Genomic DNA, 44,677 nt, shown 5'->3' on the forward strand with positions numbered 1-44,677 from the left:
CAAAATTCACGAGTTATGTACCCATTTGGTTAGAACAGGATCATTTGCACATAGCCAAACAACAACTCGAGGGTGTACTTAAACATGAAATGGTCCACGTGATCTCCAAACAGTTTGGGAATCAACTTTTCAATGGAAGCTGGAGCATAGGTTTGATCGAAGGACTTGCAGAAAGTATCGCCAAGGATGCCTCACCCCGGTCGACCCTTCATCAAATCGTAGCAGCTGACGAATCCCTCCCGAATACTGAAGACATGAGATCAGCCTTATCACTTTCCGGGTTTTACGGAAGCGCCGGGTCCATCAGCTACACTACGGCCGGGTCATTTGTTGAGTATCTGCTTCATCAATATCCCGTGGAGGATCTCAAACAGGCTTATCGTACAGCCAATATCGAAGAGGCCTATTCAAGCTCATTTGAGGATCTGATCAAAGGGTGGCACAAAACCCTTCTATCCACTGAACTCGATTCCGTGGATCAGCAGGTTTCAGAGTTCATTTTCGCACAACGATCCCTTTTCCAGAAAGAATGTCCGCATGCTATCTCAAAAGAGTTAAGGCTCTGGGATGAATACAATTACCTGATGGCATCTGAAGACACTCTCAACGCTTACATCCTACTCGATGATCTCCATGCAATGAATTCAGAGAATGCGTTGATCAAAGCGGAGTGGATACGGTCTAAACTATCATTGGGTGTACCGGGATCAGTTATGCAAAACCAACATGATAAAGATTCACTTCTGAATATTAATGTTCTTTACGCTGATGCCCTTTATCTATCAAAGGGCTTTGAAGCCGCATCGGAATACCTGAATCGTTTCAGTGAAGATATCTCAACATCAACAGCCCAGAATTTCAGGTTCACTTTGGTACTACGAGAGGACAGCACCCAATGGAACTACCTGCTTGACCAAAGATATTCGTCTGAACTGGTTAGCACAGACAAGTTCCCAAAGATGAACATGCCAAATCAACTATTGACTTTAAACCGGGCATTGGATGATAAAAATTTCACTTTAGCAGTCGCATACCTCCGTTTACTGCCCCGGGAGGCAATCATATCAGAATGGTTCGATATCCTTGAAAAGGCCATTCATCAAACAGCTTATCTTGGTGAATATGCCCTGGCGAATGACCTGATCGAAACCCTTAAGTCACTTGACTTAAGAACCCGCTACATAGAACGACTTTCGGAACAATCGGAATGGCTCTCATTTTTGCAAAACAGAAACTATATTGATCCGTAATCATACCAAGATCTTATTTTGCACAATTGCTCTATTGCCTGAATCAATGATAAAATCTGTTTTTCTTACCGGATTTTTATGTCTGCTGATCAACTTCTCTGCTTTGGGGCAGGACTGGAGGTTATCAGCAGGATACAGTATCCAAAATATCGGGCTGAACTATGTTCCTAACGAAAGTTATCCTGTAGATATTGACGGTGTGACAAAAGGAATGGTCGAGATCGAATTGGAGCGCTATCTGTTGTACCGGCTATATATTGCGGGGAAAACAGAGTTTTTGGTTCACGATCAGGAAGATCTGTTTATTGGAGGGCCCATAAATTTCAATCAGGTTAATCTTGGAGGGACCATCGGGCTACAGTGGCCAAAATTTGGGGTTTATGGAGGTGTTAAAACCGGCAAGATCTGGGATATTACAATGAGATCAACAGATCAAAATGGAAACCCGATCTGGACCGGTACAACCGGAGGAGAAAACAATCTTACAGGATCCCTCACTGCCGGCATCAAATATTATCTGCTGAATTTTGTACGATTGCAGGCCGAAGTTTCTCATTCCTTTAACACTCCTTCCTCGATCATACCACAGAGAAACTTTAATGAAAGTCCCGCATTCCGTTCATTTGAATTCAGCCCTGTGTCTGTGTCAGTTGGTGTTTCGATCGGTATTCCCTGGAGCCGGCCAAAAAATCGCAGGGAAAAGACCAAACGAGATCTCCCTCCGCTTATCCGTACCTCATCCGTGAATTTCTCGGAACCTTTGGGTGATACCTACGTGACCTCAGCTTTTGGCCCCCGTTGGCGAAGTGTGCATCAAGGGGTTGATCTTAAGGCGAGTTTACGAGACAAAATTTATGCAGCTGAAGCCGGTGTGGTTGTCAAAGCGGGTACCGGTCGTGGTTATGGCAAAATGGTTCGTATTAAACACGGAAATGGCTACGAAACTGTTTACGCACACATGAGTAAGATCAGTGTTAAGGAAGGTGATTCTGTTAAAAAAGGAGACGAGGTTGGTCGCGCCGGAAATACCGGAACTTCTACCGGAGTACACCTCCACTTCGAGATCATAAAAGATGGCACACATGTAAACCCCGAATCTTATATTCACTTTTAACTTTCACCCAATTATTTCACTCAGTATGAAATCACTAATTTTGTTTTTCTCTATCATTCTTACAACCCAACTGACTTATGCTCAGGAAGCAGACACAACGGCTCAACCCGAAACCTTTGAGTACGAATGGGCCGGCGAACAATTGACCATGCAAAAATACTTTATCGTCTTTTTAAAAAGTGGGGAGAACCGCAGCCAAGATCAGGAAAAAGCCATGAAACTGCAGCAAGAACACCTTACTTATCTGGGTGACCTTTACGAAAAAGGCATTATAAACCTAAACGGACCAAGCGGTGGTGAAGGTGATATTCGTGGGTTTTCTGTGTACAATGTAGCAACTATTGAGCAAGCCCGTGAATATGCTGAGAATGACCCCATGGTAAGGGCGGGTCGGCTTAAAGTAGAAGTACACCCCTGGTGGCTGGCAAAAGGTTCCGGCGTTAAGTAAAGTGGTCTATATTTCTTTTTAAAATTTACACACCCTCATTTCTAAAAATATGAGAGCACCCATCTTTGTTCCCCATTCAGATTTTGAAAAACATCCAGTCTCAGAAATGAAAAAACGGTCAGCTGAGTTCTACGAACACATGAAGCGCCGGCGTACGGTTCGGGATTTCTCAGACCGAGCCATTCCAAGAGAGATCATTGAGCATTGTTTACGTGCTGCCGGAACCGCACCTAACGGAGCTAATAAGCAACCCTGGCATTTTGTGGTTGTTAGTGATCCCGACATCAAAAAAACGATCCGGATCGAGGCTGAGAAAGAAGAGCATGAATTCTATCATCGCCGGGCTCCTGAAGATTGGCTGGAAGATCTGCAACCCTTTGGCACCGACGAAAAGAAACCGTTTCTCGAAAAGGCTCCCTATTTGATCGGAGTTTTTGCCCAAAATTATACTCTGGATGAAAACGGAGACAAGGAGAAACATTATTATGTGAAGGAATCGGTTGGTATTGCCACCGGCATACTGATCACCGCCCTGCACGAATCCGGGTTGGCTACGCTCACACATACTCCAAGTCCTATGGGATTCTTAAATGAGATCATGGGTCGCCCTTCTTACGAAAAACCATTCCTCTTATTGGTGGTCGGTTATCCGGAAGAAGATGTTCAGATTCCTGATATCACAAAGAAATCACTGAATGAGATCGCCACTTTTATGTGATCTGAGTCGTTGCTCACTCGTTATAACAACCCCTCAAATTTATACTATTAGCTCGATTATTAACACATGAGCAAAGCCAAATCAAATAAGAGAAAATCATCCTTCAAAAAAGAGGTCACACAATGGATCTTCATTTTCATGATCGGTGCGGCTTTGTATGCCAGCGGGTATCACACGGAAGTTATCGGCCGCTTACAAAGTGTCCTTCTTTACACGGGTATTATGCAGCCCGACACGGATGAATCCATCATGCATGGGCAAAGGGCAGAATATAACATGCCTTTGCTTACTGTTGATGGAGACCGCATATACCTTTCGGAGTTTGAGGGCAAAACCATTTTTATGAACCTTTGGGCCACCTGGTGCCCACCGTGTATTGCTGAGATGCCGAATATTCAACGCCTATATAATGATGTGAAAGACAATGAAGACGTTGTGTTCGTCATGGCGTCGCTTGATCGGGAGCCTCAAAAAGCCTGGGATTTCGTAGAAAGAAAAGAGTTTACGTTTCCGGTCTATTCCGTGATTGCCAAGCCAAAAGTATATGACAGCTCAGTTGTCCCAACCACCTATGTTATTTCCCCACAGGGAGATATCGTGATGGAGCATCAGGGTATGGCGAAATACGATACGGAGGCATTCAAGGACTTCCTTACATCTGTATCCGGTCAGTAAATTCCTTATTCTCGGGTATTAATTTTTTTCGCAGTTACTAAAAAGCTTACCTTTGTGGCCATTAATTACAACTCGAACTGTGACAGGTCAATAAGATCTCACTTTCAGGATCAAAACAACGCATGGAAAAAGTCATCTCAGGCATTCAGCAAATTGGCATTGGCATTCCGGATGTTCATAAAGCCACGGACTGGTATCGGAAACATTTCGGAATGGATATCAAGGTATTTGAAGATGAAGCCACCGCTGAGTTGATGCTGCCCTACACCGGGGGGAAGCCACATGACCGAACTGCCATACTTACCCTTAATATGAAAGGTGGTGGCGGTTTCGAGATCTGGCAATACACCAGCCGAACACCCCAGCCCGCTGATTTTGATCTTCTTTTGGGTGATCTTGGCATTAATTATGGAAAAATAAAATCCATTGATGTTGAGCAGACATTTAACGAGATGAAGTCATCGGGCCTTGAAATCCTGACTCCTCTCGAAACCAACCCGGCCGGTGACCTAAACTTTTTCCTTAAAGACCTTTACGGAAACATATGGCAGGTTGTAAAAGGGAACGAGTTTTTCAAGCGCAAAACCCCAAAGACAACCGGTGGCGTGGTCGGCGCGGTGATCGGTTCAACCGATATAGAAGCCGCTCGCAAACTGTATTCTGATGTTTTAGGCTACGATGAGGTTGTTTATGATGAAACCAATATCTTCAGCGACTTCAACGGACTACCCGGCGGAGATCATGAAGTGCGCAGGGTTTTACTGCGTCATTCCCAAAAAAGGGAAGGTGGTTTCAGCAACATGTTTGGCCCGACTGAAATTGAACTGGTTGAAGTTAAAGGACGGGAGCCCAAAAAGATCTACAAAGACCGGTTTTGGGGTGATCTTGGATTCATCCATTTATGTTTCGACATACAAGGTATGGATGCTCTTAAAAGTGACCTGGAAGCAGAGGGTTTTCCATTCACCGTTGATTCTGCCAACAGTTTTGATATGGGTGAAGCTGCCGGACGATTTACCTATGTGGAGGATCCGGATGGTACACTCATTGAATTCGTGGAAACACACAAAGTACCCATCATAAAAAAGATCGGGTGGTACATAGACATGACCAAGCGTGATCCCCGAAAAAATCTGCCAAACTGGATGATCAGTGCACTTAGATTTAGCAGGATGAAGAGGTGATTGTTTGAGGCTGGCTGGTATTCCGAGACTCTTAATTCATTTCGTTTGGTGGAGTTAACGGTTCCCCTCCCTCCAGTTCATCTCTGTCTTCCGGCTTAATTTCATTCAAATAGTACGAATTGTTTTCTTCATCATACTCTATTTGCCACCTTTTATTTGTTACATACATATCCATAAAACCAGATAGGCGGCCATCCCTGTAAATCAAAGTGGCTAAACCCGTTTCCTGATCCCCAATTACAGCAGAGATAGATTTGATACCGGGTATATTTTCCTGAATTCTTCTTATGATGAGTTGATACATCTCATCTGTCTCATTAACATCAATTCTTAATGTATCCCCGGCAGCTATTTCTGTAATACCGTTCAGCTTAGTGCTTACATAGATTTTAACCGGTTCTGCATTTTTTTCGGTTGTGTTTTTTTTCTCATTACCACACCCTAATTGAAGTAATAACAGAGTACCTATCAACAATGCAGGACAAATCTTTTTAATCATATTCATGTTATTTTATTAAAACCATTTGCTTTGTTAATGTTTGCCTACCCGTTTTTAATTGATAGATATAAATGCCACTTGAAAGTGTTGAAGCATCAAAAACCACATTATGTGTGCCCGCGCTGACACGTTCATCATTCAATAAAGTTGCCACCTTCTGCCCCTGAATATTGAATACTTCCATATTTACTGTTTGTGGCTCCGTTAAGCTATAATTGATCGTTGTTGTGGGGTTAAAGGGATTGGGATAATTCTGAACTAACTCCATTTTAATGGGCCTATCTTCCACTTCATTTGATACTCCCACACCTACATTCAACGTAATTGGCACTTCGATCATAGGAGATGCCGGATCATTGGTTTTCACCTTCATTATAGTCTCATAAGTTCCAGAACTCACGCCTGCGGTATTAAACTCAAAATCGATCTGACCGGCTTCACTATCAAAGACTATTCCACTTGGGTCAGGTGCTGCCAGCCAACTGTAAGGTGATTTCATCTGCTCCACTCTTATGTCATCTACATTGATAGCGGTTCCGATCTGTTGGTTCCTGTGTAAGACCTGAACGACTCCCGGAGTAAACCCACTAAGGTAACTGTTGGATGCCAGCAAACTTCCATCATAGTAATAATCAATGCTTTGATTGTCTGTGTTATAGATGATCTTTAATTCGTGATAGATATTTGGTGTTACAGAGCCATAAATCCCTAAAAATGTCCTTTGTCCACTTTCATTTATGTCAGCCAGAAAAATCCCTCCCTCACTTATTATTACGCCGGCTGACATATCACCGGTTTTACCATCATTTATATAGAAGTCGAACGTTTCACTTAAAGCACCTGATCCGGTGAGTGAGAAATTTATGGTTACCTCATAGTTTCCAAACAGCCTGTAACCAAAAAATGGAGAAGCTATAAATTTCGTCCCCCCTCCCGAGTATGCTATACTTAAGTTTTGGCTACCTGTTTTTGGGTTTGTGCTTGAAATAGAAAACTCTGTATCGTTCAGGGACCTCCATTGGTTTTGTCCTAAGAATGTTCCGGTTTCAAAGCTTTCAATTGACTCAAAGGATGTCTCATAGATCAATTCATTTGTATTTACTTTACTTCTAATGCCTGATGAACGCTGTGAAAAGTTATATGGTATCGTTGTCAAAGAAGGCATATCCACAGGTTCTATTGTCTTCAGATTACTTACTTTAGCCCGTTTCCCAACTGTATTGCCCGGGAAATCAAAGTCAATATCCCACATCAAGTTACTTGATCCATTATTAGAGATATCAACTGAAACCATCAGCTCATCTTCCTGATTCAGATTTACTTCGATCTGTTCTGTTGATAATGCTGCAATCGGAGAATCTTCCATTGTTGTTCTGTACCCTGAGATCGTTTTTTTGATCTCACGCATACTCAGAGCGTTATCCTCAGGGGTTCTGTTATTGGTTGTACCCGTTGGGAATCCCAGCCAGGTTAAATCCGGACTGGAGAATATTGGAGCCTGGTTCAGTCCATCCGCGTATGCCATCACGGTATGAAAGTTATTGGTTTGATCCTGGAAACCCACAGAATAATGGAATAAACCCCCGGCTTCTGTGGCAGGTGATAGAGCCTGTGTTCTCGCGTGTGAGTTACCCATGTTGTGGCCTATCTCATGGATCAAAGTAAAGCCTCCACCTACTTGCTGTACACGATTCAAATTAAAACCAAATTGCGGGTTACCCCCTGTACTGCTGAGCCTCCAACCTAGCCCGCCGGTATCAATAATTCGTGCGATCAGGGATACTATATCAGCCCCATATTGATCTCTCAGGTCATGAACTTCTTCCATGTGACCACTAAACTCATTATCCGGGTCATCAAAAACCGGATCACTGTCATCCTGAGTTAATCTTCTTAATCTGACTCCTGATTCAACCCCATCATTGATCTCATCGTAACTTGTTCTATGTGTGTGAACCAACCGAAGCTCGATTCCCGTTTTACTGTTATCAAGGGCCGTTTGTGATAACGTCATAGCCTGTGACATCACTTCAAAAATATCCCGGTAGCTTGATTCATTAGCTGCCCAATCCCTTGCCGCATTGGTATATACCAACATCAGGTCAATGGTAACACTGTCATCTATGGAAGATGTGATCAGGGAAGGCTGGTATTGCTCTGTTTGCCGGGCTGTTTTTGACCTATTCTCATCATTACTTGAATAATCATAAAGTGGTGCCACAAATTCATTGGAATCTTCGTGCAAACCACATGCTAAATTGCCTGAGCTTTGCTCTCCTGATTCCTGTATAAAGTTTTCATTTCTATCTTTATCATAAGACAACACCAGGCTTCGGTCATGACTTTCATGCAACAATCCATTTATCCCGCCATTATGATAAGTGAAACTCATCACACCTTGATCAACTCCCTTTCTTTTTGCTATTACAGATATATAACCGGGGTAATATTCTGAAACTCTGGTAACCTCATATTGGTGAATACGATCCGAACTGAGTGAAAATTGAAACACCAACCCTCTTGTCAGGTTTTTCTCAGTAAAGTACTCTTCGTTAAGCTTATAATAGACCTTTTCGGGCTCATTAGTTTTATATTGTATTTCTGAGCCTATCTCATTCAGAGCTATGACACCTTGGCTTTGAGCCATCATAACAACATTGAAAGAGAACACTATGAAGAGTGTTAGTAGCAAATTTTTCATTTATACTATATTTATTTTTGTAATTACTGCAATATCATAATTCATTAACAATCTTGCTTGAATTAAGCAAAACGATCGGCTAGTCGGTTTATGAGGTAGCCGCTTTCCTCAAGTGCCTGGGTGGCAAACTTTCCGAAGAAATCGGTAACCCCTTCAAATTCCCTGATAAAGCCTTCCCTGTCATTTTCCTCGACTAATTTTGCGAGTTTCTGATGATGCTCAAAAAACTTCAGCAGGAGGTCGCGACGTTCTTTGTTCGCAAACACGATATCTGCATATAGTTCGGCATCCTGAGCAAAAATTCGGCCTGTCATCATTAACTCAGCCCTGTAGATCGGTGAGGAGTAATCGAGCATGTCATTAGGGTTAAGATCATATTCCTCCATGAATGAGCCATGCAGCAGAGCTACAAAGTGGCGTAAGCCCTGAACAAGGTGCATCACGTGGTCATGTTTTTCCGGGTCCGCTTCGATCACCCGCATTCCCCACAACTCACACTGATCGATGAACCACTTTGCTTTTTCTGACTCACGAGCACCACAAAATACCATAAGCTGTTTCGACAGGTTTTGCACATCCGGACCATGCATAGGGTGTAAACCAACTACAGGACCTTCATGCGCTACCAACATAGCCTCGATCGGAGCAGTTTTATTACTGGTGAAATCAGCCAGGATCGTATCCTTATTTAGCCGACCGCTCAATCGCTCGATCACGCCTTCCGTTACTTTGATAGGAACCGTTACAATGACCATATCCAGTTCCGGGGCTAACTCTTCCAGTTCGTACCAATTACTTTTATCTATGGAATAGGTGACATGACCGGTTTGTTCGGCTACCCTTTTATAGAGACTACCCATCCCTCCTTCTCCACCTACAAACAGAATATGTTTAGGCTCTTTGGTAGCAATTGGAAATTGTTGCTGTGATTGGGACGCTCTTGAGGCTGTCATGATCATTCTCAGGAAATCCTCCGCCCATTCCGGATCTATCCCTTTGGCTTTCGCTAATTCCTTGAAAGCGTCCGACTTCTCCTCCTCTCGTTTGGGGACAAAAACGGGAAGTTTATTTTTAATTTTTTCCCTGATTACATCCTGAACGATCTCTCCCCTTTCGGAAAGTAAATTCAAGATCTGCTCATCTATTTCGTCAATACGTTTTCGGGGTGATTCTAAATCTTTATGCCGGTGGGACATGGTGTTTCGTTATTCGTTATTAGTGTATTGGTTACTATTATCCGTTATCCAATACCTATTTTCCATTAACTGATTATTACAGCCATTATGGGATGATATACCTCTTACACGCTTTAGCGTTTCCGTGGCAATTAAAATACCCACTTTATGGTTTCTTAAGTTACGTTACAGTTTGTACCTTTAAAAGCTATTTATGGCTCAATTTAAACTACACTCCCCTTACAAACCCGCCGGTGACCAACCTGCTGCCATTGCTGAATTAACAGAGGGCATCAACGCCGGTGATAAATTCCAGACCCTGCTCGGAATCACCGGTTCAGGTAAAACCAGAACTATAGCCAATACCATTGAAAATGTGGAACGGCCTACCCTGGTTATGAGCCACAACAAAACACTGGCAGCTCAGCTATATCGTGAGCTTAGTGATTTCTTCCCTGAAAATCGTGTTGAATTCTTTATTTCCTATTACGATTACTACCAGCCGGAAGCGTATTTATCTACTCAGGATAAATACATTGAAAAAGATCTTTCCATTAATGAAGAGATCCAGCGACTGAGACTTCGCGCCACCAGCTCCCTGCTTTCAGGGCGCCGGGATGTGATCATTGTGTCTTCAGTGAGTTGTATTTATGGTATCGGTTCTCCTTCTGAATATGAAAAGCTGATCCTGAATTTGAATGTAGGCCAGAATATTCCCCGCAATACTATTCTTTACGATCTGGTCGATCTTCACTATAACAGAAATGACCTGGATTTTAAACGCGGTACCTTCAGGGTTCGTGGAGATGTGATCGATGTATATCCGGCTTATTCGGATGAGGGGTTGCGCATCACACAATGGGGTGACGAAATTGAGTCTCTTCAGCTTTTTGATGTAAACGACGGTACCATTATTGAAAATGTCAACGAATTCAGGGTGTATCCGGCCTCCCATTATGTGACCTCAAAATCACGTTTAGAAACAGCCATCGATCAGATCCGGGAAGAATTGGAGTGGCGTAAAAAAGTTCTAATCGATGAGGAGAAATTTCTTGAGGCTAAACGCATAGAACAGCGCACTCTTTTTGATATTGAGATGATACAGGAGATCGGATATTGCTCCGGCATTGAGAATTATTCCCGCTACTTAAGTGCCCGCAAACCAGGCGAACGACCTTATTGCCTGTTGGATTATTTTCCGGATGATTATCTCGTGGTTGTGGATGAAAGCCACCAAACTATTCCTCAGATCAATGCCATGTACGGAGGAGACCGCTCACGTAAGGTAGAATTGGTCGAGCATGGTTTCCGCCTTCCCTCTGCTCTCGATAACCGCCCCCTCACCTTTGACGAATGGGAAGAGTTGGTGAATCAGGTGATCTTTGTAAGTGCCACTCCAGGCGACTATGAGCTGGAGAAATCAGGCGGGGTTTATACTGAACAGATCATTCGTCCTACCGGCTTGATGGAGCCCGAGATCGAGATCCGCCCGCTTGATAATCAGGTAGATGACCTGCTTGGGGAGATCCGTGAAAAGGTCGCTAAGAAAGAACGCGTTCTCGTAATTACCCTCACCAAGCGACTCAGTGAAGAGCTCAGTGAATACCTGAAGAACCTCAACATAAACGCCGCTTACATGCACAGTGAGTTAAATGCGCTTGAGCGAATTGAGGTGTTATATAAGTTCCGGCGCGGTGACTTCGATGTATTGGTTGGAATAAACCTGCTTCGTGAGGGAATCGATATTCCGGAACTGAGCCTTGTTGCGATCATGGATGCTGATAAGGAGGGCTTCCTTCGCTCAGAAACTTCTTTGTTTCAGATCGTAGGTCGTGCCGCCAGGAATGTGGGGGGTAAAGCCATTCTGTATGCCAACAAAATTACTAACAGCATTGATAAGGTGGTTAAAGAAACCCGAAGACGGCGAAAAATTCAGGAAGAGTACAACGAGAAACACGGCATCACTCCGGAAACCATTAAGAAAGAACTTAAACCTTTGGTTGACCCAAGCCTAATTTCAAGTCAGAGTTTTGATTTTGGCAGTAAGGATGATGAGCCTGATCAGGAAGCCCTGGAGGTTATCCGGGTGGCGGATGATGGGATACAGTATAAGGCAAGTCCTGCGATGAAGGAGGTTACCTTCGAGAGTAAAGACAAACTGATCGAACACCTTCGGGAAACCATGTATCAGGCGGCCAAGAATATGGAGTTTGAAGAAGCGGCCCGTATCCGTGATCAGATCGCTAAACTTGAAGACGAGTTATAGATAAATGAAAAATTAGTTAACAGTTATTAGTTATTTTTTCTGTTGATCATTACTATTAACCGATTTACAACTAAACCCAACACATTTACATGAAAGGCACGATCGAGTTTTTGAAATCTTTTGCATCCGATAAGGATGTCGCATCCATCACTCCTTCTTCAAAATACTGCGTTCGTCAGCTTTGTGAGTACATTGATTTCCCAAATACGGATGTTATTGTAGAATACGGGGGAGGAACCGGGGTGTTTACCAAGCACTTTCTCAAGAAGATGCATCCCAATGCCCGCCTTTTTGTATTTGAGACCAATGATAATTTCTACAAACTCTTAAGCAGTATAGATGATGACCGCCTCACGGTCTTTCATGAATCCGTAGAAGACATTTTAGAACTATTACCTAAAGATGTATTGGGAAATGTGGGACATGTTGTTTCGGGAATACCTTTTTCATTCTTCGACTGGGATATTAAAATGGATATTCTTGGTAAAACCAAAGAGATCCTTAAATATGAAGGATCCTTTTTAGCTTATCAAACATCTGGTCATCTTAAAGAACCACTCACTGAGGCCTTCGGAAATTATACGACCGAATTTTGCTGGAAGAATATTCCTCCTTACTTCATTTACGAATCCATCAAGGATTAAGGCACTCTGCTGTAGCTTCGTCGCCTATTCAATGATGATTTCCCCATCGCTCTTCTCTTTGGGGCCTTTATTCTTCCATTGATTATAAAACTGAATGAGATTTGAAACGGCATAGGTCAGCATAAAGAATGCTATAAAATAAGCCACCGAATCCGGATTCATGATGATCAGAACGGCAATGATCAACGTAATGATACCCAGGATACTGAAGGAAAGACCAAAGAGCATTAACAATCCAAACAGCCCAAGAAAACCGGCAAAAGTGAAGGGTATCAATTCCGGGAAAATGAAGATCAGAATACCCGCCACTATAGGTAATGCCGTTACAGCTCCCGGAAACTTGAACATCATGAACATGAGGCCAAGTGCGATCAAATAACCACCTGCTATCAGATAAAGAAAATTCGGAAATATGAGTGTTAGAACGCCAGTTGCCAGGGTTAATAAAACATTGATGAGCTTCTGCTCTTTTGACTGTTGTTCATTTCCTATACTTATACTAAACATCATTTGGTTCCCTCTCTTCTTAATTTTTCTTATTCATTCTCTTTACCTACCCCAAGCTTTTTACATATCAATGCCAATTGTTCTTTTTCCTCAGAAGTCAGCACAGAGAACTCTTCTTTAATTCTTTCAAGGTGTTGAGGAAACAGGTCTTCAATGAATGCTCTCCCTTTCTTTGTCAGACTGATGATGACCGCTCGCCGGTCATTGGGGTCAGTAACCTTTTCCACCAATCCATTTTTAAGAAGGTTATCGATCACCAGAGTGATGTTACCGCCGCTTTTTAGTAGTTTTTGGCCCAGTTCTCTTTGATTCAATGGACCAAGATGTAATAATGCCTCTAATGCACCAAATTGAGTCACGGTTAAATTCGCATCTGACAGATGTCGGGATAGCCGGCCATTCACACTTTCACTGGCTCGTGTTAATTTAATGAACGCGTTTAGCGTTCTTACTTCATCTTTGTCGCCTTTAAAGTGTGTGCCCATTATTTAGTTTTTTATATCGGAAACAAACTTTGCTTTCCGAGCGGAATTATTGGTTAAATATCATAGGTAATACTCACCGGTGCATGATCTGAAAGATCCCATTTTTTTTCGATCTCTGCCTCAACAGCTGATCCGGACAGATCCGGTGTCGCCAGATGATAGTCAATTCTCCATCCTTTATTTCGTTCTTTTGAAGCGGCTCTGTAACTCCACCAGCTGTACAGGTCCTTTTTTTCCGGATGCAATTTCCGGAAAACATCCTCATAACCTCTATCCAGAAAATCACTTACCCATTGACGCTCTTCAGGCAAAAATCCAGATGTTTTATGCTGTTTGTCCGGGTTATGAATGTCAATTTCTGTGTGACAAATATTGAAATCCCCACAAAAGACCGATGGTTTGTTATCCTTCGTGAACCGTTCACCAAATTGAATGAATTTATCAAGGAAGTCCATTTTCATGTCCTGCCTGACATCACCGGTGGTTCCACTGGGGGCATACACACTGAATACACGGAATGAATCATATTCAGCCATAATTATACGACCTTCAGCATCAATCCAATCCACCCCGATTCCGGTTTCAACATGGATCGGTTGGTCTTTTGTATAGATCGCTACTCCGGAATAGCCCTTCTTTTCCGCCACATGATAGTGCTCATGATAATCCAGCTCCCTGATATCTTTAGGGATCTGTTTCTCTGTGGCCCTCAGTTCCTGAATACATATGATATCAGGATTACTTTCTTTCACCCAATCCACAAAGCCTTTTCGGTGAGCGGCTCTGATTCCGTTTACGTTGTATGAACTTATTTTTACCAATTCTTTGTCTAATTCCCTTTTATGATTCCAAAATTTCTCTTTCCAACTTTAAGGGTAAACTCATCCCCTTCTTTGAAGGTGATCGAATAATTCTTATCCGTGACCTTTTTGTCGTTCACGCTGATCCCACCTTGTTTGATCATGCGTTTGGTTTCACCATTACTTGGAGAGAAACCGGTTTCTGCTACAATATCCAGTAGCCTGATTTCCTCACCAACCGGGAAGCTGAAAGTCGGTGCATCATCGGGTACTTCTTTATTGATCACTGTTTTCTCAAAATGCTCTTTAGCTGCTTTTGCCGCTTCTTCTCCATGATACATTCGTACTATGGTGAAAGCCAGATCATGTTTTGCGTTTCGTGGATCCTTCTCAATTTTTGCCTTTATGGCAGGCAGGTCATCCGTTTTGATATCCGTCACCAATTCATAATAGGTATAGATGAGATCATCCGGGATAGATAATGACTTGCCATACATATCGTTTGGCTCCTCATTTATACCTATATAATTGTCATAGGATTTAGACATTTTTGCTGAACCATCAGTTCCAACCAACAAAGGCATCATCAGGCAAACCTGCGGTTCCTGTCCATCTTCTTTTTGAAGCTGGCGACCAACCAGTAAGTTGAATTTCTGATCCGTTCCGCCCAATTCCACATCTGACTTAAGGTGTACTGAGTCTTGTCCTTGTGCCAGTGGGTATAGAAATTCATGCAGAGAGATCGGCTCATTATTTTCAAAACGTTTCGAGAAGTCATCTCTCTCGATCATTCGGGCAACCGTCAGCTTTGATGACAGTTTGATGACATCCATAAAGTCCATCTCACCCAACCAGTCATAATTATTGGTTAAGGTAAGTTTGTCTTCATCCAGGATCCTTTTGGCCTGATCTATATATGTCTCTGCATTTTCATTCACCTCTTCCAGCGTCAAAGGCGGGCGCGTTTTATTCTGTCCGGTTGGATCCCCGATCATGGCTGTAAAACCACCTATGATCAGGATCACCTCGTGGCCCAGATCCTGAAACTGCCTCATTTTTCTAAGAATTACAGAATGCCCTAAATGTAGATCCGGACGAGTCGGGTCCACCCCAAGTTTGATCTTCAGGGGATTATTTTCCTTTTTTGATCGTTTTAACTTCTCGATGAGTTCATCTTCAGGAACAATTTCGGTCGTTCCTCTGCGAATGATATCTAATTGTTCTTCAACCGGTAAAAATGACATTACTAATTATTATCGTTTAAAAATGGAATGTTATCTAATGGGTCGTAACTGCCAACATTTTTCTTGAGTGTCTCGGAATACGTTTCGGCCCCGGGGTAAATCAGGGCGACTGAATCGTAGGCAAATGGTGCTACATAAATAATAAAGGGGTACAAATAGGATTCCTTTCGGGAGTCTTCAGCCGGGATGTTGAAACCTGACAATAACAACAGAATAGTGCTTACGATAATGCTGCTTTTCAGAACACCGAAGGTTGCTCCAAGTATTCTGTTTACAGAACTGAGTTTAATGGCTTTTAATAATTCTTTGGTTCCGTAGGCAATGGCGGCTACTATTCCGAGGGTTCCAACAAATAGAATGGTTCCGGATATAAAAGGAACATATGAGGCCCCTTCTTCAAACATGGGTCCGATGAGCCCTGTAAACATATCCAGGTAATTAAAGGTGATGAATACAGCTAATACAATACCAACAATATTCAAAACTTCCTTGATCAAACCATTTACTGCACCTTTATAGGCAAAGTAAAGGACCGGAATTGCAATTATAAGATCAAGGATCAACATGGAAGAATCAGCCTCCCAGTTCTTCTTTAACTATGCGACTAACCATAGAGCCGTCAGCTTTTCCTTTCAGTTGCCCCATGAGAGGCCCCATGACCTTACCTATATCCTGCATGCCTGAGGCTCCGAGTTGTTCGATCTTTTGTTTTACCACACCCCGAACCTCATCTTCCGACATCATTTCCGGCAGGTAAGCGTCTATGATCTTCAATTCCCTTTTCTCATTTTCTGCAAGATCCTCCCGTCCTCCGTCTTCAAACTGATCGATCGATTCCTTGCGCTGTTTTGCAGCCTTCATCAAAACCTCAACGGCCTGCTCATCAGTAAGTTTGGCTTCACCGCCTTTTCTCTCACTGATCTCTTTTTCCATAAGTTTGGCCTTTAAAGATCTTAGGACTCTTAGCTTGTCCTGATCCTTAGCTTTCATAGCTTCTTTGATATCAGATATGATCTTGTCCTGAATACTCATAATCTCATTTTTTATTTAAAAATAACCAAAAAAAAAAGGTTACACAATCAAAATTGTGTAACCTTATAAATTCTTCTGCAAAGGGTCTTAGGATCGGTTATTCTGAATGTATTCCTTTACATCATCCTGATCCATCATTACTTCTTTGTAGGCATATTTGCCTTTATCGTTTTTAGTAGAAATAATAACCTTTGCCATCTTACGATGTGCTGCTTTCGCTTGTAATGCGTCTTGTCCGAATGCTTGCTTCTTAGCCATGTCTCTTCTGGTTATTTAATTTCTTTGTGAACAGTATGCTTACGAAGAACCGGATTGTATTTTTTCAGTTCAAGTCGATCAGTAGTGGTTCTTCGGTTTTTAGTCGTAACATAGCGAGATGAACCGGGTTTTTCGGTACACTCTAAGATCACCTGAACTCTGTTTCCTTTTGCCATGGTATTATACTTCTTTTATAAGAGTTCCATTTTTCCGCGCCTCTTTAAGTACCGCAGAAATTCCTTTCTTGTTAATTGTTCTCACAGTTTTAGCAGAAACCTTAAGTGTTACCCACTTATCTTCTTCAGGAACATAAAATCGTCGCTTTTGCAAGTTCAACTGAAAGCGGTGTTTCGTTTTATTATTCGACTTAGATGAACGGTATCCGTTCAAAGCTCCTTTGCCTGTAATATCGTCTTTTCGCGACATCGTTCTTTTCGGTTAATTCATAATGAAAATAGACACCAAAGATAGAGCTATAAACATCAAAGTTCAATGATTTTGAATACGAAAATTACATTTATCCACATTTTTCCGAATTTTCCACAATCACACTCATTTTTTCACCCCTGAATTTAACCCCAGAACGTACGGCTCTATTAATTTCAACAAATACCTCTCCTTTTTTTGATTTTGCATGTGTAAGCTCTATTTTCTGCCATTAATCAACTCATCTTACAAAGCTATCACTCCATAAATTATGGCAAAAAAACAAGGATCTGACTACAAGGCTTCGAACATACAGGTTTTGGAGGGGCTGGAAGCGGTTAGAAAGCGCCCTTCTATGTATATCGGGGACACCGGACAGCGCGGCCTTCACCACTTGATCAATGAAGTTGTAGATAACTCAATTGATGAAGCCCTTGCCGGTTATTGTGACTATATAAATGTGACTATTAATAAGGACGGCTCCATGACTATTTTTGATAACGGTCGTGGTATACCTGTCGATACTCATGAAAAACTTGGCATACCTGCTGTTGAGGTAGTACTTACCAAACTCCACGCCGGGGGTAAATTTGACAAGGATACCTATAAAGTATCCGGTGGATTGCACGGTGTGGGTGTAAGTTGTGTGAACGCCCTGGCGTCCTGGTTCAAGGCTGAAATTCACCGTGATGGTGAAATACACGTCATGGGTTTTGAAAAAGGCTTTACTAAAACCCCGTTATCAGTTGCAGGTAAAACCAAAGAGACCGGAACTAAGATCTCTTTTATGCCTGATCCGGAGATCTTTACACAAACCACTGAGTTCAAATTTGATATCATTGCGGAACGCATGAGGGAACTTGCATTCCTGAATCCTGAGATCACTATCGAATTGGTCGATGAGCGTGAAGAGGATGAGGATCTGCAAAAAGAGATTTATCACTATGAAGGCGGTGTAAAGGATTTTGTGGATTTCCTCGATGAACACCGTGAGTCCATGCTGGACACACCTATTCACATAACCGGAGAAGTTGACGATGTGCCGGTTGAGATCGCGATTTCCTACAACAGTTCCTTTTCTGAGAATGTACATTCTTATGTGAATAACATTAACACCAAAGAAGGTGGTACACATGTCTCAGGTTTCAGACGAGCTCTGACACGCTCCCTGAAATCATATGCTGAGAAAAACAATCTGATCAAATCGAACAGTAAGATCTCCATTTCCGGAGAGGATTTCCGTGAAGGTATGACCGCTGTTTTAAGTGTTAAGGTTGCCGAACCTCAGTTTGAAGGACAGACCAAGACCAAGCTGGGTAACTCAGAAGTACAGAGTGCCGTTGAAGTTGTTGTTTATGATCAGCTTAATGAATACCTGGAACAGAATCCCAAAGCTGCCAAGAAGGTTATTGAGAAAGTAGTACTTGCAGCTGAGGCCCGTGAAGCAGCCCGAAAAGCTCGTCAGCTTGTTCAGCGTAAGAGTGTAATGAGCGGTGGCGGCCTGCCGGGTAAACTGGCTGATTGCTCGATCAAGGATCCGGAACACAGTGAAATTTACCTGGTTGAGGGTGACTCTGCCGGTGGTTCTGCTAAAATGGGTCGTAACAGAAGTTTTCAGGCTATTCTTCCGCTGAGAGGTAAGATCCTTAACGTAGAGAAAGCCAAGATCAACCGAATTCTCGAGAATAAGGAAATTCAGGCCATGATCACCGCACTTGGTACAGGTGTTGGTCACGGTGAAGAAGATTTTGATGTCGATAAACTTCGATACCACAAGATCATCGTCATGACAGATGCTGATGTGGATGGCTCTCACATTCGAACCCTTCTTCTGACATTCTTTTATCGGTATATGCGTCCGCTTATTGAAAATGGATTCGTTTATATCGCGACTCCTCCTTTATATAGGATCACTGTCGGAAAAGACATTGAATATGCCTGGGATGATGAGACCCGCGATAAGATGGTGAAAGAACTTAAAAAGGGAAGAAGAAAGTTTGATGTCTCCAGATATAAGGGGCTTGGTGAAATGAACCCGGAACAGCTTTGGGAAACCACCATGGATCCTGAAACAAGAACGCTGCAGCAAGTAAATGTTGAAAGTGCAGCCGGCGCCGATAAACTCTTCTCTACTCTAATGGGTGGAGATGTAGAGCCCCGCAGGGAATTTATTGAGCGTAATGCCAAGTATGCGAACATCGACATCTAACCAATATTTAATTCACTAAGAATTTAACTGACTTTTATAGCTGATTTATGGCCAGAGAAAAAATTATTCCAATAACTATTGAAGACGAAATGCAATCGTCCTACATCGATTATTCGATGTCGGTGATTGTTTCACGAGCCCTTCCTGATGTGCGTGACGGACTGAAACCGGTTCACCGCCGCATTCTTTACGGGATGAATGACCTCGGGATGCTTCATAACAGAAATTACAAGAAAAGTGCCCGTATTGTCGGTGAGGTATTAGGAAAGTATCACCCTCATGGTGACAGTGCCGTTTATGATTCCATCGTACGTATGGTTCAGGATTTCTCACTGAGATATCCATTAGCCGACGGACAGGGTAACTTTGGTTCCATTGATGGTGATAGCGCGGCTGCTATGCGTTATACGGAAGTTCGTATGGACCGACTATCTGAGGAAATGCTCGCGGATATCAACAAAGATACCGTAGATTATTCTCCAAACTTTGATGATACTCTTGAAGAACCTACTGTTCTTCCAAGTATGCTTCCTAATCTTTTGATCAATGGGGCATCCGGTATTGCCGTGGGTATGGCCACCAATATGGCCCCTCACAATATGTCTGAAGTCATTGATGGAGTTCAGGCTTATATCGATGATCCGGATATTGAGATCAAGCAACTGATGAAGCACATCACGGCTCCTGATTTTCCAACAGCCGGTATTATCTACGGTTATGAAGGCGTAAAAGAAGCCTACGAAACAGGCCGTGGAAAAGTAACCCTTCGTGCAAGAGCCAATACCGAAGAACTTCGTGGTAACCGTGAACAGATCGTTATCACAGAAATTCCGTATCAGGTAAACAAAAGTACGCTGATCCAGAAAATTGCTCAGCTTGTAAATGATGAAAAGATCACTGAGATCTCTGAGGTTAGAGATGAATCTGACCGTGAGGGTATCAGGATCGTTATTATTCTAAAGCGTTCCGCTAACGCCGGTGTGGTTCTGAACCAATTGTACAAGTACACTCAAATGCAGACCACTTTTGGTATCATCAATCTTGCTCTTGTTAAAGGGCGTCCAAAAGTGATGAACCTCAAGGAGCTCATTTATCATTTTGTTGAGCACCGTGTAGACATCATTATTCGTCGCACAATCTATGATCTGGATCAGGCAGAAGCCAGGGCCCATATTTTAGAAGGCCTTAAGATCGCTCTTGATAACCTGGATGAGGTTATTAAAACGATTCGAGCCTCGAATAGTCCAAACGAAGCCAATATTGAACTTCGTAAGAAATTCGCCTTAACGGATATTCAGGCTAAAGCTATCCTGGATATGAGGCTCCAGAAACTCACCGGTCTCGAAAGAGAAAAAATTGACGGTGAGTACAGAGAGATCATAGATAAGATCGCTGATTACAGAGAGATTCTTTCTAACCGAGACAAACAAACTGAGATCATCAAAAAAGAACTCGCTGATCTGAAAAAGAGATACGGTGACGAAAGAAGAACACAGGTGGTTCATTCCGCAGAGGACTTCAACATTGAAGACATGATCGCCAATGAAGATGTGGTTGTAACCATATCCAACAAAGGCTTTATCAAACGAATGCCGGTAAGCGGATATCGCCGACAACGAAGAGGCGGCAAAGGCATGAAAGGCACCACAACTCGTGATGAGGAATATGTGGAACATTTATTTGTGGCCACTACACATAACTACATTCTGTTCTTTACAGAAAAAGGCATGTGTTACTGGCTTAAGGTCTATGAAATACCGGAAGGCGGCCGCCTTGCAAGGGGACGTGCTATTGTTAACCTTATCGATATTGATAAAGACGATCAAATCAAGGCATTTGTACCGGTTAAAACGCTTGATGATGAAGAATACATCAATGATCACTCCATCATCATGGCTACCAAAGATGGCTTAGTCAAGAAAACGACCCTTGAAGCTTATAGCCGACCACGACGTGATGGAATCATTGCCATTAACATCAAAGAAGGTGACAGTCTGTTAGCCGCCGAACTTACAGACGGCGACAGTCAGATCATTCTTGCCAATAAGAATGGACGGGCCATCCGCTTCCACGAAGAGGAAGTGCGCGAAATGGGCCGTAATACTTCTGGTGTTAAAGGCATGAACCTCAGTAAAGACGGCGAGATCGTTGACATGGTCGTTATACGCAATGCCCACGAGGCCACGGTTCTTGCAATGTCAGAAAACGGATACGGAAAACGGTCACTGGTTGATGATTACCGTGAACAATCACGAGGCGGTAAAGGTGTAATTACACTTAAGATAACGCCTAAGACCGGTTCACTGATCGCACTAAAAGAAGTGACCGATCAGGATGACCTGATGATCATTACTGAAAAAGGTAAAGTGATCCGAATGAATTGTGGTGGCATTCGAACTATGGGTAGAAATACTCAGGGTGTAAGAATTATGCGACTTGATTCTGACGGTGCCATTGCCGCCGTAACTCGTGTAGTAAACGAGGAAGAAGGTGATGAGGAAGATGAAGATTAAATCATAACTTCACCTTAATATTCTAATTAGTTAATTAAAAAGGCCTCATTTCTGAGGCCTTTTTTTATTGGCTTATATTTTCGTCGAATCCGGGCCTGATAAATTTTTCAGCATTAGGGAAGTACTTGGTAATATTTGTTTTCAACCATTCCAGATTTGATAAGTTTTTCATTGCCTCTTCTTCCTGATCCGGAAATTGGGTTAAGATCCCATTCCATGCAAAGGTTGACCTTTCAATACACTTGATCACTACTTTTGCTGTTCCATTCATATCATTTTGAAAGTCATCTTCATCCCAAAATTCATCCATGGAACTCATAACTGCTCTTTTGGATTTTACAGGAATCATGGTGTGATACCAGCTTATAATATCTATTAAATCTTTTATAATTAATATACTATCAGCACTGCCCTGCCGATTTATATTTAGGTTTATGAGTTGTTCATATTCACTCAATACTTCAGAAAACCTATCACGATTATTATGAAGCCATTGATGGGATGACTCGAAATAGAGGTCAGCTGCTCTACTTACAGGATGATCTTGTACATCAGCACTATCAACTTTTATCTTTTCATTAGTATCTTCCTTTAAAGACTCGACATCAATCCCTTTTTCTTCTGCCATTTCATTGATCATCTCCCGTGTCAAGGAAAACATATCAGACAGGTTTTCCCAAAACTCCTGATTACTTATATCCCTGGAATCCGAACCTTGCGTTTCCTGCATTTCCATTTTAAACACCAGGCAATGTGATGATAAGTAACAACGCTCGCACCACCGATCACAATAGTTATATATACCCGGGATCAGATCCGGATCATCACCGGCATTTTTAAGATCATCTAAATTCATTACCCCGATTTTAAATTTACTGTTTCAACATTTCCTTTAGTAATGCTTGTCTTTTTTCAATTAAAGACTTCGGACTCTCTATTTTTATTTTTTTTCCGAACTGGAGCAACCATTCGTTTATAAAGTCCAAATTATCGAATTTAAACTCCACTTTAATTATTTCATTATTCACAGGTATTCTCTTAATTATTTTAGCCGGCAGATTCGCTTCTAAGCGCCCTAACTCGCTTTTTTCGACTCCTAGTATTATTAAATCCGATCTGTCGCCAGAACCGTAAATAAGGGCCTCTATGTCGATTTCTTCTTTTACCGTGTAAATTTCTTCCAGAATTTTTACTTCCTCTATATTTTCGAGGATAAAATTCCTGTTATCTCCCCTGAGATGAGATCGACCGATCACATTCCAATGATCATCGTAAAAAACCAAAACATAAGGATCAATTTTCCTTATATCGGTTTCACCTGATTTAGTCGTATACCTGAATTGCATTCTTTTTTTCTGTGCGATCGCGCTGCTTATCAAATACCAGTTTCCGCCTTTCTTTTTTTCTCCACCAAATTTGAGATAAGGATCTACGATCGTTCTTCCCTCCAGTGAAACCATGAATTCCTTCAGATCATCAGGAAGCACGTTCTTTATCTTAACCTCTACCCCTTTAGCATCCTCAACAAGTCCTGCATCAACCTGGGATTTCACAAAGTTAAGGCCAACCATGATGGTTGCGAGCTCTTTGGATGTGAACATCAGTGGAGGGATCTTATATCCATCAATCAATCCATAACCGGAATACCTGTCCCAGGTTACCGGTACATTAATTTCCTGTAAAGCATTGAAATCTCTAAATATAGTACGCCTACTCACCCCAAAATGCTCTGCCAGTTCATTTACTGTTTTATTATTACCCGGCTGTTGCAGCAACAGCATCAATTTCAGTCTTCGTTCAGAGCTGTTCATACTTATTGTCTTGTGATTTCAACTAATGCCTTACCATCATAAAAAGGATTATTCTTTTGCTCAAGTGATAACACATTTATATTTAAAGGCTGCGTGATCCCATCTAATTCCCTCTCTACTTCACCCTCTCCCTTTAGCAGAAGAATGCCCAACCACGGCTTATCATCTATCATTGATAACAGGTCATTTATTTTAAAGGCATGCTTTGACACAACACAAGTATCTCCATTCATTTCAATGTTAGCGATCGACCCATCTACCGCTCTGCAATTATCAAGCTTTAATTTCAAGATCATTTGCTTACATGCCATCACTTTTTTGGTCACGATATCATTCAACACGATCTGTTTGTCAACTCGTGCAATAGCCAACGGGATGCCCGGCAACCCGCCGCCGGTCCCGGCATCAACTATTGTTTCAGCCTGATCTATCAATTTTGAGCTACTCAATATCAAAGAATGGCGAACGTGTTCGACAATTGTTTCACGTGAAACATCTCTACTAATCAGGTTAACCCTATCATTCCACCACATTAACTGATCTACATAATCTCGAATTATAGATGAGTGTTTCTGGAATAACTCTTGAGTTGATTCAAATTGATCAAATTTTTTGTGCTGAATATTATGTTTCACGTGAAACACCGGGGTTAATTTTTAAGATATACCATAAGTACCGATACATCACTTGCCGATACACCGCTTATTCTACTGGCTTGACCTATTGTCTCAGGTTTTATTTTAGATAGTTTTTGGGCTCCTTCAGTCGAAAGACTTTTAATATTAGAATATTCGATCTGTTCAGGGATCTCCATGTGCTCCTGCTTTTCAAGCTCCTTAACCATTTCAAATTCCTTTTCAATATACCCTGCGTATTTGATCCTTATCTCTATCTGCTCTAATACCTTTTTGTCCGCAGAGATAGAATAAACCTTTTCTTTTAAATCAGAATCATGCTCAAGCATATCATTTAAGTTGACTTCAGGCCTGAGCAGGATCTTCTCAGCCTTCATAGGCTGCGACATCGTTGAGCTATCTTTATTTTCAAGCATTGGATCCATTTGCTCTGGTCGAACCGTATAATCTTTAATCAATGACTCCAGTTCATCAATAGCTTCTTTTTTCTTAAGCATCCTGTTATATCTCTCTTCGGATGCCAGGCCTATTTTATGCCCGATCTCTGTCAAACGAAGGTCAGCATTATCCTGCCTTAACAATATTCGGTGCTCTGCCCTGGAGGTAAACATTCTGTAAGGCTCTTCTGTACCTTTATTGATAAGATCATCGATCAAAACACCTATGTAAGCCTCTGATCTTTGAAGGATCAAAGGGTCTTTGCCTTGTACATTCAGAGCCGCATTGATTCCCGCCATTAACCCCTGGCAAGCTGCTTCTTCGTACCCTGTGGTACCATTGATCTGTCCGGCAAAATAAAGGCCATCTACAAGTTTAGTTTCTAAAGAACGTCGTATTTGATGCGGAGGGAAATAATCGTATTCAATGGCATATCCCGGGCGGATCATAATTACATCCTCGAACCCCGGTATAGTGCGAAGTGCTTGATATTGCACATCTTCAGGCAATGAGGTGGAGAACCCATTTAAATACATCTCATAGGTATTCCATCCTTCCGGTTCCAAAAAGAGTTGATGACGATCTTTATCAGCAAATCGATCGATCTTGTCTTCAATACTGGGGCAGTACCTAGGCCCAATGGATTTAATGCGCCCATTAAACATCGGGCTGCGATCAAAACCGGTTCTAAGTACATCATGAACGTTATCATTAGTATACCCGATCCAACAGGTTAACTGTTCGTCCAATGAAGGAAGTGACTCTGTCAAAAATGAAAACCCGGATGGGTCTTCATCTCCATATTGAACTTCTAATTTAGAATAATCTACCGTACGGCCGTCAATTCTTGGAGGTGTTCCGGTTTTTAACCTTCCCACTTCAAAACCAAGATCTTCAAGGGCAGCTGAGATACCGACAGAAGCTCTTTCCCCAGACCGCCCCCCGCCAAATTGGGTTTCCCCAATGTGTATCAATCCATTTAAAAAGGTTCCGCTAGTTAGAATAACACTGTGGGAATAAAATCGCTGTCCGGTTTGGGTGATAACACCATCGATCTTATTCCCATCCTCTGAGACAATAAGATCTACAACATTATCTTGCCGGAAATATAGGTTATCCTTTTGTTCAAGTTTCTCCCTCATTTTTTGAGCATACAACATACGATCACTTTGACACCTGGGGCTCCACATAGCCGGGCCTTTACTCAGGTTCAACATTCTGAACTGTACACCCGTCTCATCACTAACAATTCCTGAGAGCCCCCCAAGAGCATCGATCTCCCTAACCAACTGTCCTTTTGCAACACCACCCATGGCAGGATTGCAAGACATCTTTGCTATGGCCTCCAGATTCATTGTAATTAAAAGGGTTTTGGCACCCATTTCGGCTGCGGCACCTGCAGCTTCACTGCCCGCATGACCTCCACCTACTACAATGACATCGTACTTAGGATTAATATGATCCATTACTTACTGTTTTTTATCTATTTATATCATTCATAAAACCGCTACGAAAATTAAGATAAGAAAATAGCGCTCTCTCTACTATTATAACGGCTTACCGACAGGTATTGACTAATTGTATTTAAAATCTTCTGTAAACAAAAAAAGCTTCCAACTAATGTTGAAAGCTTTGTTTTGCGATCCGGAAGGGACTCGAACCCTCGACCTCCTGCGTGACAGGCAGGCGTTCTAACCAACTGAACTACCGGACCTTTTTGAGAGAGCACTAAATATACGGACCATTATGCTTCGATGTCAAGGTTTTTTAAAAACAAATCAAAAAAATGATGCCCAATCACTAAGTGATAATTTTAGCTAAAGCAGAAACCCAAAAACATGTATTTAAAGTGCGCTTTTAACCGCATCAAGGATCTCATTGCTTTCCGGTTCTACATTGCTTCTGAACCTTCTGATCAGATCCCCCTCTTTATTGATAAGAAATTTTTCAAAATTCCACTTTATTTCGCCGGTAAAGTCTGGGTTTTGTTCCTGAGTTAAATATTTAAAGAGTTCATCCTGATCATCACCTTTCACAGATACTTTAGAGAACATTGGAAATTCCACACCGTAGTTCAGCGTACAGAATTGTTTGATCTCTTCATCGGAACCCGGTTCTTGTCCTTTAAAGTTATTGGCCGGAAAACCGAGGACGACTAAACCTTCATCTTTATAGGTTTCATACAAACTCTGTAAGCCTTCATACTGAGGAGTGTAACCACATTTAGAAGCTACATTAACAACCAGGATAACTTTACCTTTATAGGATTCAAGTGAAACTTCTTTGCCGTCAATATCCTTCATTGTATAATTAAAGATGCTATCATTTGTTGTATTCATACCAATTCCTAAGATCAGGGTAATTAAGATTGTTAATATTTTCATATCCGTATTATTATTGAGTTGGGTAATAACTAAACTATTGGTTCAATCTAAATCATTCCAAGATGAAAAAATATACGTTATCAATTTTTGCATTACTAAGCATTTTAGTGTTTCCATTTTCGTCGAACGCCCAAATGTTTTCAGTGGGCACAGAAAGTAGAACAAGTTTTAGTTCCATCTATTCTCCATATGTTAGAGCCGGTGTACAATTTGTAAATTTTGAATTTAAAGGCTCCGGAATGATCGATGAACAATTCTTTTCTCCATTAACTTTTAATGGAGAAGCCGCATACATTGCCTATGAATCATTTGGTCTTAACTTGAATGCAGCTCTTGGAAATTCTATCACAGGATTAAATGACACAAAATACTTTAGCTTAAACTTAAATTTTAAAAACCCGTTTTACCTGATCAACCAACAAAAATTCAAAGCCGGAATTCCTGTCAAACTTGATAGTCGTTTGGTATCCGTTAGAAATGATCAGAATAATGAAGAATTTTCACAGACTTCTCTAAGTGCAGGCGCCGGGTTAACGGCAGCCATAATCAATCAAACCAAATTTAATATTACAGGTGAATTTTTAACCTCCTACGGATTCAGTACGGCAAGCGGTGGGTTTCTGGGAGGCAGTGTCTTTGGATTAAGCGGCAGTGCAAGGATCAATATTTATAATCTGTTATTCGGAAAGAACCTAAGTATTGGTTATGATTATATTAACGATTCATACGACATTGATGAGGAACGATTAGATTATGATCTGGTCGGGCATACAATCACATTAGGAGTATCATTTTGAAACCTGATAAGCTACTTCTCGAACTAGAACAGATATTAGAACAGGCTGGATATACCTTACGTAAAGAACGAGGTTCTTTCAGAGGCGATGAGTGTATTATTGAGGGACAAAAGTTAGTGGTTGTCAATAAGAATAAACCCATTGAGTCGCAATTGGGAACAATGGGAAGAGTGTTAGGAGAAATTGATCTAACCGGTGTGTACATAAAACCGGCTGTCAGAAAGAACCTGGAAGACCTTTGGGATCAGCTTCAGGTAACACCTGAAAATATTTCAGAAGATTTTGATTTAGAATGAAAGTAACGTTTTTAGGTACCGGAACTTCAATGGGCGTACCGGTTGCCGGTGGGTTTAGAGGAGAAAAACTTTTTCACGATCCGAGGAATTTTAGAACCAGATGTTCAGCCTGGATACAGCATAAAGGTCAGTCTATATTAATTGATGCCGGACCGGAATTCAGAATTCAAAGCATCAAGGCTAAAATTCAGGTTCTGGATCACTTATTGATCACTCATGAGCACATGGACCATGTTGCCGGCTTAGATGACCTGAGGATCTACTCGTACATTAACGAATCTGCCATTCCCGCCTACGCTTCAAAAAAATGTATTGAATCAGTAAAAAAGAGATTTGATTACATGTTTGGGGAGAACAAGTATCCCGGTTCAACTTCATTGCAATTAATTGAGGCAGAAGAGACTTTTAAAATTGGTGATGTTAACATTACCACCCTTCCCGTAAAACATGGAACAACTGAAGTTAATGGTTACCGCTTGAATGACTTTTCCTACATAACGGATGTGAAGGAACTACCGGATTCCACCTTAGAGAAGATCAAAGGTTCGAAAGTATTGGTGTTGGGAGCTTTGCGTTGGGAACCTGAACACCCCACTCACTTAACCATACCTCAGGCAGTTGAGATCATAGAAAGATTAGAGATACCGGAAGCCTACCTCATTCACATGAACAGCTATGTGGATCATGAACCCACAAACCGAAAGCTGCCTGATCACATAAATTTAGCTTATGATCAACAGGTTCTTCATCTTTAGTTTATAGGAATTTCTTGAACTGATCGTTTGACTTCAACTGCTCAACGATATCCTTTACATTCTGAGCTTTATCCAGCTTACAAACCAGGATAGCATCATCCGTTTCAACAACGGCTACATTATCCAACCCAACCAGTGATATCATTTTTCCACTTTTAGAATAGGCATAACTATTTGTGGTCTCGCTCAAGGTACTCGCGTCGGTATTAATGACATTTCCTGAATCATCCTTTTCCCCAAGATCGTACACGGCAGTCCAGCTGCCTACATCATTCCAGCCAAATTCTCCGGGAACCACGAATACCTCCCTGGCATGTTCCATGATCCCATAATCAATTGAAATGGATTCACAGGAGTGATAAAACTGATCTATAGACTCTTTATGTTGATCTTCATACAAACCATCATTGGCTTGTTCGATCAGTTTATACATATCAGGTAAGTGCTTACTGAATTCATCAAGAATGGTCTTTGCACTCCAAATGAACATTCCGCTGTTCCAGTAATAGTTACCTTCCTTTATAAATTGCTTTGCCGTATCAAGGTCAGGTTTCTCTTTAAAAGCCTTTACTGAATAAATATCATTACCGCTAACTTTTTCTGAACCTGAATCATCGCCTTGAATGTACCCATAACCGGTTTCAGGCCGGTCAGGTTCAATGCCAATGGTAACTAAATTTGAACCAGATTTAGCTTTTTCAACGGCTGAGGTCAGATACCTTTTGAAAGCATCGGGGTCTTCAATATGATGGTCAGCCGGCAATACAACCATCACGGCTTCAGGATCTTTTTTGTACAGTAATTGAGCGGCAATTGCCACACAGGGTGCGGTGTTCTTGGCTACAGGTTCGCCTATGATATTTTCTTCTGGAACTGAAGGGAGCTGATCTTTTACAATGTCCAAATAGTTATCATTGGTAACTACCAGAATGTTTTCCTGAGGAATCATAGACTCTACCCGCCTAGCCGTATTCTGTATCATTGTTCCTTCCCCAAAGAGAGATAGAAACTGTTTGGGAAGTTCCTTTGTGCTGCGTGGCCAAAACCGTGTTCCCGATCCCCCTGCCATAATTACTGCGTAGATCATATACTATTGCTATAAATGTGTTTGAATGACTTATTTACCCGAAAGGTAATATATAATTGATCAAACATGAACCGATTCAACACGTCTCAGGCTGATCGTAAATTTTGACCCTTTGTTGGGCTCACTTTCTATCGTGAACTTCTCGCCGTGGGCTTCCATTATATGTTTGACGATAGCAAGTCCAAGTCCGGTACCACCCCGTTCCCGTGAACGCGATTTATCGACCCTGAAAAACCGTTCCGTTACACGAGGAATGTCTTTTTCGTCAATACCAATTCCTGTGTCTTGAACCGAAAGAAAGATCCGCTCCGGCTGTTTAGGCTTCGTGAAAACACTTACCTCTACCTTCCCTTTTGGCACATTATATTTAATTCCATTTTCGATGAGGTTGATCAACACCTGCTTAAGCTGATTTTTATCGGCTCTGACCAAAATACCTCTATCAAACTCGTTGATGATGAGTTTTATACCCTCTTTTTCAGCTTTGTAATTCAGGCTTTCAATAATATCGTTAATAACTTCAAACAGGTACACTTCTTCTATTTCAGACTTCAACTCACCGGTTTCAAGTTTAGAGATCTCCATAAGATCTTTTGTGAGATAGATCAGGCGATTCACATTTCTCATTGCCTTTCTTAGAAAATCACGGTTAACCTCTTCATCTTCCAGAGCCCCGTTCAATAATGTTTCAATAAACCCCTGAATAGCAAAAATGGGGGTTTTTAGTTCATGTGAGATATCACCGATAAATTCTTTCCGATAATTCTCTATTCGGTTCAATCTTTGTATTTCCCGTTCCGTAGTACGGCTTGATTTGACCCCTTGTTTGATCAGATAATCTATTTCATCGTTCTTACCATAGGAAATGTCGTTGTATTCGATGAACCGTTTTCGTGAAATATTTTTGAATAACCGCTCAACGATCTCAAGTCTTCTTCCTGTTAGAAAATGTATCACCAGATATGAGATCAAAAACGTTGATCCCGCTGTGGTAAGTGAAAGATAAATGGCTTTATCAGTTGGCAGATCAAACCCTAACCATGAGATCAAAAAAATAATCGGTAAGATGCTCACCGAAATATAAAACCCGAGCCGAAGGCCCAACCGGTATAATCCTTTATTTGTTTTAGAAGAACTGCTCATTCCTTAAATCTGTACCCAACTCCCTTCACAGTTTCTATGTAATGATCTCCCAGCTTTTCCCGAATCTTTCTCACATGCACATCAACCGTTCTGTCAACCACATAGATATTATCTCCCCAAACCTTATTTAACAATGTTTGCCGGTCACGAACTTTACCTTTTCGGCTTGCAAGGTAATAGAGTAATTCAAATTCTTTGCGTGGAAGCTGGAATTCTTCATCCCCACGTTGAACGATATACCGGTCTTTATCGATCGTCAGGTCGTGAACTTCAAGGCGATTCACTTCTTCTTCCGTTTCATCAAAACGCCTTAACACCGCTTTGATCCTGGATATCAATTTTGTGGTACTGATGGGTTTAGTGATGTAATCATCGCCCCCTTTATTCAGTCCCTCCACTTCTGTTTTTTCATCACTCCGTGCCGTTAGAAAAATGATGGGAGTGGATTTGAGTTCATCATCTTTCCTCATTTTTTCGACCGCTTCCATACCATCCATCTTAGGCATCATAATATCCATCAATACCAGATCAGGATGAAATTCTTTAGCTCTCTCTATACCCTCCTCACCATTTTCAGCTTTCAGTACATTAAAGCCTTCTTTTTTTAGATTATAATCGATGAGATCGAGGAGGTCTTTTTCGTCGTCAACGACAAGAATTGTTTTTTTTACCACAATACCGGGGTTTAAGTGCTGGGATTTAATTACACAATGGTACTAATGTACTGTATTAATAGAAAATGTACACCCGTTAAGAAATTGTTACGGTCCGCAGCCTAACTAAGTAAAAAACCTATTCCCGCCGGTTGGTGTAAAAGCCAGCCCGTTAAACTATATCGTGGTACCTGGGTTGTTAGAACCTCATGCTCGATCACATCACTTTTAAACAGCAACAAGCGTTTTGCGATCGGTTCAACCAAGATCTCTTTATCCTCTTTATATATCACTAATTCCCCGCCATTTCCAGGTTTCCAATCCTTATTTAAATAGATGAGCACCGTGATCTGACGATTGGTTCTTTCATTGAACTGGTCGAGGTGACGATGATAATAAGAACCGGCCGGGTATTTAGCGATGTGAAACTCTGACCCGGATAAACTCAAATAACAAAACCGTTTAAGACTTTGAATTAGCTCATCTTTTAAATCAAAAAAAGGTTTTAAAGCCACGTCCCGACCTTCATCCAGCCAGTAAATGAAATCCCCTCTTATCTCTGCCTTAACCTGATAATCCTGCTGCGCCCCTATGCCTGCCTTTTTGAGTTTATCGGCCGTTTCCATTTCATGAAAGAACTCCATGATGCTATTAAACATCTCATCGTTTATGAAATCATCCACGATCACATAATCATTTTCAGACAGTTGGTCCATCCAATTCAGCCATTGTTCTTCGGAATAATTCATAACTAAAATAAGGTAAGCTTAGCGTTTTGACCGGTATATTCACGAAATATACGCTCAATTAAAAAAGGAAAGAATAGCCGGGTCTATTATTTTGTGTTCATGATTTTTATAAACAAATCACCTAAAGATATTTCATTTCAATAAGCTAAGCCTCATATTCCACCATGAAATTCTTTACTTCACAGATAAGCTACTTCATAGCCAACAGAAATACGAAGACCAACATTAAACGGTTGATCCGATTTGTCTTGGTTTTGATCGCTATGATCATATTATATGGTGTACTGTTTCACGAGATCATGGCCATCGAAGGTCAGGACCATTCCTGGGTTACCGGGTTTTATTGGACGCTGACCACCATGACCACCCTTGGTTTTGGAGATATCACTTTTCAGTCAGACCTTGGGCGTATCTTTTCAATCATTGTTTTAGGATCCGGTGTGATCTCCCTGTTGATCATGCTGCCCTTTACGTTCATTGAGTTCTTCTACGCTCCATGGATGGAAGCCCAACACCGCGCCCGTGCACCGAGAGAATTACCGGAAGACACTTCAGGTCACGTGATCATTACGAGCTTCGATGCGATCACAAAATCACTCATTCACAAATTAAAGCAATATGGTCATGAGTATGTTTTATTAGTAAATGAGCTGGACCGTGCACTTGAACTTTACGACCAAGGCTATAGGGTGATGGTTGGTGAGCCGGATGATCCTGATACGTTCAGAAAAATGCATGTTGAAAAAGCTGCCATGGTCTATACCGGTGGAACTGATATGTTCAATTCCAATGTCGCCCATACGATCAGGGAGTTATCTGATACTGTAAAGATCATCTCATCATCCAATTCCTACGACTCCATTGATGTTCTCAAATTAGCCGGCAGTGATCACGTTCTTCATATGGGAAATATCCTTGGTCGGGCTTTATCAAGACGGGTATTGGGTCAGGATGCCCGGGTACATACCGTTGGCCGTTTTGGTGAATTGATCATAGCAGAGGCAACTACTTTTGATACCCCTTTGGTAGGCAAAACCCTTAAAGAGAGCAAGATCCGTGAAAAATTCGGAATCAATGTAGTTGGGATCTGGGAACGCGGTGATTTCAAAAGCTCACATCCGGACCTTGAGATTCATCCCCATAGTGTTCTGGTGCTGGCGGGAACGGTGGATCAGCTCAGAAAATATGATGAACTGTTTGGTATCTATGGAATCAGTGATGAACCGCTGATCATTATCGGTGCGGGAAGAGTGGGCCGGGCCGCAGCACGACACCTTAAGCAACGCAATATCCCATACAAGATCATCGATAAAAATCCTGATCGGGTCAAACAAACCGACAATTTTATTTTAGGCGATGCTGCAGATCTGGAAACGCTAAAAAAGGCCGGAATAGACCGAGCACCCAATGTGATAATTACCACTAATCAAGATGATGTTAACATATATCTGACCATTTATTGCCGCAGCTTAAGGCCAAATATTCACATCGTTTCAAGATCTACCCTCGAGCGAAATGTAAGCACTTTACACCGCGCCGGAGCCGATTTTGTAATGAGTTATGCAGCTATGGGAGCCAATGCAGTGTTCAATATTTTTGAAGAAAACGACATTGTAATGGTAGCACAGGGACTCAATGTCTTCAGTCTTGATACCCCTGAAAGTATTGTTGGCAAAACATTGGTAGAATTGGATATACGTAACAAAACCGGGTGTAATGTCATTGCCTATCAAATAGATGGCGAACAACAGATCAACCCGGATCCCAATGCTCCTATCCCCGGAAACAGTGAGATCATTTTAATTGGTAAAACAGAAGACGAACAACGCTTCATTGATTACTACAAATGATCAATCCTCTCCAGGTTGTTCTTTTCTGATCAGTGTGACTGCTTCCAATATGATCCAGATGGTAAACCCAAGTATAACGGCTCCAAACACAAACAAGAGCATATTTGCTTCGTTACCGCTGTAGCCCGACCAATCAAAAACGACCTGTTCGACCATCGCCCACAGCGTCATGGCCATTAAGAATATCATGGGAATTAACGTATAGACGATTGCCCTGCCCTGTCTTTTCAGCCAAATAGTTACTAAAAGCAGACTTATACCGGCCAGCAATTGATTGGAAGTTCCAAATAACGGCCATAGCAAATAACCTCCTGAACCAAGTCCCCTTGGTCCTTCGGGTATTAACACCAATGCGGCACTGGCTCCTACAGCGATCAATGTTGAAGTATGCACCTTGGTTAGTGGCTTGATACTATATTCATCTCCCAATTCATTCAGGATATATCGCATCAATCTTACTGAGGTATCTAAGGTTGTAGCAGCAAAACTGATCACGATCACAGCTATAATGGTTTTGGCAGCTTCAAGAGGGATGAGTAAAGCCGTAGCTAATTGGGCGGCTCCTTCCACAAAAATATTCAAACCCACGGCGCCGGCTTCAGAAAATGAATGATATACCTCAGTAAATTCACCCGTGGTGTTGAAATAAGTTACTACAGCTACAATGGTGATCAAGGCCAAAGATCCTTCTCCGATAGCACCCAGATATCCGACAAATCGGGCATCCGTTTCCTTATCCAATTGTTTGGCAGTGGTTCCCGATGAAACTAAACCGTGAAATCCTGAGATAGCCCCGCATGCGATCGTTATAAATAAAAGGGGAAACCAGCTTACATCGGTAGCTTCCACATTTGTTGCCGGAGCTGTTATTTCGGGATTACTGAAAAACAATCCGAGATACAGGATAAGCAGACCTAAAACCAGTTGATAGGCATTGATCAGATCACGTGGCTGCAGGAGTTTCCACACCGGAAGAGTGGATGCAAAGTACACATACACCATCAGAACCATGATCCAAATGAAGAATGCCATCTCAATGCCGGTCAACCCAAAGATCACTTCGGCTTCAGCTCCGCCAAAATACTGAACCAGATCGATCTGAAGAACCGGCACATAACTCGCAATTATAGCGGTAAAGTACATCACAAACAGGACCAGAATAGAAGGAATCACCATGTTTCCACTTTTGCGATAAGCCCTGACTCCGATCCATACAGCCAGGGGAATTTGAATGAATATGGAAAGTACCGTGGCAGGGAAGTTGATAAAAAGATTGGAGATCACCCAGGCAAAAACGGCATTTACCATTAGCACAAGGATCAGAATAATGAACAGAAATAGCAATTTGGCCCGGTGACCAATCAGTTTATCAGCCAGCGTTCCGACCGATTGACCTTTATGGCGTACTGAGAGAACCATGGTTCCAAAATCATGAACACCGGCCGCAAAGATCGTCCCAAATACTACCCAAAGCATGGCAGGCAGCCAGCCCCAATATACCGCAATAGCAGGACCAACAATGGGAGCTGCTCCGGCAATGGAAGTAAAGTGATGCCCCAAAAGAACAAATTTATTAGCCGGCACATAATCCACATCATCCTGAAACTCATGAGCCGGGGTCATGTAATTCGGATTTAGCTGATAGATCTTTTCAGCCAGAAACTTTGAGTAATACCAATATCCTATAAAGAACAGTAAAAGTGAAAGAGCCGCTACCCAGCTTGCCTGCATGAAGTTATCCCGGTTAATTTCAGGTTACTCGAACTTAAAGTGTCTTATTTACTACATTTCATTTTGTGATGCAACTTTCACTCAATACCTTCATCACACTCAAGAACGAATAAAACAATCCGTTGTACGACTCAACCTTCCTTATAAAACTGGTTCAGGCTAAAATGCCCTTTGGCCAATATAAAGACCGTTATATCACCAGGCTTCCGGTTCATTATCTTGAATGGTTTTCGAGAAAGGGATTTCCCAAAGGACAACTTGGCCAATACTTAGCCACTATGTTCGAGATAAAAACCAACGGACTGGATGATATTTTAAAGCCTATTATCAGAGAGCATCGATATAATCATAATCGATAAGGCTCTTTAATAAATTACATTCCCTTATTCCTCTGTATCAAAATGAGCATGATGAGATCATAAACAGAATGAGCGATCATAGCAGCGATCAGTCCTATTTCCGAGGTTAGATAACCGAGCATTAAGCTTAAACAAAACATCATGATCCCGAATAGAATATGCCCCGCTGATCTGAATTTGAAGTATCCATGAATGCCAATAAAAATAGCCGAGGTTATCCAGTTACCCAGTAACGGCTGAATAGCTCCTCTGAATAACAACTCCTCTCCGGTTCCCGCAAATAGGGATATCTGTGTTTTATCAAACAGAGAAAAGCGAGCTTTTGAAAGGGCTCGGAATACTGAAAAATCTGAAAGAACTGTTGATACGGGTGGTAATTTTATAACGAGATACACAATTGCAGAAGCAATGATCCCTGCTCCCAATCCAATTCCTGCCTGACTCCATACCGTAAACTGACTGTTAAACAGATCTACGATCCATCCATCATGCCAATACTTAATGATGATGATAGAAAGGAAGAAGTACACGTTGGCCGATACAATAGACATGATCAACAACTTTCCAGTTGACATCTCAATAATCTCTTTATCTGTTGCCGAATTCTGTGGGTTATTGGTTTTCATTCAATTACTGAAACTATGTGATAATTCTGATGATATCTGTTTTGGGTACACAAACAATGACCTTTAATCATTTTCGACTACGTAGTTAACGGCAGACCTTAAATTTAAATAACGATATACATTATGAGTCACAACAGATACAAAACACTAAAATCTATCACACATTTTCTGGGTATTCTATTTATTTCAACTGCAGTACTTTCTGCTTGTTCTTCTGATTCAGGAGATGAAGCTTCATTAGACGGAGACCTCCGATATCAGGTTGAAGGACCCGAAGGCGCTTCTGTACTTATATCTTATAATGCTTACACTCAATCTGAGGCTGAATTTGAAATGTTGGATACCATTACTTTGAATTCAAGCGGTGAGGCTGAAGGAGACCTTCCTGATGGAGATTACACCGGCTTTCAGTTGCAAGCTTCAGCTTTTGGTGATCAGGTACCGGATATCACTTTGACTTTACTTAGTGATGGGGATGTTCTTGGCAGTACCTCCCAATATCAGGATGGAGTTTTTATAGTCGAAGTTGGGGAAATACCTGATTTTAATTTTTGATCATCTCCCATCAAAGAAAAAGCCCATGTTAAACAATGGGCTTTTTAATTTTCAGATATTCAGGAAAAAAAGGATTCTTCCTATTTAACCTTGCCAACCTTATAAACTTCTTCGCCCAACTCCCGGGCTTTTTTGGTCACAGTTTCCACCTCATCTTCAAATACTACGGCAATTAAGCCTATTCCCAGGTTGAAGGTCGCCTGCATATCCTCTTCAGGTACATTTCCGATCTCCTTGATCAGATCATAAACAGGTGGCCGTTTCCAACTTTCCCAATTGATATCAAGCTTGAGTCCTTCTGGAAGAATGCGTTTTGTGTTTCCTACAATACCACCACCGGTGATATGAGAAAATCCATTCACTCCTTTCAAAGTTTTTAATTCAGTGATCAAAGACAGATAAGAACGGTGTACCTTTAACAATTCATCACCTACAGTACTCCCAAGATCTTCTACATAATTTTCCACTTTGTATTTGCTGAACAGAACCTTGCGAGCCAGGGAATAACCGTTCGTATGTAATCCGGAGCTTTTGAATCCCAGGAGAACATCCCCTTTTTTAATATCAGATCCATCGATCACTTCATCTTCATCAACAATTCCTACAATGGTACCTGCCAGATCAAATTCTCCTTCATCATAAATATCAGGCATTTCAGCCGTTTCGCCACCGATCAGTGCCACACCATTTTCTTTACAGGCTTTGGCAAATCCCTTCACTACATCCACTCCAACATGCTGTTCAAGCTTACCGGTCGAAAAATAATCCAGGAAGAACAAAGGTTTAGCCCCACAAACTGCAATATCATTTACACAATGATTCACCAGATCCTGACCAACGGTATCATACTTTCCGGCTTTAAACGCCACGATCAGTTTAGTGCCAACTCCATCTACAGAGCTTACAAACACCGGTTTTTTGTATGAACCGAGATCCGGCCTGAAAAATCCTCCGAACCCACCGATATTAGACAGTACTTCCGGTCCATGGGTATCTTTTACCACCCCTTTTATGGATTCGACCATTTCTTCGCCGGCTTTGATATCCACTCCGGAATCTTTGTAGGTCATTTGTTTTTTATCAGACATAGATCGCTATGATTTTTCGTGTTGGGTTACTAATCGAATATGTGCTAAATGGTGATTGGAATGCCATGCATACAAAGCAGCAGATTTTGCCAGGGTAAATGATCCGGCTTCAGGATTATTATAGGTTCGCTTCCACTGATCTTCTGTCAGGCTTTCATAAATGCGGATCATTTTCTCATGAGTATCTTCCAACATCTGAAGCGTAAGTTCCAGAGGAATATCAAATTGTTCTTCTACTTCAACCCAGGCATTCTGATCGTAGGGTCTTATAACCGGATCATCTTCCGTAAGGGCTAATTTTAAACGAATAATGGCATTAGTATGGGAATCGAGTAAATGAGTGATCACTTCTCTGATCATCCAACCATTTTCCCGGTAAGGGATCATCAGTATATCATCCGAACAACCGTCGATTTCATTTCTGATGCGTTCAGGAAGTAAAGCAATATCATCTAACCAGCTTTCACGTTCTTCAGGAGAATGATCTTCTGAGTATGAAAATTTATCTATGGGATATTGCTTATTCATATCTCAAATATAGAAGGATTATCAGAGTGTTTTAAGAACTTTTTCTGATACTTTTCCACACCAAGAGAACAATGAGTATGGGATTTATATAGTTTAGTAATAGTAGTAGAGACTGTGGATAAGTGGATAACTTTTTTATCCAAAATTATACAGCAGTTAAAAAGATTATGTGGAAAGATTTGTTTATAACTCATTCATATAAATCAGTAGTTTAAGGCAGGTTGTTCTGAATTATTCACAACCTTATATATGTTATACATAAAATGACTGGTTTTGGTGTTAACATTAAAAGTTATTCTTTTTGAATGTTGATAGGACTTAAGCTTTGTGGATTCGTGTTTACAATTTCAGGGCTTTTGAGTTATCCAAAATTTGTCAATGAGTAATCCACATAGTAATCCACATATCCACAGTTTATGAAGGCAGTTATTCAGCGCGTCAGTTCATCATCCGTAATGGTCGATAATGAGATCACCGGTGCCATTAATAAAGGGCTTTTGGTTTTAATTGGGATCCATCAGGATGATACCAAAGAACAAATGGAATGGATCTGCAACAAGATCTCTAAGTTAAGGATCTTTGAGGATGAAGAAGGTAAAATGAATTTATCCGTTCAGGATGTAGGCGGTGGAATTCTACTTGTTTCACAATTTACCTTGTATGCGAATTCGGATAAAGGAACCCGCCCAAGTTTTATTGAAGCAGCCCGGCCCGAAAAAGCAGAGCCTATGTACGAAGAAATGGTCGATTGGTTTAAGACCAATACAGATCTCATTATACAAACCGGAGAATTTGGGGCGATGATGAATGTGAAGCTGGAAAATGATGGTCCGGTTACTATTATATTGGAGAAGTAAATTAAAGCATCCTGATCTGACGGCTTTAAGCCCGTCTGACCATTTATATGTTCAGGTAAGAAAGCTTAAAAATCCATCAGGTCAGTTATCGGTTAGAAGGATTTCTAAATTGAAGCAACTAATAATACATGTCAGTTATATTCATTTTTATTGATGGCGTTGGACTTGGAAGAGAGGCTCCCGAAAACCCATTTTGTCAGCACAGGTATGAATCGTTTGAGACCCTGACCAATGGGTCTTTCAATACAAATGCGGAACCGGTGGCTGAACATGATCGATTATTTAAACCCATCGACGCCAATCTTGGAGTCGGGGGACTTCCACAAAGCGGAACCGGACAAACCACACTTTTCACAGGTCGCAATGCCGCTAAAGAAATAGGTAAACATTTTGGGCCATTTCCTCATTCGGGTATCAAACCTTTTCTGAAGAAGGAAAGTGTGTTCCATTCCGTGCTTGAAACAGGAAAAAGCCCCTACTTCATGAACGCCTATCCACCTGTTTTTTTCGAACACGCAAAGAAACGGAATAGATGGAGCTGCACGACTTTGATGACCAAAAGTTCAGGTTTAAATCTTAATTCAACCGAAGAGGTGTTGAAGGAAACAGCCCTGACGGCAGAGATCGTACAAAATGCCTGGCGAGATAAACTCGGGATCGATATCCCAAAGATCACCCCGACCGATGCCGCACAAAGACTTTTAAATGTGGTTCCGGATCATGACCTGCTTTTATATGAATACTACCTGACGGATAAAGCCGGCCATAGCCAAAAAGCAGCCGATGCCCATCGGGTTCTGGAACCGCTGGATGAATTTCTCATGCATATAATCCGTCATATGAGAAGTTCAGATACATTGGTTATCACCAGTGATCATGGCAATCTTGAGGACCTTTCAACTAAAACCCATACCCGGAACAGGATCCCTTTATTTGTATTAGGTCAATCGGTTCAGCCCTTTAAGAATACAGAAAGCCTGACCGATGTGAAGGCCGGAATTTTAGAAGCTTTGACTTCATAGCACAGTGATATTAGTGTAGGAAGGATTTGAGGAGTTTCATTACTTTGGGGCATGAAGAAAAAACTGATCTATATGTTTTCAGGGCTTATCGTGATCTACGGATTACTGATGATCCCGGTGGGTTCAGAAACAGAGATCCAGAGCCACTCGGTTGAAAGTCCGTTTATCTGGGATCAGGACGAAAGATGGGATCAGCTTGAAGTTCGATTTAATTCCGCAAAAACCGGTGAGTTGCAGGGTATCTCAGATTCAATCAGGTTCGGCATTAAAAGGATCGAACAGCTGATTTCTGAACTTGAATCTGATGAGTTTGAACCCTCTGACCCTCGCTTAAACAAGTCGCTGGATCTATTTTTTGAAACGGCTCCCTATGTTGCAGTATTAGACAGTGGTTATGTTGAACTGACTGACCTTTATAATAAAGGAAGAAAACGCATCAAAGAGGTATCTTCGAACTGGGATATTGAAAACAGGGAGAGTCGGATCACCCTTTATAAAATGTTGTATGGAATGCGGGCAGCAATTGAGGAGATATTGCTTCAATCAAAGCAAACCATTGATCCGGTTATTCTTGTACAGGATGAACCTTCAGTTACACCATCAACAAAAGTTCTTGGTATTACCGTACACAGTGGTGACTTGCTGGTTTCGAGAGGTGGAGCCGAAGTATCGGCGTTGATCTCAAGAGGGAATGATTTTCCGGGTAACTTTTCGCATGTAGCTCTGATCTATGTGGATGAAACCACTCATACTCCATACTTCATAGAAGCCCATATTGAACGGGGAGTAGCCATTGCATCGGCAGAAGAATACATCAACGACCGAAAATTGAGATTCATGGTATTAAGGCCAAGGTATGATCTTACTCAATTAGAAAAAGATCCTGTGCTTCCTCATAAAGCTGCAAAATATATGTTTGAGGAAGCACAAAAGCGGCATATACCCTACGATTTTAAAATGAATTTTTATGACCCCGAGGCAATGTTTTGCTCAGAGGTGGGATCCTATGCCTACAAAGAATATGGTGTTCAGCTATGGCCGGCAGAATCGACGATCTCGTCAGATGGAGTCGTTAAGGTAATGAATACCTTTGGGGTAGAGAATTTTGTAACCCAGATGCCGTCGGACCTGGAATATGATCCTCAGTTATCCGTGGTTGGAGAATGGCGTGACATGAATGCATTGTTTGAAGATCACCTTTACAATGCTGTTATCGATGCGATGCTAGTTTGCGCTGAAAATGGTGACGAGATCGAGTATAACAGATGGATGTTACCGGTGGTGCGTGTAGTAAAAGCTTACAGCAAGATCTTGAATTGGTTTGATAAGGTTGGGCCGGTTCCCGAAGGGATGAGTGCCATTGAGGCGGCTAAAAGTGATGCCTTTATAAATAGTCATGAAACTCTGAAACAACAGGTCCGTGAAAAATCGGAGAACTTCAGGCAAGAGAAGGGATATCAGCCTCCATACTGGGAATTAGTAAGAATTGCAGAATCAGAAACAGGATGTACGGGAAGATGAGTCAGAAAGTTCATTTGGTATTAGGTAGCGGCGGTGCGCGGGGTATCGCTCACATTGCGGTAATAGAGGAACTCGAAAAAGCCGGTTATGAGATCATTGAAGTTATTGGGTGCTCAATGGGGGCCGTTGTGGGAGGAATTTATGCGGCCGGACATTTAAAGGAATATAAGGAGTGGATGTTCAGCCTGAATAAAAAAGGAGTCTTCGATCTGCTTGATTTCACCTTTGCGAAACAGGGTTTTGTGAAAGGTGAAAAGCTATTTGCCAAGCATGTTGAAGTAACAGGACATGAACAGATAGAGGACTTTCCCATTCCGTTTACAGCTGTGGCCACCGATATGCGGCACCACAAAGAGGTCCATTTTACAAAAGGCGACCTTTATAAGGCGCTTAGGGCATCGGTATCCATTCCAGGTTTTTTTGTACCGGTTGTGGAAGATGGGATGGTACTGGTAGATGGCGGGGTGCTCAATCCCCTTCCTGTTAACCTGGTAAATAAGCAGGACGATGCGATCATTGTAGCGGTGAACCTGAATGGAAAACCGGATCCCAAATTCGATAAAAAACCGAAAGAGGAAACGGATACCTTTGATGAAGTGCAGAAATGGTTTGATAAAATGCTTCCGGATTCTTTCAAAACAAAACGAAAAACTAAACCCAAAGCAGAGCTTCCGGCAAAAGAAGAGTCATTTTCCCTGATAGAACTCATGGACAGTACCTTTAGTTTTACGCAAGACCGGCTGACTGAATTGATGATCGAAATGTATCAACCGGATCACCTTATTGATATCCCGCGTAATATTTGCGGTGTGTTTGATTTCGATCAGGGTAAGAGAATCTATGAAATTGGAAAGAGATCGTATGAAAAGGAAATGGGGCGTACTGAAAGATCTGAGGATTAAAAACAGGCGCATTTTTCATTTTGGGGCTGAAGTAGCTAAGACTTGAATAAGGTGCTAAATTAGTTACTATGTATGAACGCAAAAGTCGATTAACCCCACACCAACAAAGCCGGCTGATAGAACATTTTGTAGCAGGTACTACGGCCCGTGCAGCCTCGGAATTGATTGGTGTTCAAGCTAACACCGCTATACGGTTTTTTATGAGACTACGTCAACTCATTGCAAGTAAACTACCCAGTTATGAATTATCTGGGGAAGTGGAAGCCGATGAAAGCTATTTTGGAGGCAAGCGTAAAGGTAAGCGTGGCCGTGGATCTACCGGCAAAGTAGCTGTATTTGGATTACTTAAGCGTGGAGGTAAAGTGTACACGGCTATTATTCCGAATGCTAAAACAGAAACCTTGCTACCAATTATTCAACAGAATGTGCAGCCGGATAGTATTGTTTATACCGATACTTTTCGCTCCTACAATGCCCTGGATATCTCTGAGTTCCACCACATGCGAATTAACCACAGTGAACTCTTTGCAGATCAACTGAATCACATAAATGGAATAGAGAATTTCTGGAATCAAGCCAAGCGTCATATGCGCAAATTTAACGGCATCAAAGCAGATAATTTTTACTGGTTTTTAAAGGAATGTGAGTGGCGCTTCAACGGAGGCAATCATGCAGAGCTCTTAAAGCAATTAAAATCATGGTATAAGCAAACCAAACATTAACCCTTAGCTACTTCAGCCCC

At 41.6% G+C, this 44,677-nt stretch carries 46 protein-coding genes and 1 tRNA gene (1 of these 47 running past the window's edge); 21 read left to right on the forward strand and 26 right to left on the reverse strand.

Going from position 1 to position 44,677, the window contains the following annotated elements:
* The 6 genes from C3B73_RS03600 to C3B73_RS03625 all read left to right on the forward strand — a co-directional run.
* Positions 1 to 1,250, forward strand: partial view of a hypothetical protein gene (locus C3B73_RS03600; RefSeq protein ID WP_103664263.1) — the 3' portion only. 883 nt of this gene lie to the left of the window's left edge; 1,250 of the gene's 2,133 nt are visible here — the last part of the coding sequence; its start codon lies beyond the left edge, outside the window; its stop codon occupies positions 1,248 to 1,250.
* A 46-nt stretch (positions 1,251 to 1,296) separates the two neighbouring features.
* The gene (locus C3B73_RS03605) at positions 1,297 to 2,364 is read left to right on the forward strand and encodes a M23 family metallopeptidase (protein WP_157939413.1); all 1,068 of its coding nucleotides are present in this window, start codon (positions 1,297 to 1,299) and stop codon (positions 2,362 to 2,364) included.
* A gap of 25 nt (positions 2,365 to 2,389) precedes the next feature.
* Complete coding sequence (locus C3B73_RS03610) at positions 2,390 to 2,812, forward strand: YciI family protein (protein WP_103664265.1); 423 nt, start codon at positions 2,390 to 2,392, stop codon at positions 2,810 to 2,812.
* Positions 2,813 to 2,918: 106 nt separating this feature from the next.
* Positions 2,919 to 3,530, forward strand: a complete 612-nt coding sequence (locus tag C3B73_RS03615; RefSeq protein ID WP_232802977.1) for a nitroreductase family protein — start codon at positions 2,919 to 2,921, stop codon at positions 3,528 to 3,530.
* A gap of 66 nt (positions 3,531 to 3,596) precedes the next feature.
* Positions 3,597 to 4,205, forward strand: coding sequence for a TlpA family protein disulfide reductase (locus C3B73_RS03620; protein ID WP_103664267.1), 609 nt, complete (start codon positions 3,597 to 3,599; stop codon positions 4,203 to 4,205).
* Positions 4,206 to 4,327: 122 nt separating this feature from the next.
* A complete protein-coding gene (locus tag C3B73_RS03625) occupies positions 4,328 to 5,389 on the forward strand; it encodes a VOC family protein (RefSeq protein WP_103664268.1) in 1,062 nt (353 codons plus the stop codon).
* Positions 5,390 to 5,420: 31 nt separating this feature from the next.
* Here C3B73_RS03625 and C3B73_RS03630 read toward each other — a convergent pair whose 3' ends face one another.
* The 3 genes from C3B73_RS03630 to tyrA form a co-directional block, all read right to left on the reverse strand.
* Entirely contained in the window at positions 5,421 to 5,888 is a 468-nt protein-coding gene (locus C3B73_RS03630) for a hypothetical protein (RefSeq protein ID WP_157939414.1), read from the reverse strand.
* Positions 5,889 to 5,895: 7 nt separating this feature from the next.
* Positions 5,896 to 8,589, reverse strand: coding sequence for a T9SS type A sorting domain-containing protein (locus tag C3B73_RS03635; RefSeq protein ID WP_103664270.1), 2,694 nt, complete (start codon positions 8,587 to 8,589; stop codon positions 5,896 to 5,898).
* 62 nt (positions 8,590 to 8,651) lie between these two features.
* A complete protein-coding gene (gene tyrA / locus C3B73_RS03640; RefSeq protein WP_103664271.1) occupies positions 8,652 to 9,785 on the reverse strand; it encodes a bifunctional chorismate mutase/prephenate dehydrogenase in 1,134 nt (377 codons plus the stop codon).
* 193 nt (positions 9,786 to 9,978) lie between these two features.
* Here tyrA and uvrB point away from each other — a divergent pair, with 193 nt between their 5' ends.
* Positions 9,979 to 12,030 carry an excinuclease ABC subunit UvrB gene (uvrB, locus tag C3B73_RS03645; protein WP_103664272.1) on the forward strand — a complete coding sequence of 684 codons (2,052 nt, stop codon included), beginning with the start codon at positions 9,979 to 9,981 and terminating at the stop codon, positions 12,028 to 12,030.
* A gap of 89 nt (positions 12,031 to 12,119) precedes the next feature.
* Complete coding sequence (locus C3B73_RS03650) at positions 12,120 to 12,674, forward strand: class I SAM-dependent methyltransferase (protein ID WP_103664273.1); 555 nt, start codon at positions 12,120 to 12,122, stop codon at positions 12,672 to 12,674.
* A 24-nt stretch (positions 12,675 to 12,698) separates the two neighbouring features.
* On the opposite strand, the gene C3B73_RS03655 is transcribed toward C3B73_RS03650, so the two are convergent.
* From C3B73_RS03655 to rpmB, 9 genes are all read right to left on the reverse strand, one after another.
* The gene (locus C3B73_RS03655) at positions 12,699 to 13,184 is read right to left on the reverse strand and encodes a hypothetical protein (RefSeq protein ID WP_103664274.1); all 486 of its coding nucleotides are present in this window, start codon (positions 13,182 to 13,184) and stop codon (positions 12,699 to 12,701) included.
* Positions 13,185 to 13,210: 26 nt separating this feature from the next.
* Entirely contained in the window at positions 13,211 to 13,666 is a 456-nt protein-coding gene (locus C3B73_RS03660; protein ID WP_103664275.1) for a MarR family winged helix-turn-helix transcriptional regulator, read from the reverse strand.
* Between the two features lie 53 nt (positions 13,667 to 13,719).
* Entirely contained in the window at positions 13,720 to 14,487 is a 768-nt protein-coding gene (locus tag C3B73_RS03665) for an exodeoxyribonuclease III (RefSeq protein ID WP_103664276.1), read from the reverse strand.
* An 8-nt stretch (positions 14,488 to 14,495) separates the two neighbouring features.
* Entirely contained in the window at positions 14,496 to 15,710 is a 1,215-nt protein-coding gene (tyrS, locus tag C3B73_RS03670; protein WP_103664277.1) for a tyrosine--tRNA ligase, read from the reverse strand.
* A gap of 2 nt (positions 15,711 to 15,712) precedes the next feature.
* On the reverse strand, positions 15,713 to 16,276 hold the full coding sequence (locus tag C3B73_RS03675; RefSeq protein WP_103664278.1) for a CvpA family protein: 564 nt from the start codon (positions 16,274 to 16,276) through the stop codon (positions 15,713 to 15,715).
* Between the two features lie 7 nt (positions 16,277 to 16,283).
* Positions 16,284 to 16,742, reverse strand: coding sequence for a GatB/YqeY domain-containing protein (locus tag C3B73_RS03680; protein WP_103664279.1), 459 nt, complete (start codon positions 16,740 to 16,742; stop codon positions 16,284 to 16,286).
* Between the two features lie 87 nt (positions 16,743 to 16,829).
* The gene (locus C3B73_RS03685; protein WP_103664280.1) at positions 16,830 to 17,000 is read right to left on the reverse strand and encodes a DUF4295 family protein; all 171 of its coding nucleotides are present in this window, start codon (positions 16,998 to 17,000) and stop codon (positions 16,830 to 16,832) included.
* An 11-nt stretch (positions 17,001 to 17,011) separates the two neighbouring features.
* Positions 17,012 to 17,176, reverse strand: a complete 165-nt coding sequence (gene rpmG, locus C3B73_RS03690) for a 50S ribosomal protein L33 (RefSeq protein WP_103664281.1) — start codon at positions 17,174 to 17,176, stop codon at positions 17,012 to 17,014.
* A gap of 4 nt (positions 17,177 to 17,180) precedes the next feature.
* Positions 17,181 to 17,426: a 50S ribosomal protein L28 gene (rpmB, locus tag C3B73_RS03695; protein ID WP_103664282.1), complete on the reverse strand. Its 246-nt coding sequence runs from the start codon at positions 17,424 to 17,426 to the stop codon at positions 17,181 to 17,183.
* 271 nt (positions 17,427 to 17,697) lie between these two features.
* Here rpmB and gyrB point away from each other — a divergent pair, with 271 nt between their 5' ends.
* Both gyrB and gyrA read left to right on the forward strand, forming a co-directional pair.
* Positions 17,698 to 19,635: a DNA topoisomerase (ATP-hydrolyzing) subunit B gene (gyrB, locus tag C3B73_RS03700; RefSeq protein WP_103664283.1), complete on the forward strand. Its 1,938-nt coding sequence runs from the start codon at positions 17,698 to 17,700 to the stop codon at positions 19,633 to 19,635.
* Positions 19,636 to 19,682: 47 nt separating this feature from the next.
* Positions 19,683 to 22,148, forward strand: coding sequence for a DNA gyrase subunit A (gene gyrA / locus C3B73_RS03705; RefSeq protein WP_103664284.1), 2,466 nt, complete (start codon positions 19,683 to 19,685; stop codon positions 22,146 to 22,148).
* Between the two features lie 64 nt (positions 22,149 to 22,212).
* Here the strand turns inward: gyrA and C3B73_RS03710 are convergent, their stop codons facing one another.
* The 6 genes from C3B73_RS03710 to C3B73_RS03735 form a co-directional block, all read right to left on the reverse strand.
* Entirely contained in the window at positions 22,213 to 22,884 is a 672-nt protein-coding gene (locus tag C3B73_RS03710; RefSeq protein WP_232802979.1) for a hypothetical protein, read from the reverse strand.
* A 136-nt stretch (positions 22,885 to 23,020) separates the two neighbouring features.
* Positions 23,021 to 23,959, reverse strand: a complete 939-nt coding sequence (locus C3B73_RS03715) for a helix-turn-helix transcriptional regulator (RefSeq protein ID WP_103664286.1) — start codon at positions 23,957 to 23,959, stop codon at positions 23,021 to 23,023.
* 2 nt (positions 23,960 to 23,961) lie between these two features.
* Positions 23,962 to 24,594 (reverse strand): 16S rRNA (guanine(527)-N(7))-methyltransferase RsmG, encoded by a 633-nt coding sequence (locus tag C3B73_RS03720; protein ID WP_103664287.1) that lies wholly within the window; start codon positions 24,592 to 24,594, stop codon positions 23,962 to 23,964.
* Between the two features lie 14 nt (positions 24,595 to 24,608).
* Positions 24,609 to 26,498, reverse strand: coding sequence for a tRNA uridine-5-carboxymethylaminomethyl(34) synthesis enzyme MnmG (gene mnmG / locus C3B73_RS03725; protein ID WP_103664288.1), 1,890 nt, complete (start codon positions 26,496 to 26,498; stop codon positions 24,609 to 24,611).
* Between the two features lie 174 nt (positions 26,499 to 26,672).
* Positions 26,673 to 26,746 (reverse strand) — tRNA-Asp (locus C3B73_RS03730).
* A gap of 130 nt (positions 26,747 to 26,876) precedes the next feature.
* Positions 26,877 to 27,416, reverse strand: coding sequence for a glutathione peroxidase (locus C3B73_RS03735; protein WP_103664289.1), 540 nt, complete (start codon positions 27,414 to 27,416; stop codon positions 26,877 to 26,879).
* 62 nt (positions 27,417 to 27,478) lie between these two features.
* On the opposite strand from C3B73_RS03735, the gene C3B73_RS03740 reads away from it, so the two are divergent.
* Genes C3B73_RS03740 through C3B73_RS03750 form a run of 3 tightly spaced genes read left to right on the forward strand, consistent with a single transcriptional unit; the run spans position 27,479 to position 29,264 of the window.
* Positions 27,479 to 28,213 (forward strand): hypothetical protein, encoded by a 735-nt coding sequence (locus C3B73_RS03740; RefSeq protein ID WP_103664290.1) that lies wholly within the window; start codon positions 27,479 to 27,481, stop codon positions 28,211 to 28,213.
* The gene (locus C3B73_RS03745; RefSeq protein ID WP_103664291.1) at positions 28,210 to 28,509 is read left to right on the forward strand and encodes a hypothetical protein; all 300 of its coding nucleotides are present in this window, start codon (positions 28,210 to 28,212) and stop codon (positions 28,507 to 28,509) included. Before C3B73_RS03740 ends, C3B73_RS03745 begins: the two co-directional genes overlap by 4 nt.
* Entirely contained in the window at positions 28,506 to 29,264 is a 759-nt protein-coding gene (locus C3B73_RS03750; protein WP_103664292.1) for an MBL fold metallo-hydrolase, read from the forward strand. Before C3B73_RS03745 ends, C3B73_RS03750 begins: the two co-directional genes overlap by 4 nt.
* A 1-nt stretch (position 29,265) precedes the next feature.
* Here the strand turns inward: C3B73_RS03750 and C3B73_RS03755 are convergent, their stop codons facing one another.
* The 4 genes from C3B73_RS03755 to C3B73_RS03770 form a co-directional block, all read right to left on the reverse strand.
* The gene (locus C3B73_RS03755) at positions 29,266 to 30,351 is read right to left on the reverse strand and encodes a mannose-1-phosphate guanylyltransferase (RefSeq protein ID WP_103664293.1); all 1,086 of its coding nucleotides are present in this window, start codon (positions 30,349 to 30,351) and stop codon (positions 29,266 to 29,268) included.
* A gap of 60 nt (positions 30,352 to 30,411) precedes the next feature.
* Entirely contained in the window at positions 30,412 to 31,401 is a 990-nt protein-coding gene (locus C3B73_RS03760; protein WP_232802980.1) for a sensor histidine kinase, read from the reverse strand.
* 89 nt (positions 31,402 to 31,490) lie between these two features.
* Positions 31,491 to 32,168: a response regulator transcription factor gene (locus C3B73_RS03765; protein WP_103664295.1), complete on the reverse strand. Its 678-nt coding sequence runs from the start codon at positions 32,166 to 32,168 to the stop codon at positions 31,491 to 31,493.
* A 101-nt stretch (positions 32,169 to 32,269) separates the two neighbouring features.
* Positions 32,270 to 32,896 carry a 2OG-Fe(II) oxygenase gene (locus C3B73_RS03770; protein WP_198597265.1) on the reverse strand — a complete coding sequence of 209 codons (627 nt, stop codon included), beginning with the start codon at positions 32,894 to 32,896 and terminating at the stop codon, positions 32,270 to 32,272.
* Positions 32,897 to 33,060: 164 nt separating this feature from the next.
* Between C3B73_RS03770 and C3B73_RS03775 the strand changes: the two genes are divergently transcribed.
* Positions 33,061 to 34,746: a potassium channel family protein gene (locus C3B73_RS03775; protein WP_103664296.1), complete on the forward strand. Its 1,686-nt coding sequence runs from the start codon at positions 33,061 to 33,063 to the stop codon at positions 34,744 to 34,746.
* Here C3B73_RS03775 and C3B73_RS03780 read toward each other — a convergent pair whose 3' ends face one another.
* The gene (locus tag C3B73_RS03780) at positions 34,747 to 36,477 is read right to left on the reverse strand and encodes a carbon starvation CstA family protein (protein WP_103664297.1); all 1,731 of its coding nucleotides are present in this window, start codon (positions 36,475 to 36,477) and stop codon (positions 34,747 to 34,749) included.
* 122 nt (positions 36,478 to 36,599) lie between these two features.
* Here C3B73_RS03780 and C3B73_RS03785 point away from each other — a divergent pair, with 122 nt between their 5' ends.
* Complete coding sequence (locus tag C3B73_RS03785; protein ID WP_103664298.1) at positions 36,600 to 36,836, forward strand: DUF3820 family protein; 237 nt, start codon at positions 36,600 to 36,602, stop codon at positions 36,834 to 36,836.
* Between the two features lie 14 nt (positions 36,837 to 36,850).
* Here C3B73_RS03785 and C3B73_RS03790 read toward each other — a convergent pair whose 3' ends face one another.
* Entirely contained in the window at positions 36,851 to 37,462 is a 612-nt protein-coding gene (locus C3B73_RS03790) for a CPBP family intramembrane glutamic endopeptidase (RefSeq protein ID WP_103664299.1), read from the reverse strand.
* A gap of 123 nt (positions 37,463 to 37,585) precedes the next feature.
* Here C3B73_RS03790 and C3B73_RS03795 point away from each other — a divergent pair, with 123 nt between their 5' ends.
* Positions 37,586 to 38,017 carry a hypothetical protein gene (locus C3B73_RS03795; RefSeq protein WP_103664300.1) on the forward strand — a complete coding sequence of 144 codons (432 nt, stop codon included), beginning with the start codon at positions 37,586 to 37,588 and terminating at the stop codon, positions 38,015 to 38,017.
* A gap of 80 nt (positions 38,018 to 38,097) precedes the next feature.
* Here C3B73_RS03795 and purM read toward each other — a convergent pair whose 3' ends face one another.
* Both purM and C3B73_RS03805 read right to left on the reverse strand, forming a co-directional pair.
* The gene (purM, locus tag C3B73_RS03800; protein WP_103664322.1) at positions 38,098 to 39,087 is read right to left on the reverse strand and encodes a phosphoribosylformylglycinamidine cyclo-ligase; all 990 of its coding nucleotides are present in this window, start codon (positions 39,085 to 39,087) and stop codon (positions 38,098 to 38,100) included.
* A 24-nt stretch (positions 39,088 to 39,111) separates the two neighbouring features.
* A complete protein-coding gene (locus C3B73_RS03805) occupies positions 39,112 to 39,633 on the reverse strand; it encodes a YfiT family bacillithiol transferase (RefSeq protein WP_103664301.1) in 522 nt (173 codons plus the stop codon).
* 416 nt (positions 39,634 to 40,049) lie between these two features.
* Between C3B73_RS03805 and dtd the strand changes: the two genes are divergently transcribed.
* From dtd to C3B73_RS03830, 5 genes are all read left to right on the forward strand, one after another.
* Positions 40,050 to 40,490, forward strand: coding sequence for a D-aminoacyl-tRNA deacylase (gene dtd / locus C3B73_RS03810; RefSeq protein ID WP_103664302.1), 441 nt, complete (start codon positions 40,050 to 40,052; stop codon positions 40,488 to 40,490).
* 128 nt (positions 40,491 to 40,618) lie between these two features.
* Positions 40,619 to 41,512, forward strand: coding sequence for an alkaline phosphatase family protein (locus tag C3B73_RS03815; RefSeq protein WP_103664303.1), 894 nt, complete (start codon positions 40,619 to 40,621; stop codon positions 41,510 to 41,512).
* A gap of 51 nt (positions 41,513 to 41,563) precedes the next feature.
* The gene (locus C3B73_RS03820) at positions 41,564 to 43,033 is read left to right on the forward strand and encodes a YiiX/YebB-like N1pC/P60 family cysteine hydrolase (RefSeq protein ID WP_103664304.1); all 1,470 of its coding nucleotides are present in this window, start codon (positions 41,564 to 41,566) and stop codon (positions 43,031 to 43,033) included.
* Entirely contained in the window at positions 43,030 to 43,935 is a 906-nt protein-coding gene (locus C3B73_RS03825) for a patatin-like phospholipase family protein (RefSeq protein ID WP_103664305.1), read from the forward strand. Before C3B73_RS03820 ends, C3B73_RS03825 begins: the two co-directional genes overlap by 4 nt.
* A 68-nt stretch (positions 43,936 to 44,003) precedes the next feature.
* Positions 44,004 to 44,657: an IS1595 family transposase gene (locus C3B73_RS03830; RefSeq protein WP_103663931.1), complete on the forward strand. Its 654-nt coding sequence runs from the start codon at positions 44,004 to 44,006 to the stop codon at positions 44,655 to 44,657.
* Positions 44,658 to 44,677 lie beyond the last annotated feature (20 nt).

Origin of the sequence: Gracilimonas amylolytica (assembly GCF_002911695.1) — a bacterium.
Lineage (GTDB): Bacteria > Bacteroidota > Rhodothermia > Balneolales > Balneolaceae > Gracilimonas > Gracilimonas amylolytica.

Bases quoted from the DNA above. Each gene is read 5' to 3' on its own strand.
- tyrA (WP_103664271.1), bottom strand. From the start codon at position 9,785: ATGTCCCACCGGCATAAAGATTTAGAATCACCCCGAAAACGTATTGAC.
- C3B73_RS03615 (WP_232802977.1), top strand. From the start codon at position 2,919: ATGAAAAAACGGTCAGCTGAGTTCTACGAACACATGAAGCGCCGGCGT.
- C3B73_RS03820 (WP_103664304.1), top strand. From the start codon at position 41,564: ATGAAGAAAAAACTGATCTATATGTTTTCAGGGCTTATCGTGATCTAC.
- rpmB (WP_103664282.1), bottom strand. From the start codon at position 17,426: ATGTCGCGAAAAGACGATATTACAGGCAAAGGAGCTTTGAACGGATAC.
- C3B73_RS03780 (WP_103664297.1), bottom strand. From the start codon at position 36,477: ATGCAGGCAAGCTGGGTAGCGGCTCTTTCACTTTTACTGTTCTTTATA.
- C3B73_RS03675 (WP_103664278.1), bottom strand. From the start codon at position 16,276: ATGTTGATCCTTGATCTTATAATTGCAATTCCGGTCCTTTACTTTGCC.
- C3B73_RS03620 (WP_103664267.1), top strand. From the start codon at position 3,597: ATGAGCAAAGCCAAATCAAATAAGAGAAAATCATCCTTCAAAAAAGAG.
- C3B73_RS03655 (WP_103664274.1), bottom strand. From the start codon at position 13,184: ATGATGTTTAGTATAAGTATAGGAAATGAACAACAGTCAAAAGAGCAG.
- C3B73_RS03715 (WP_103664286.1), bottom strand. From the start codon at position 23,959: ATGAACAGCTCTGAACGAAGACTGAAATTGATGCTGTTGCTGCAACAG.
- C3B73_RS03830 (WP_103663931.1), top strand. From the start codon at position 44,004: ATGTATGAACGCAAAAGTCGATTAACCCCACACCAACAAAGCCGGCTG.
- C3B73_RS03635 (WP_103664270.1), bottom strand. From the start codon at position 8,589: ATGAAAAATTTGCTACTAACACTCTTCATAGTGTTCTCTTTCAATGTT.
- C3B73_RS03710 (WP_232802979.1), bottom strand. From the start codon at position 22,884: ATGGAAATGCAGGAAACGCAAGGTTCGGATTCCAGGGATATAAGTAAT.
- C3B73_RS03660 (WP_103664275.1), bottom strand. From the start codon at position 13,666: ATGGGCACACACTTTAAAGGCGACAAAGATGAAGTAAGAACGCTAAAC.
- gyrB (WP_103664283.1), top strand. From the start codon at position 17,698: ATGGCAAAAAAACAAGGATCTGACTACAAGGCTTCGAACATACAGGTT.
- C3B73_RS03630 (WP_157939414.1), bottom strand. From the start codon at position 5,888: ATGATTAAAAAGATTTGTCCTGCATTGTTGATAGGTACTCTGTTATTA.
- C3B73_RS03605 (WP_157939413.1), top strand. From the start codon at position 1,297: ATGATAAAATCTGTTTTTCTTACCGGATTTTTATGTCTGCTGATCAAC.
- C3B73_RS03790 (WP_103664299.1), bottom strand. From the start codon at position 37,462: ATGAAAACCAATAACCCACAGAATTCGGCAACAGATAAAGAGATTATT.
- C3B73_RS03825 (WP_103664305.1), top strand. From the start codon at position 43,030: ATGAGTCAGAAAGTTCATTTGGTATTAGGTAGCGGCGGTGCGCGGGGT.
- C3B73_RS03770 (WP_198597265.1), bottom strand. From the start codon at position 32,896: ATGAATTATTCCGAAGAACAATGGCTGAATTGGATGGACCAACTGTCT.
- C3B73_RS03750 (WP_103664292.1), top strand. From the start codon at position 28,506: ATGAAAGTAACGTTTTTAGGTACCGGAACTTCAATGGGCGTACCGGTT.
- gyrA (WP_103664284.1), top strand. From the start codon at position 19,683: ATGGCCAGAGAAAAAATTATTCCAATAACTATTGAAGACGAAATGCAA.
- C3B73_RS03775 (WP_103664296.1), top strand. From the start codon at position 33,061: ATGAAATTCTTTACTTCACAGATAAGCTACTTCATAGCCAACAGAAAT.
- uvrB (WP_103664272.1), top strand. From the start codon at position 9,979: ATGGCTCAATTTAAACTACACTCCCCTTACAAACCCGCCGGTGACCAA.
- purM (WP_103664322.1), bottom strand. From the start codon at position 39,087: ATGACCTACAAAGATTCCGGAGTGGATATCAAAGCCGGCGAAGAAATG.
- C3B73_RS03625 (WP_103664268.1), top strand. From the start codon at position 4,328: ATGGAAAAAGTCATCTCAGGCATTCAGCAAATTGGCATTGGCATTCCG.
- C3B73_RS03740 (WP_103664290.1), top strand. From the start codon at position 27,479: ATGAAAAAATATACGTTATCAATTTTTGCATTACTAAGCATTTTAGTG.
- C3B73_RS03755 (WP_103664293.1), bottom strand. From the start codon at position 30,351: ATGATCTACGCAGTAATTATGGCAGGGGGATCGGGAACACGGTTTTGG.
- tyrS (WP_103664277.1), bottom strand. From the start codon at position 15,710: ATGTCATTTTTACCGGTTGAAGAACAATTAGATATCATTCGCAGAGGA.
- C3B73_RS03680 (WP_103664279.1), bottom strand. From the start codon at position 16,742: ATGAGTATTCAGGACAAGATCATATCTGATATCAAAGAAGCTATGAAA.
- C3B73_RS03610 (WP_103664265.1), top strand. From the start codon at position 2,390: ATGAAATCACTAATTTTGTTTTTCTCTATCATTCTTACAACCCAACTG.
- C3B73_RS03685 (WP_103664280.1), bottom strand. From the start codon at position 17,000: ATGGCTAAGAAGCAAGCATTCGGACAAGACGCATTACAAGCGAAAGCA.
- rpmG (WP_103664281.1), bottom strand. From the start codon at position 17,176: ATGGCAAAAGGAAACAGAGTTCAGGTGATCTTAGAGTGTACCGAAAAA.
- C3B73_RS03735 (WP_103664289.1), bottom strand. From the start codon at position 27,416: ATGAAAATATTAACAATCTTAATTACCCTGATCTTAGGAATTGGTATG.
- dtd (WP_103664302.1), top strand. From the start codon at position 40,050: ATGAAGGCAGTTATTCAGCGCGTCAGTTCATCATCCGTAATGGTCGAT.
- C3B73_RS03795 (WP_103664300.1), top strand. From the start codon at position 37,586: ATGAGTCACAACAGATACAAAACACTAAAATCTATCACACATTTTCTG.
- C3B73_RS03650 (WP_103664273.1), top strand. From the start codon at position 12,120: ATGAAAGGCACGATCGAGTTTTTGAAATCTTTTGCATCCGATAAGGAT.
- C3B73_RS03805 (WP_103664301.1), bottom strand. From the start codon at position 39,633: ATGAATAAGCAATATCCCATAGATAAATTTTCATACTCAGAAGATCAT.
- C3B73_RS03815 (WP_103664303.1), top strand. From the start codon at position 40,619: ATGTCAGTTATATTCATTTTTATTGATGGCGTTGGACTTGGAAGAGAG.
- mnmG (WP_103664288.1), bottom strand. From the start codon at position 26,498: ATGGATCATATTAATCCTAAGTACGATGTCATTGTAGTAGGTGGAGGT.